This is a genomic window from Flavobacterium segetis (assembly GCF_900129575.1).
In the GTDB taxonomy this organism is placed as follows: Bacteria; Bacteroidota; Bacteroidia; order Flavobacteriales; family Flavobacteriaceae; genus Flavobacterium; species Flavobacterium segetis.
Map to the genome: position 1 here is coordinate 115343 of NZ_FQWE01000007.1, position 57671 is coordinate 173013.

Annotated in this window: 53 protein-coding genes, 1 tRNA gene and 1 pseudogene (1 of these 55 cut by a window edge); 31 read left to right on the forward strand and 24 right to left on the reverse strand. The window is 33.1% G+C overall.

What is annotated here, in order from left to right:
- The 5 genes from BUA99_RS11455 to hpt all read right to left on the reverse strand — a co-directional run.
- Positions 1-588: the beginning of a S46 family peptidase gene (locus BUA99_RS11455; protein WP_072992343.1), read on the reverse strand. 1557 nt of this gene lie to the left of the window's left edge; only the first 588 of its 2145 coding nucleotides appear in the window; the start codon lies at positions 586-588; its stop codon lies beyond the left edge, outside the window.
- A 173-nt stretch (positions 589-761) separates the two neighbouring features.
- On the reverse strand, positions 762-1763 hold the full coding sequence (obgE, locus tag BUA99_RS11460) for a GTPase ObgE (protein ID WP_072992346.1): 1002 nt from the start codon (positions 1761-1763) through the stop codon (positions 762-764).
- Between the two features lie 83 nt (positions 1764-1846).
- Positions 1847-3067, reverse strand: a complete 1221-nt coding sequence (locus tag BUA99_RS11465) for a hemolysin family protein (RefSeq protein ID WP_234972964.1) — start codon at positions 3065-3067, stop codon at positions 1847-1849.
- A gap of 272 nt (positions 3068-3339) precedes the next feature.
- Positions 3340-3912, reverse strand: coding sequence for an adenylate kinase (locus BUA99_RS15395; protein ID WP_084673538.1), 573 nt, complete (start codon positions 3910-3912; stop codon positions 3340-3342).
- A 12-nt stretch (positions 3913-3924) separates the two neighbouring features.
- Positions 3925-4455: a hypoxanthine phosphoribosyltransferase gene (gene hpt, locus BUA99_RS15400; protein ID WP_084673539.1), complete on the reverse strand. Its 531-nt coding sequence runs from the start codon at positions 4453-4455 to the stop codon at positions 3925-3927.
- Positions 4456-4871: 416 nt separating this feature from the next.
- On the opposite strand from hpt, the gene BUA99_RS11475 reads away from it, so the two are divergent.
- The 4 genes and pseudogenes from BUA99_RS11475 to BUA99_RS15405 all read left to right on the forward strand — a co-directional run.
- Positions 4872-5075, forward strand: a complete 204-nt coding sequence (locus tag BUA99_RS11475; protein ID WP_072992350.1) for a hypothetical protein — start codon at positions 4872-4874, stop codon at positions 5073-5075.
- Between the two features lie 34 nt (positions 5076-5109).
- Positions 5110-5253 carry a DUF6364 family protein gene (locus BUA99_RS15585; RefSeq protein WP_394333254.1) on the forward strand — a complete coding sequence of 48 codons (144 nt, stop codon included), beginning with the start codon at positions 5110-5112 and terminating at the stop codon, positions 5251-5253.
- Positions 5254-5481: 228 nt separating this feature from the next.
- Entirely contained in the window at positions 5482-5772 is a 291-nt protein-coding gene (locus BUA99_RS11485) for a hypothetical protein (protein WP_072992353.1), read from the forward strand.
- 11 nt (positions 5773-5783) lie between these two features.
- A pseudogene (locus BUA99_RS15405) lies at positions 5784-5926 on the forward strand (5-(carboxyamino)imidazole ribonucleotide synthase); the annotation flags it as partial.
- A gap of 471 nt (positions 5927-6397) precedes the next feature.
- Here the strand turns inward: BUA99_RS15405 and BUA99_RS11490 are convergent.
- From BUA99_RS11490 to BUA99_RS11500, 3 genes are all read right to left on the reverse strand, one after another.
- Positions 6398-7231 carry a hypothetical protein gene (locus BUA99_RS11490; RefSeq protein WP_072992356.1) on the reverse strand — a complete coding sequence of 278 codons (834 nt, stop codon included), beginning with the start codon at positions 7229-7231 and terminating at the stop codon, positions 6398-6400.
- 83 nt (positions 7232-7314) lie between these two features.
- Positions 7315-10725, reverse strand: coding sequence for a T9SS type A sorting domain-containing protein (locus BUA99_RS11495; RefSeq protein WP_159430950.1), 3411 nt, complete (start codon positions 10723-10725; stop codon positions 7315-7317).
- Positions 10726-10874: 149 nt separating this feature from the next.
- Positions 10875-11933, reverse strand: a complete 1059-nt coding sequence (locus tag BUA99_RS11500; protein ID WP_072992360.1) for a helix-turn-helix domain-containing protein — start codon at positions 11931-11933, stop codon at positions 10875-10877.
- A 570-nt stretch (positions 11934-12503) separates the two neighbouring features.
- On the opposite strand from BUA99_RS11500, the gene BUA99_RS11505 reads away from it, so the two are divergent.
- Both BUA99_RS11505 and purE read left to right on the forward strand, forming a co-directional pair.
- Positions 12504-13661: a 5-(carboxyamino)imidazole ribonucleotide synthase gene (locus BUA99_RS11505; protein ID WP_072992362.1), complete on the forward strand. Its 1158-nt coding sequence runs from the start codon at positions 12504-12506 to the stop codon at positions 13659-13661.
- Between the two features lie 57 nt (positions 13662-13718).
- Complete coding sequence (gene purE, locus BUA99_RS11510) at positions 13719-14204, forward strand: 5-(carboxyamino)imidazole ribonucleotide mutase (protein ID WP_072992363.1); 486 nt, start codon at positions 13719-13721, stop codon at positions 14202-14204.
- A 104-nt stretch (positions 14205-14308) separates the two neighbouring features.
- Here purE and BUA99_RS11515 read toward each other — a convergent pair whose 3' ends face one another.
- Positions 14309-14980 carry a hypothetical protein gene (locus tag BUA99_RS11515; RefSeq protein WP_072992366.1) on the reverse strand — a complete coding sequence of 224 codons (672 nt, stop codon included), beginning with the start codon at positions 14978-14980 and terminating at the stop codon, positions 14309-14311.
- Between the two features lie 226 nt (positions 14981-15206).
- On the opposite strand from BUA99_RS11515, the gene BUA99_RS11520 reads away from it, so the two are divergent.
- From BUA99_RS11520 to BUA99_RS11530, 3 genes are all read left to right on the forward strand, one after another.
- Positions 15207-17234: a M3 family metallopeptidase gene (locus tag BUA99_RS11520; protein ID WP_072992367.1), complete on the forward strand. Its 2028-nt coding sequence runs from the start codon at positions 15207-15209 to the stop codon at positions 17232-17234.
- Between the two features lie 96 nt (positions 17235-17330).
- The gene (locus tag BUA99_RS11525) at positions 17331-18038 is read left to right on the forward strand and encodes a YqjF family protein (protein WP_072992369.1); all 708 of its coding nucleotides are present in this window, start codon (positions 17331-17333) and stop codon (positions 18036-18038) included.
- A 5-nt stretch (positions 18039-18043) separates the two neighbouring features.
- Positions 18044-18505, forward strand: coding sequence for an SRPBCC family protein (locus BUA99_RS11530; protein WP_072992370.1), 462 nt, complete (start codon positions 18044-18046; stop codon positions 18503-18505).
- A 61-nt stretch (positions 18506-18566) separates the two neighbouring features.
- Here BUA99_RS11530 and BUA99_RS11535 read toward each other — a convergent pair whose 3' ends face one another.
- Positions 18567-19379, reverse strand: coding sequence for a UbiA prenyltransferase family protein (locus BUA99_RS11535; RefSeq protein ID WP_072992373.1), 813 nt, complete (start codon positions 19377-19379; stop codon positions 18567-18569).
- A 146-nt stretch (positions 19380-19525) separates the two neighbouring features.
- Between BUA99_RS11535 and gcvP the strand changes: the two genes are divergently transcribed.
- Complete coding sequence (gene gcvP, locus BUA99_RS11540; RefSeq protein WP_072992375.1) at positions 19526-22375, forward strand: aminomethyl-transferring glycine dehydrogenase; 2850 nt, start codon at positions 19526-19528, stop codon at positions 22373-22375.
- Between the two features lie 65 nt (positions 22376-22440).
- Here gcvP and BUA99_RS11545 read toward each other — a convergent pair whose 3' ends face one another.
- Positions 22441-22965, reverse strand: coding sequence for a hypothetical protein (locus BUA99_RS11545; protein ID WP_072992378.1), 525 nt, complete (start codon positions 22963-22965; stop codon positions 22441-22443).
- A gap of 353 nt (positions 22966-23318) precedes the next feature.
- Between BUA99_RS11545 and BUA99_RS11550 the strand changes: the two genes are divergently transcribed.
- The 5 genes from BUA99_RS11550 to BUA99_RS11570 all read left to right on the forward strand — a co-directional run bounded on the left by BUA99_RS11550 (position 23319) and on the right by BUA99_RS11570 (position 27639).
- Positions 23319-24377, forward strand: a complete 1059-nt coding sequence (locus BUA99_RS11550; protein WP_072992381.1) for a 3-oxoacyl-ACP synthase III family protein — start codon at positions 23319-23321, stop codon at positions 24375-24377.
- 283 nt (positions 24378-24660) lie between these two features.
- Positions 24661-25188, forward strand: a complete 528-nt coding sequence (locus BUA99_RS11555) for a methyltransferase domain-containing protein (RefSeq protein WP_072992383.1) — start codon at positions 24661-24663, stop codon at positions 25186-25188.
- A 10-nt stretch (positions 25189-25198) separates the two neighbouring features.
- Positions 25199-26056: a glycosyltransferase family 2 protein gene (locus BUA99_RS11560; protein ID WP_072992385.1), complete on the forward strand. Its 858-nt coding sequence runs from the start codon at positions 25199-25201 to the stop codon at positions 26054-26056.
- Between the two features lie 75 nt (positions 26057-26131).
- Complete coding sequence (locus BUA99_RS11565) at positions 26132-26881, forward strand: MlaE family ABC transporter permease (protein WP_072992394.1); 750 nt, start codon at positions 26132-26134, stop codon at positions 26879-26881.
- Entirely contained in the window at positions 26878-27639 is a 762-nt protein-coding gene (locus BUA99_RS11570) for an ABC transporter ATP-binding protein (RefSeq protein WP_072992396.1), read from the forward strand. The genes BUA99_RS11565 and BUA99_RS11570 overlap by 4 nt, the downstream gene beginning before the upstream one ends.
- 267 nt (positions 27640-27906) lie before the next feature.
- Here BUA99_RS11570 and BUA99_RS11575 read toward each other — a convergent pair whose 3' ends face one another.
- Both BUA99_RS11575 and BUA99_RS11580 read right to left on the reverse strand, forming a co-directional pair.
- A complete protein-coding gene (locus BUA99_RS11575; RefSeq protein WP_072992398.1) occupies positions 27907-28503 on the reverse strand; it encodes a SprT-like domain-containing protein in 597 nt (198 codons plus the stop codon).
- Positions 28504-28515: 12 nt separating this feature from the next.
- On the reverse strand, positions 28516-29193 hold the full coding sequence (locus tag BUA99_RS11580) for an SDR family NAD(P)-dependent oxidoreductase (RefSeq protein WP_072992400.1): 678 nt from the start codon (positions 29191-29193) through the stop codon (positions 28516-28518).
- Positions 29194-29323: 130 nt separating this feature from the next.
- Between BUA99_RS11580 and BUA99_RS11585 the strand changes: the two genes are divergently transcribed.
- Entirely contained in the window at positions 29324-29896 is a 573-nt protein-coding gene (locus tag BUA99_RS11585) for a GNAT family acetyltransferase (RefSeq protein WP_072992403.1), read from the forward strand.
- Positions 29897-29989: 93 nt separating this feature from the next.
- Here the strand turns inward: BUA99_RS11585 and BUA99_RS11590 are convergent, their stop codons facing one another.
- The 5 genes from BUA99_RS11590 to BUA99_RS11610 form a co-directional block, all read right to left on the reverse strand.
- Positions 29990-30643, reverse strand: coding sequence for a hypothetical protein (locus BUA99_RS11590; RefSeq protein ID WP_072992405.1), 654 nt, complete (start codon positions 30641-30643; stop codon positions 29990-29992).
- Positions 30644-30647: 4 nt separating this feature from the next.
- Positions 30648-31682, reverse strand: a complete 1035-nt coding sequence (locus BUA99_RS11595) for a D-alanine--D-alanine ligase (protein WP_072992407.1) — start codon at positions 31680-31682, stop codon at positions 30648-30650.
- 10 nt (positions 31683-31692) lie between these two features.
- Positions 31693-32403 carry an NRDE family protein gene (locus tag BUA99_RS11600; RefSeq protein ID WP_072992409.1) on the reverse strand — a complete coding sequence of 237 codons (711 nt, stop codon included), beginning with the start codon at positions 32401-32403 and terminating at the stop codon, positions 31693-31695.
- The gene (locus tag BUA99_RS11605) at positions 32391-32879 is read right to left on the reverse strand and encodes a hypothetical protein (RefSeq protein WP_072992411.1); all 489 of its coding nucleotides are present in this window, start codon (positions 32877-32879) and stop codon (positions 32391-32393) included. Before BUA99_RS11605 ends, BUA99_RS11600 begins: the two co-directional genes overlap by 13 nt.
- Before the next feature lie 366 nt (positions 32880-33245).
- On the reverse strand, positions 33246-34385 hold the full coding sequence (locus BUA99_RS11610) for an acyl-CoA dehydrogenase family protein (protein WP_072992413.1): 1140 nt from the start codon (positions 34383-34385) through the stop codon (positions 33246-33248).
- Between the two features lie 508 nt (positions 34386-34893).
- Here BUA99_RS11610 and BUA99_RS11615 point away from each other — a divergent pair.
- The 9 genes from BUA99_RS11615 to BUA99_RS11655 all read left to right on the forward strand — a co-directional run bounded on the left by BUA99_RS11615 (position 34894) and on the right by BUA99_RS11655 (position 40991).
- Complete coding sequence (locus BUA99_RS11615; protein WP_072992474.1) at positions 34894-35478, forward strand: chalcone isomerase family protein; 585 nt, start codon at positions 34894-34896, stop codon at positions 35476-35478.
- 79 nt (positions 35479-35557) lie between these two features.
- Positions 35558-36784 carry a Glu/Leu/Phe/Val dehydrogenase dimerization domain-containing protein gene (locus BUA99_RS11620; protein WP_072992415.1) on the forward strand — a complete coding sequence of 409 codons (1227 nt, stop codon included), beginning with the start codon at positions 35558-35560 and terminating at the stop codon, positions 36782-36784.
- A gap of 175 nt (positions 36785-36959) precedes the next feature.
- Entirely contained in the window at positions 36960-37664 is a 705-nt protein-coding gene (locus tag BUA99_RS11625; RefSeq protein WP_072992416.1) for a MotA/TolQ/ExbB proton channel family protein, read from the forward strand.
- A gap of 2 nt (positions 37665-37666) precedes the next feature.
- Positions 37667-38059, forward strand: a complete 393-nt coding sequence (locus BUA99_RS11630) for an ExbD/TolR family protein (protein WP_072992418.1) — start codon at positions 37667-37669, stop codon at positions 38057-38059.
- Between the two features lie 31 nt (positions 38060-38090).
- A complete protein-coding gene (locus BUA99_RS11635; RefSeq protein ID WP_072992420.1) occupies positions 38091-38888 on the forward strand; it encodes an energy transducer TonB family protein in 798 nt (265 codons plus the stop codon).
- 58 nt (positions 38889-38946) lie between these two features.
- The gene (locus BUA99_RS11640; protein ID WP_072992423.1) at positions 38947-40167 is read left to right on the forward strand and encodes a bifunctional folylpolyglutamate synthase/dihydrofolate synthase; all 1221 of its coding nucleotides are present in this window, start codon (positions 38947-38949) and stop codon (positions 40165-40167) included.
- 81 nt (positions 40168-40248) lie between these two features.
- Positions 40249-40326 (forward strand) — tRNA-Val (locus BUA99_RS11645).
- Positions 40327-40372: 46 nt separating this feature from the next.
- The gene (locus BUA99_RS11650; protein ID WP_072992425.1) at positions 40373-40624 is read left to right on the forward strand and encodes a GIY-YIG nuclease family protein; all 252 of its coding nucleotides are present in this window, start codon (positions 40373-40375) and stop codon (positions 40622-40624) included.
- 115 nt (positions 40625-40739) lie between these two features.
- Positions 40740-40991 (forward strand): GIY-YIG nuclease family protein, encoded by a 252-nt coding sequence (locus BUA99_RS11655; RefSeq protein ID WP_072992425.1) that lies wholly within the window; start codon positions 40740-40742, stop codon positions 40989-40991.
- A 698-nt stretch (positions 40992-41689) separates the two neighbouring features.
- Here the strand turns inward: BUA99_RS11655 and BUA99_RS11660 are convergent.
- Together BUA99_RS11660 and gldJ are read right to left on the reverse strand one after the other, a co-directional pair.
- Positions 41690-42976, reverse strand: coding sequence for a UDP-N-acetylmuramoyl-tripeptide--D-alanyl-D-alanine ligase (locus BUA99_RS11660; RefSeq protein WP_072992428.1), 1287 nt, complete (start codon positions 42974-42976; stop codon positions 41690-41692).
- A gap of 65 nt (positions 42977-43041) precedes the next feature.
- On the reverse strand, positions 43042-44727 hold the full coding sequence (gene gldJ / locus BUA99_RS11665) for a gliding motility lipoprotein GldJ (RefSeq protein WP_072992431.1): 1686 nt from the start codon (positions 44725-44727) through the stop codon (positions 43042-43044).
- 1290 nt (positions 44728-46017) lie between these two features.
- On the opposite strand from gldJ, the gene porU reads away from it, so the two are divergent.
- The 5 genes from porU (at position 46018) to BUA99_RS11690 (ending at position 54430) form a co-directional block, all read left to right on the forward strand.
- Positions 46018-49848: a type IX secretion system sortase PorU gene (gene porU / locus BUA99_RS11670; protein ID WP_072992433.1), complete on the forward strand. Its 3831-nt coding sequence runs from the start codon at positions 46018-46020 to the stop codon at positions 49846-49848.
- A 38-nt stretch (positions 49849-49886) separates the two neighbouring features.
- A complete protein-coding gene (gene porV, locus BUA99_RS11675) occupies positions 49887-51056 on the forward strand; it encodes a type IX secretion system outer membrane channel protein PorV (protein WP_072992435.1) in 1170 nt (389 codons plus the stop codon).
- 81 nt (positions 51057-51137) lie between these two features.
- Positions 51138-51620 carry a cytidine deaminase gene (cdd, locus tag BUA99_RS11680; protein ID WP_072992436.1) on the forward strand — a complete coding sequence of 161 codons (483 nt, stop codon included), beginning with the start codon at positions 51138-51140 and terminating at the stop codon, positions 51618-51620.
- A 136-nt stretch (positions 51621-51756) separates the two neighbouring features.
- Complete coding sequence (pdhA, locus tag BUA99_RS11685; protein WP_072992437.1) at positions 51757-52755, forward strand: pyruvate dehydrogenase (acetyl-transferring) E1 component subunit alpha; 999 nt, start codon at positions 51757-51759, stop codon at positions 52753-52755.
- A 7-nt stretch (positions 52756-52762) separates the two neighbouring features.
- Positions 52763-54430, forward strand: coding sequence for a pyruvate dehydrogenase complex dihydrolipoamide acetyltransferase (locus BUA99_RS11690; protein ID WP_072992438.1), 1668 nt, complete (start codon positions 52763-52765; stop codon positions 54428-54430).
- A gap of 193 nt (positions 54431-54623) precedes the next feature.
- On the opposite strand, the gene BUA99_RS11695 is transcribed toward BUA99_RS11690, so the two are convergent.
- Together BUA99_RS11695 and BUA99_RS15140 are read right to left on the reverse strand one after the other, a co-directional pair.
- Entirely contained in the window at positions 54624-55856 is a 1233-nt protein-coding gene (locus BUA99_RS11695) for a glycosyltransferase (RefSeq protein ID WP_072992439.1), read from the reverse strand.
- Positions 55857-55903: 47 nt separating this feature from the next.
- Positions 55904-56080 carry a hypothetical protein gene (locus BUA99_RS15140; RefSeq protein ID WP_159430951.1) on the reverse strand — a complete coding sequence of 59 codons (177 nt, stop codon included), beginning with the start codon at positions 56078-56080 and terminating at the stop codon, positions 55904-55906.
- A 104-nt stretch (positions 56081-56184) separates the two neighbouring features.
- Here BUA99_RS15140 and miaE point away from each other — a divergent pair, with 104 nt between their 5' ends.
- Entirely contained in the window at positions 56185-56766 is a 582-nt protein-coding gene (miaE, locus tag BUA99_RS11700) for a MiaE family protein (protein WP_072992441.1), read from the forward strand.
- Between the two features lie 217 nt (positions 56767-56983).
- Here the strand turns inward: miaE and BUA99_RS15410 are convergent, their stop codons facing one another.
- Positions 56984-57451: a M28 family metallopeptidase gene (locus tag BUA99_RS15410; protein WP_072992444.1), complete on the reverse strand. Its 468-nt coding sequence runs from the start codon at positions 57449-57451 to the stop codon at positions 56984-56986.
- Entirely contained in the window at positions 57403-57555 is a 153-nt protein-coding gene (locus tag BUA99_RS15415; RefSeq protein WP_234972966.1) for a hypothetical protein, read from the reverse strand. Before BUA99_RS15415 ends, BUA99_RS15410 begins: the two co-directional genes overlap by 49 nt.
- Positions 57556-57671 lie beyond the last annotated feature (116 nt).

Here is a 57671-nt window from a genome sequence, read left to right on the forward strand (position 1 = left end):
TCCTACTAAACGTACATCTCTATAGTCTTGATAAACAAAATAGTAATATTCATTACCTTGAAAGAAAGGTCGAACAGAAACGGTATATTTCCCACCTTCGCTATTTTCTTTTTCAATCAACGACATTTCTTGCTGAATCGCTTTATTGCGTTCTGTTTCGGTCATTTTATCATTTACTTTTGATAAAATTCTTTTAGAAACATCGTCCATACGAACGAAAAAACGAACGAATAATGATCTTGGTTTCATCTCAGCGGCTTTATCTTTTGCCCAAAAACCATTTTTAAGATAATTTTGCTCCTCTGACGAAAGTTCAGCAATTGCATCATAACCACAATGATGATTAGTGAGTAGCAATCCTTCCTTAGAAACCATTTCAGCAGTACAACCTCCATTGAACTGGACAACAGCATCTTTTAAACTATGGTTGTTGATACTATAAATCTCTTCAGCTGTAAGTTGCAGACCCATTTTCTCCATATCTCTATGGTTTAATCTTTCAATAAACATCAAGAACCACATTCCCTCATCTGCTTTAGCTGGAAAAGCTATTAGGCACATGGTTAAGAATAAAATTATTTTTTTCATAATGAAATTATTTTTTAGTTGTGCGAATATAAATCATTTTCGGAATTTCAACATCTTTTTGATACCTAAACAGCAGTGAAACTCTTTTTTTTAATATAAAATTATGAATTTAATAAATATGCATAAAAAAGGCGCTCCATTTCTACAGCACCTTTGAGTTAAATTTTTAGATATTACTCATTCAACATTTTCCACAACTTGTCTTTCAATTCTGTTAATCCTTGCTGTGCAATAGAGGATATAAACATGTAGGGAACACCCTTAAATGACACATCTAATTCGGCTTTGAGTTCTGCTTTCAATTCATCATCAAGCATATCACATTTAGAAATTACAACCATACGCTCTTTATCTAGCATTTCAGGATTGTATTTAGTGAGCTCATTTACTAAAATATCGTACTCTCCTTTAATATCTGGTGTATCAACAGGAACTAAAAATAGTAAAGTAGAATTGCGCTCAATGTGACGAAGGAAATAATGACCTAATCCTTTGCCTTCAGCAGCGCCTTCGATAATACCTGGAATGTCAGCAATTACAAAAGATTGAAAATCTCTATAGGCTACAATGCCAAGATTTGGTTTTAACGTGGTAAAAGGATAGTCTGCAATTTTTGGTTTAGCAGAGGTCAACACTGACAACAGCGTTGATTTTCCAGCATTAGGAAAACCTACTAAACCAACGTCAGCAAGGACTTTTAATTCTAAAATCACATCCATTTCTGCACCTGGTAAACCGGGTTGAGAATATCTTGGAGTTTGATTTGTAGAACTCCTAAAATGCCAGTTTCCTAAACCACCTTTACCGCCTCGTGAAAGAATTTGTTTCTCTCCTTCTTCGGTAATTTCGAATAGGATTTCACCGGTTTCTTTATCTTTTACAACAGTTCCCAGAGGAACTTCAATATATTTATCATCTCCATCAGCACCTGTGCTTCGGTCGCCACTTCCGTCTCCACCATTTCCAGCTTTAATGTGCCTTGCAAATTTCAGGTGAAATAAGGTCCACAGACCTTTATTTCCAACTAAATAAACGTGACCACCACGACCACCATCTCCTCCATCAGGCCCACCTTTTTCAATAAATTTTTCTCTATGCAAATGCGTAGATCCTTTTCCTCCTTTTCCGGATGAAACATATATCTTAACATAATCTACAAAATTTCCTTCTGTCATAATTCTTGTTTTGGTGATTAGAATTTAATTTATTTAGTTTCAATAAACTTTTCGAAACTTCCTATATCAAAAACCTTCCACTATTATTGTATTGCTTTAACCAATACTTTATCAATCTTCACGCCGTCCATATCGATTACTTCCAACACAAATTTTTGCCACACTAACTTTTCTCCTTGTTTTGGAATACGAGAGAGTTCAGTCATTATTAAACCACTAACCGTGGTTACTTCATAATCATTTATCAATTCATCTAGTTCAAAATACGTTAAGAAATCGTGCAATGAATAATGACCATCAACCAGCCATGTTCCATCTTCACGTTCTACCAATTGAAAATCATCTTTATAAAAATCAGACGCATCTCCAACTAAGGCTTCTAGAATATCATTTAAAGTTATCACTCCCTGAAAAACTCCGTATTCATCAGACACAAAGGCGTAATGAATTCCCGATTTCTTAAAATTTTCAAGTGCCACATAAGCAGTTGTTTGCTCCATCATAAAAGGAGCTTCGGTCATTATATCAGCTAAATTGAAATTATCATTGTCAAAATTAGCAAAAATATTCTTCAAGTTTACAACACCTACAATATCATCATAATTGCCATTATATACAGGATATATCGAATGTAATTCCTCCAGCATAAACTTTTTTACCTCCTCTTTGTTCGCATAAAGAGGTAAAAATATAACCGACTTTCTATGGGTCATTAAAGAATTTATTTTTCGATCTCCAATATGAAAAACGCGCTCTACAATATCTTGTTCGATTTCCTGAACTTCACCGCCTTCTGTTCCTTCCTTAATGATTGCTTTTATTTCCTCTTCAGTAACACGGCCATCAGCGGTGGGTTTTATCCGTAAAATATCCAATAGAAATTCAGTTGATTGAGTTAGCAACCAAATAAAAGGTGCTGTTACTATGGAAACTATTTTCATAGGCATTGCAACTGCTTTAGCAATAGCTTCAGGATGATTTAATCCTATCCTTTTAGGTAATAATTCTCCTAGAACTAGTGAGAAAAAAGTCAATATAACCACTACTAAACCAACAGCAACAGCTGGAGCGTAAGGTTTTAAAATGTCAAAACCTTGTATAAACGTCTGCACATCCGTGGTTATCTTGTCACCACTATAAATACCTGTAAGAATCCCTATTAAAGTAATTCCTATTTGTACGGTTGACAAAAATTTATTAGGCGAGTTTGCCAAATCCAATGCGATTTTCGCACTTTTATTTCCTTTTTTAGCCGCTGTTTCTAATCTATTTTTTCGTGCTGAAATTAAGGCAATTTCGGACATGGAGAAAACCCCATTTAGCAGTATCAGAAAAAATATTATTGCTATTTCCAAGTTGTTATGTTCATTTGTTTAGGTATTCTAGTTCGATTTTTCATTTTTTAAAACCGAATATTCTAATTAATTATTATTTTAGCCCAGATGATAGTGGAAAGCCCAGAACTTATAAAACATCATTTTCTTGACAGAAAAGAGCGACCAGTGGAAGCTCCTTTTATGGCTTAGAAAATAAGTTTTATAAGTGAGGACTTGCAACGAACAGCTGGAAATAGCTGCTATAAATTATCAATAACTGCACTCACTCTATCCGTAATTTCTGCAATGGAACCTATTCCGTTTACTGCGTGAAATTTTCCTTGCGCTTGGTAATAATTCATGAGTGGCGCGGTTTTTTCATTATATTCTTGATAACGATTTCTAATTTTTTCTTCATCTTGATCGTCTATTCTCCCGCTTGTTTTCCCTCTTTCTAATAAACGCTGAATTAAAATTTCATCATCGGCTTCAAGTGCAATAGTCGCAGCAACTTTTGAATTTATAGAGGTTAAAAAATTATCTAACGCCTCTGATTGCGACAATGTTCTAGGATAACCGTCAAACAAAATTCCATTCGTATCTGGATGTTTGTTCACCTCATCAATTAGCATTTTAGTGGTCAATTCATCTGGCACTAAATCTCCTGCATCCATATAAACTCTAGCTTGTTTGCCAAGTTGAGTATCGTTTTTTAGATTAAAACGAAATACATCTCCTGTTGAAATATGTGTTAATTTGTATTTTTCTTTAAGAAACTCGGCTTGTGTACCTTTGCCAGCTCCTGGTTTTCCAAATAAAACAATGTTAGTCATGTTGTTGTGTAGTTATTCTTTTAATTTATGAATTTCTGATAAATTTCGACCTAAACCATCATAATCTAAACCGTACCCCACAATAAACTTATTAGGAATTCGGATTCCGATATAATCAATTTTTATATCTTTTGTATAAGCCTCTGGTTTAAAGAACAGAGTTGCGATTTTAAAATGTTTTACATTTTGTTTTTTAAATAACTCTTTTAATTCCACTAAAGTGTTTCCAGTATCGACAATATCTTCAATAATTATAACGGAACGCCCAGTTAAATCTTGGTTAAGACCTATTAGCTGCTTTACATCATTAGTGGATGATGTTCCTTCATAGGAAGCCATTTTTATAAAAGACACCTCACATGGTTTTTTATACAATTTCATAAAGTCAGAAACGACCATAAAAGCACCATTTAAAACACCTACAAAAACCGGTATTTCATCCGCAAAATCGTCTTCTATTTGGGCAACCATCTTTGTTAAGGCAAACTCAATTTCTTTAGCAGAAATGAATGGAACAAATTGTTTATCGTGAAGTTGTATCATTATTTAATGTTTAAAATAATCGTCAAAGATAGCAATTTCTGAATTTAGAATTTAGATTTAAAAGCATAAGAATAATGTACATTTTAAAATTATATGTTTTTTAGCCTTTTATGAACAGCAACCTGTATCTAAAAATAAATAATAGTAACGCTAATGGTAACAGTAAATAGTCAATTGCTTAGCTAATTTTATCTCTTGAAAACTTATTTCCAGAATTATTTGATCTAGCTCTAAATACAGATAATAAAATCATCATCAAGCGTGCTGCTAGTAGAATTAGTTCTGAATGTAAAGCTCTATCTCATATCATAACAAATGATCTAGATGTTTTTTGTAATAGTCTTTTAAAAATTAAGAATAAAAGTACTTAATGCTCTATTTCTAAAATTTGCCTTTTTTTAAGTAACAATCAAATCTTGACGAATCCACAAGAAGCGGTAGTTGCCGAAAGTTGTCTTGATTGGCTAATTACTGAAAAGATAAAAGTGGCTACGCAAGCGTATTCTATTCGAGTAGTTTATGAAATTAGCAAAAGACACGAATCGCTTTATGCTGACTTACAACGGATGATTATCATAAACATTCGTCATCTTGTAAAGCTGTCGTTAGCGAAGTTTTGAAGAAAATTATGGGCTAAAAATAAAGTTTACGTACATTAAAACTAAACTCACCTTATCGTTAGAAATAGAAGTTATTGAAAAAGCTAAAATTTATGCTAAAGAAAGATTTACACATTTATCTGAAATAGTTGAGCGTTATTATAAAAATTTGACCTCGAAAAGACATTCGGATTATTAAGATATTAATCCAAAAATTAAAAAAAATTTGATTGTTATCGTAAAATTATCACCCGATTTTGATGTGGAAAAAGCAAAAGAAGAATATCACAAAGAAAAATATCGAATATAAAAACCGTTTTTAGTGACATAAATATTTTACTGGATATTTTGAATAACGTATTCCATTTATAGAAAATGTACTAAAAAATCTATATTTTAGATACTGAAAATAAAATTATATCCCTCTTTGAATACTATTACAACTTTACATTATTTACAAAGAAAAATAATTTTAGAGCAAAAAACACGTCTATTAGTAGCTAATATTGTTGGTAATGTTTCAATTATTGCAGTTGACATAAATATAATAAGAGAAAGTCTACGGTCCAATCGTAAGGACTTTGAAGATGCTATTCAAATAATTTCTGCTCTAGCTATTAGTGATATGGATTGTATTGTAACCAGAAATTTAAGAGATTGTAGAAATGCTGCGGTAGAGATATTTATATCTACTGAATTTTTAAATGTCTTAAACTAAAAAACTACAATATGAATTATTTTTCTTTTGATTTTAAACTCGTTATTTTAGGCGGCAGTCAACTCGGCAAAATGATGCGTTTGATATTCGAAAATTCGACACACAAACTTACGTTTTAGATCCAAGTGAAGAAACTTCATATAAAATCGTCTGTTATTAGCGCAATCATTTTATTTAATTCAACCTTACTGTCTTTAATAAAAATAAACGGAAACAATTTACATCTCGAAACTCTGTGTAGAATAGTGTACAAAAAACCAAAATTTAAATTAACAATTATTAATAAGCACTAATGCTTTTTTCTGCTTTAGATTTAAAACGTTTTGTAAAATATTCAACTGATACATTTAAAAATTGTCTCTCCATTTATGTAAATTCTTGCTTCTTATTCAATTCAAACAAAATGAGCCCGATTCATTATCGGGCTCATTAGTATCAAAATTAATTATAAATTTGTCTAACTTTTTGGGGCATATTAAAAAAGATAACCTTTTTTATATCTTCTATTCCAGATACTCTATTACTAATTTACTTTAAATTTTGAGTAATGATGAAGTTCTTTAATATTCTTGATTTTGAAAATTCCTTATTTAGCCCTTCGTGTTTTAATTAGAAATGGAGTAGTCTAATGGAAGTTAAATCCCAAAGATAAACCGAAAGCAACTGGTTTAATATTTGCGTTTTTGTCAGTACTATACAATCCATTAGATTTTCGATCAGTTGATGACGTTGGATTATAGCCAACGTAAGACTCATTTTTGTCTTGATCAAGAATTGATTTCAATCCACTATCTAAAAACATTGCTGCGTACAAATCATTTTTTTTATTTAATTCAAAAGTAAATCCTAACTCAAAAGTACTCATTAAAATACCTTTTGTTTCGTAGTTCCCTGATGCGGAATAATTCGTTTGACTACCAAAACCATATTCAGGTAAATTATCAATAGACAAATTTACATCAGGATAGTACGCGATTCCTTTAACAAAAGATGAACTAGATTCAATCTTGTAATTAGTTGGTAGAAAATATTTAATTCCTGCTCTAAAATTAAAATCGATCCCTTTGTTGATATTCTTCTTATACTGTAAAAAAATTGGGATTTGAATAGCCTGTAATTTTTGATCTTCTTTGTAATTCCCTGTAGTTATATTGTAGATAAATGCAGAGCCAGTAGCATCGACTTCAAAATTTGTCAATGTTGATGATCCCTGGTTTAAAAAAACTTTTTGTTGGTACTGAGAAAACTCTAATCCGGCACCAACTCCAAAATGATCCGTTAAAGACTTGATATAACCTATTTTTACAGCTCCTCCAATCATAGTTGATGACCTCGCTGCTTTTACATCACTTTTAATATTAGCAACTCCTGCTTGCATACCTGCGTAGAACTGCGCGTTCAATCCGTTACAGAATAGAATTACTGCTATTCCTACTATAAATTTAACATTAAATTTCATATTTAATTATATTTTTAGTGTTAGAACATTTCATCCTCATTTTTACTAATGAGGATAAAATATTCTTGATAATTATATTTTTTTTAATTTTTAACTAAAAGATTTTTCGTGAAAATTTTTCCATTTGACAAAGTCATTTTTACGATATAAATACCTTCCACGCTTGGCGCAAGCATTTCAAGTGTGGTTGCACCAACCGCAGTATCAGTTATTAACTTTCCAAGAATGTTATAAACTGTTACGCGTGCGCTTTTCAAATTAGCAGCTCCAACATTAGTAATGATTTGATATACTGAATTACTTTTGACAGGATTAGGTGCAATCTTTAAAAATTCTACTTCCACTGAAGGGGAAAAAGTTAAAGAGCAAGTGGTATAAAAGGAACCATCTAGTTTTGCCCCTATTGCGAAATAGGTACCGTTTAAAGGTCCGCTCTCTTTAAAATACTGAGCCGTTTGTCCTAAAACTAAAACACCATTTTTATACCAGGTATAGGCTTTGAAGCTTTTAGAACTATTATCGAAGAAAATAACGTCATCAAAATGTTTCCTGATCAAATTGGGTTGGCTATTTATAACAGTTACCGTAGCCGTTCCATAGGAAACATTGCCATTTTTATCAGTAACTTTTAAAGTCACGGTATTTACTCCCACGTCAACACAACTAAATAAGGATCTATCCAATTCTATTAGTGCAATTCCGCAAGCATCTGTAGAGCCATCATTTACTGATGCAGCAGCCACCGATATATTTGAAGAGGGGTCTAGTTGCACTGTAATATTTTTAGTAAACACTATAGGAGCAATTTTGTCTTCAACCGTTACAATTGCCGTTTGAGTAGCAACGTTTCCATTTTTATCTGTAACAGTTAATGTAACTGTATTAGCGCCAACATTAGCACAACTAAAAGTTGTTTTATCTAATGTCAAAGTAGTAATTCCGCAAGCATCTGATGAACCATTGTTTATGTTAGCTACCGTTATAGATGCGTTTCCTGAGGCATTTAGTTGAATTGTACTGTTTTTAGTAAGAACTACTGGCGCTACCTTATCTTCAACAGTTACAGTCGCTGTTTTAAAAGAAACGTTTTCGCTATTATCGGTAACTTTTAGAGTAACGGTGTTATCTCCAACATTAGCGCAAGTAAACGCTGTTTTGTCAAGTTCAATTCGGTTGATTCCACAATTATCCGTTGAACCATTATTAATATCTGCTGCGGCAATCGTCACTTTTCCTGTAGCATCTAAACCCACAGTAATATTCTTTACCAATACTGTAGGAAGAGTTATATCATCGATAACAACATTTTGTGTTTGTGAACTTGTATTACCATTGCCATCATCATAAGTCCAAGTTACAATCGTTGTTCCTTGCAATGTGATAGGCAGAACTGCATTGTGTGACACCATAACATTACTAGAGCAGTTATCAGATGCTGTTGGAGCAACTAAACTTACAACACTGCATTCTGCGGTAACATCTGCTAAAATTGTAACATCCGCAACCGGAGCAGTAACATCATTAATAACGACATTTTGAACTTGTGTACTTGTATTTCCGTTTCCGTCATCGTAAGTCCAAGTTACAACCGTTGTACCTTGCAATGTAATAGGCAGAACCGCATTATGCGATATCGATACAGTGCCAGAGCAGTTATCAGTTGCTGTTGGAGCAACTAAGCTTATAACACTACATTCTGCTGTAACATCTGCTAAAATTGTAACATCCGCAACTGGAGCAGTAACATCATTAATAACGACATTTTGAACTTGTGTACTTGTATTTCCGTTTCCGTCATCATAAGTCCAAGTTACAGTCGTTGATCCCTGCGATGTAATAGGCAGAACTGCATTGTGTGACACCAAAACAATGCCAGAGCAGTTATCAGTTGCTGTTGGAGCAACTAAGCTTGTCACACTGCATTCTGAGGTAACATCTGCTAATATCGTAACATCCGCAACTGGAGCAGTAACATCATTGATAACAACCTTTTGAACTTGTGTACTTGTATTTCCGTTTCCGTCATCATAAGTCCAAGTTACAGCAGTCGTTCCGTGTGCCGTAATTGGAAAAACAGCATTATTCGTAACTATTACAGCCGAAGTACAATTATCTGTAGGTATTGGAGCTACTAAACTTACGACACTACATTCTGATAATATTGTAGGTAATTGACTATCACTATAGCGAATCGTTATTGTTCCACTTAACCAATCTGCTCTCCAGCCTCCATAACCATCAAAGTACATTTCTAAAGAATTTGCCCCTCCATAATTATACGCACTAACGGAACCCGAATAACTTAAATTGAAACTTTTAGCGGTATGTAAAAGTTGTCCGCTACCAATATATTGTCTAGCAACATACAATTTGCTGTCCGCTCCAGTACCTCCCCACCCTTGGTCTACCGCAGTATAGTCAATATCTATTCCTACAACTACTGCCCCAACAGGCAATGGATCCACAAAACTCCAAACATATGGTGACCAACCAGATGTTGATCCAGGAGCGGGTGTAAGTGTTACACTTCCAGAAAGCAAAATTGGAGCTGGAGCTGTAATATCATCAATAATAACATTTTGAGTTTGTGTGCTTCTATTACCGTTTCCATCATCGTAAGTCCATTTTACAACTGTAGTTGTTCCTTGTCCTGTAATTGGGAAAACAGCGTCGTTTGTTACTAATATGGTAGCTGTTGAACAGTTATCTGTGGCTGTTGGTGGAACTAAACTTGTTACACTACATTCTGCTTTTATGTCTCCTAATGAAGCTGAATTTGGCACTGGAGCAGATATATCACCAACAACAACATTAAAAATACTAGATGATCTATGACCAAGATTATCTTCAGCCGTTACTGTAACAGGAGTTATTCCCAATGGAAATATCGAACTTGAAGGTATGTCGTATGTTATAATTGGACTTCCATCACAAGCGTCAACCGCAGTTGCCGTATAGACCGCGCTGGCAGGGATACAACTATCCACTATTACATCTGGACTAGTTATCACTGGAGGAAGAACATCAACAAAAGTTTTACTGAAAGAAACTGGATACAAATTAGCACATGCTTCTTCTAAAGTCTGACTAAGTCCATAATTTAATGTTATGGTAATTTGCACTCCACAAACAGCTGGAGCAAAATCGTAATAAACCCAATCGCTATAATTATTTGCGTAACCTGCGCAAGAACTTAATACGGTAAGCGCAGTACCCGTGCCTGGTAAACTAGCAAAAGGCGTGTTATTAGCAACACCTGAAGGAGCAACATCTGCGGTACTTGAAGTAGATCCATACATTGTGGTAATATTCATACCATCGGCAGCACTTAACATACTAAAATTCAAATCCCCATGCCAATGTTCGATGTAAAGTCGAACATACCCATTGCTTAATTCGCGATAAACCACTTGTACTCCGTGAGCATCTATGTCAGGCATTCCCATAAATAGCATTAATACAAGCAATAATTTTTTGAGTAATTTTTCTTTCATAGTGATTTTTTTAAACATTATTTGGTTCCAAAAGTATAGCTTACGATACTAAAAGACTAGCCTCTTACGACATATTAGTAGCCTAATCGGACATTTCCAAATTCTAAAAAACACTTTAATACTACAGTTGCTTTATCTTTGAGGGTAAATTAGCGAACCTCTGATGGCAGCTTACCAAATTTTTTTTTGAATGTTGCGGTAAATTTACTGTGACTATCATAACCTACTTCCTGAGTAATATTCTTGATTTGCATTTCAGTATTTATAATTAACTGCATTGCCAAATTCATTTTTTTGTCAATATTATATTGTAACATAGAAGTTCCGTAAACTAATTTGAAATCCATTTTAAGTTTAGTAGAGGACAAATTAACCGCTTTTGCAACCGCATCAATCCCTAGAAAAGGTATTGTTAAATTAGCGGTTATTAATCGTTCACAGTGTGCAATTTTTTTGTAATCTATTGCATCTTTCACCTCGTAGTTTTGCTTTCGCTCGTCGGCAAAAGCATTTTTAAAAAACGTTGAAACTAAATTTAAGGATTGGGACTTAAGGATGGTTTTACTAAAAACATTATTATTAAAAGACTCAAGGCTTTGCCAAATTTCTGCAGAAAGTTTCTCTGCCTCTGGTACAATATCCTGATAAGTTATAAATCCTTTATTAGAGACTAAAAATTTTTTAAATGGAACCTCACGATCTAATTCTTCAAAAGGAAGATTATTTTTTATCCACTCTTTGCTAAATGAAAAAATATAAAACTTACATTTTGAACCCTTATAGAAATAAGCACCAACTACTGTAGCAGGTTTTTTAAATCCCCAATATTTATTATAGAAAGGAACTTTATCTTCAAAGGTATTTTGTAATTTTATTTGACTTTCAAAAAAAGTAAATGTTAAAGTGTAATAGTCACTAACAAAATCTTCATCATAAATCGTTTTGATCAAAGCATTTTGTTTGAAATCTATATTTGAGGCAGTAATCCAAAAACCAGTCTCGATCTCACGATAGCGCATCACTCCCTTTGTAAATGGATTGTTTCTATAAATAGCTTGTTCAGCCGCAACATGTTTGCTAGTAGGTGTTTTTATAGCACTTTTGATCATCATTTGAGGCGAATTCGCTAAATATGGACACTCAAAGAATCCATCTTTATAAAGCTTAAAATTAGGCTTTAGGTACTGCAACCATTTAGTTAAATTCATCTTGATTTAATTTTTTAAAAACATTACTATGTTAAGGCATCCTCTTTTGATTTTTATATTTATCGCTATTTACAAAAGAATCAAACGCACTTATTCGATCAAGTCCTAATTATTATGCTCAAGTCCCAAACCAGAATCATGTACTTGTACTACAAAATTTAGTAGAAAAATTTTTTTACCAAAAGAACAATTTAGATAAAAAGAGCAACACAATAATTAAATTAAAAATCCTGAAAAATCAACTCCTTTGACAAAAATAATTCCTCACCAACGTTGTTTAAAAAGGTATCTGACATTATATCAATTCTTGCGAACTTATAAGTTTAATACCAAAAAAGAATGATGTTATTAGAACAAAAGTTTGTGTTGAAAAGTCTAGTGCGACAATAGACAAACGAACCAAATTTTATTCTTTCTAACCCAAATAAAAATAAAATGGTACCCAAAAAGTTTAAAGATGGTGCTAATTTTTTCTAAAAAGACAATTTTATTGAAAATAATAAAATAAAATAGCGTTTTCCTATCTAATCATTATGAAGTATCTTTGACCTAAACAACTACAATAACACAATGAATTATTTTTCTTCTAACTTTAAATTAGGCATTTTAGGCGGCGGTCAACTCGGAAAAATGATGTTGTCTGACACCCGAAAATTCGACATACAAACTTATGTTTTAGATCCAAGTGACGAAGCTCCTTGCAAAATTGCTTGCGATAAATTCATCAAAGGAGATTTGATGGACTTTGAAACCGTTTATAATTTTGGGAAATTAGTTGATGTTCTTACTTTCGAAATTGAATTAGTTAACCTAGAAGCTTTACTTAGATTAGAAGATGAGGGCTTAAAAGTTTATCCTTCTCCTAAAACTCTGAAACTAATTCAAAATAAGGGAATTCAAAAAGATTTTTACGCTAGTAATGAAATTCCAACTGCAAATTATCAGCGTTTTACTGATTTAAAAAGTTTAGTCGTAGCTATAATAGAATCTAAAATTAAATTACCCTTTGTGTGGAAATGCACAGAGTTTGGTTACGATGGAAACGGTGTAAAGGTGATTAGAGAAGTTTCGGATTTAGACAATCTAGCAAATGTAGAATGTATTGCGGAGGACATGATTCCTTTTAAAAATGAACTTGCTGTAATTGTATGTCGTTCGCCTTCCGGCGAAATAAAAACATATCCCGTAGTTGAAATGGAGTTTCATCCCGAGGCTAACCAAGTTGAGTACGTGATTTGTCCTGCTAGAATAGACGCTAAAGTTGCTGAAAAAGCAAGAATAATCGCGTTGAATGTTTCTAAAAAATTCAATCATGTTGGTCTTTTAGCTGTTGAAATGTTTCAAACAGATGATGACGAGATCATCGTAAATGAAGTAGCTCCCCGCCCACACAATTCAGGACATTATTCTATTGAAGCGAGTTACACCTCCCAATTTGAAAATCACTTAAGAGCTATTTTGGATTTACCTTTAGGAAATACAGAAAGCAAAGTCGCTGGAATTATGGTAAATTTAGTTGGCGCAGAAGGATTTTCTGGAAATGTTGTTTATGAGAATATTGAAAAGATATTAGCTTGGAACGGCGTTACTCCGCACATTTACGGAAAAAAACAGACAAGACCTTTTAGAAAAATGGGACATGTAACGATTGTAAATAGCAATATTGTAGAGGCAAGAAGAATTGCTGAGAATGTAAAGAACACAATAAGAGTTATAAGTCAACAATAAACAAATATAGAATTTCAAAGATTAAATCTTTGAAATTAGTTCTCAAAAATAAAAACAATGAGCAAAGTAGCCGTAATAATGGGCAGTATCTCAGATATGCCCGTGATGCAAGAAGCAATTGACATATTAAAATCATTTGATATTGCAGTAGAAGTTGATATCGTATCGGCACATAGAACGCCGGAAAAATTATTTGATTTTAGTCAAAACGCACACACAAGAGGAATTTCAGTGGTAATTGCTGGAGCTGGTGGAGCTGCACATTTACCAGGAATGGTCGCATCAATGTCACCACTACCTGTAATAGGTGTTCCCGTAAAATCAAGTAATTCTATTGATGGTTGGGATTCCGTGTTGTCCATTTTACAAATGCCAAGTGGTGTTCCTGTAGCAACTGTAGCATTAAATGGTGCAAAAAACGCCGGTATTTTAGCCGCTCAAATTATTGGAAGTAATGATGAAATAGTCCTAAATCGAATTATCGCTTATAAATTAGAATTGAAAAAAGCCGTAATTAAAGCTTCAGAAAGCTTAAAGAAATAGAAGTATCGACTTATTTTATTATTTAATTTGTATCGAAAAACAGCTAAAGTAAAAAAGGCTTCCAAACTTTGGAAGCCTTTTATGCTTTAAAAACTAAAATTAGATTAAACCTCTTCGACAATTTCCTCTAAAGTACTTTCAAATTCTGAACTAATTAAATCTTCATTGTTGATCCAATTCTCTGAGGTAATTAATGTGTAATTTACATTGTCATCAGTATTCAATTCCCATATTATTCCGTCAGCTTCTGGAAAAGAAATATTTTGAGTCATTTGATCGTCAAATAATCGCTTAATCAAATTTCGATCAGTCAAACCGTTATTTAACAACTTCAACACATTTTCTTTAGTCAAAACTTTCTCAATATCCTCTTTCTCAGGAGTCATTGAAAAATGTACCACCGATGCTTTTGCATTGGGAAACTTTCCGTTGTATGCTTTAAAAAGCAATTGATTGGTGTGAAACAGTCTTCCTTGCATATGAATTTCAGGATATTCTTCACACACTTTATCAATTAGCATATTATGTGAAATTTGCTGAATTTGTCCCTCATTCAATTCCTCAGATAATTTATAAGTAAGCACAATCTCTGCGGCTTCGCTTGGTTCATAATCAGAGATAGCCATTTCTAATAGCTCTGGCAGATTCTTTTTCTCAGCGGTTGCTCCATCAGGATAATTAAATTTATCAAGTAATTGAATCAAATCCTCATCAGACCAATATCCTTCTACTTCGTTAACCGTGTCAATACGCTTTATTATAATTTGGTAATTCATAATTTTATTTTAAAATGATTTTGATTAATTATTATCGAAACTTAATCATTTCTCTAAATTACAAATTATACAGACCGAAAAGAAATAAATAACATAATTATAACACCTTTCCTTAATTCCAATAGCTAGATAATCAAGTGTGTTTTAGCATTCCTTTTTTTATAAATCATTATATTTGCAGTACTTTAAATTTTAATCTAAACTGATAGAAACACATATAAAAGCAATGAACATATTAACAAAATACTTTACTACAAAGCACAATACCGCTCCTTTTACAAAAATAAAAAAGGAAGATTATTTACCGGCCATTCAGCAAGGAATTACTTTGGCTAAAGCTGAAATAAATATCATTATCAATAATAGTGGAAATGCAACTTTTGAAAATACTATTGTTGCAATGGATTATGCAGGCGATATTCTTGACAGAGCTTCCAGCATTTTCTTCAACCTAAATTCTGCTGAAACTAATGACGAAATGCAAAAAATTGCTCAGGAAATTTCTCCATTGTTGTCTGAATTTGGAAATGACATTACTTTAAACCCTGAATTATTTGCAAGAGTAAAAGCGGTTTACGATTCGAGAGAATCCCTCCACCTCACTCCTGAACAAAACACCTTGTTAGACAAAAAATACAAAAGTTTTTCTCGAAATGGAGCAAATCTGCCAGAAGATAAAAAAGATAAACTGCGCGAAATTGATAAAAAATTATCAAAATTAAGTTTACAGTTTGGTGAAAATATTTTGGCTGAGACCAATGCTTTCGAAATGCATTTAACTGATGAGAAAGATTTAGCAGGATTACCAGAAGGAACCATTGAAGCCGCTCGTTCATTGGCGAAGATCCAAAATAAAGACGGCTGGATATTTACATTAGATCATCCTAGTTACGTTCCCTTTATGACTTATGCAGATAATCGAGAATTGCGTAAAAAACTAGCAATTGCTTTTGGCGCACGAGGATTTCAAAACAACGAATTTGACAATCAAGCGATCGTATTGAAAATCGCTAAACTGCGTTTTGAAAGAGCTCAATTATTAGGATACGCTACTCACGCTCATTTTGTTTTAGAAGAAAGAATGGCGCAAAGTCCTGAAAAAGTACTTTCGTTTTCAAATGACTTATTATCGAAAGCTAAACCCGCAGCACTAAAAGAATTTCAACAATTATCGGCTTTCGCCAAAGAATTAGACGGAATCGAACTTTTAGAAAAATGGGACGGTGGTTATTATTCTGAAAAATTAAAACAAAAACTTTTTAATTTAGACGATGAAAAGTTAAAACCTTATTTTCAGTTGGAAAAGGTTTTAAACGGCGCCTTTACAATTGCAGATAAATTGTACGGATTAACATTTACAGAAGTATTTGACATTGATAAATACCATCCTGAAGTACTAACTTATGAAGTAACCGATGAAAATAAAGATTTAGTAGCTATATTTTACGCTGATTTTTTTCCTCGAAAAGGCAAACGCAATGGTGCCTGGATGACTTCATTCAAATCACAATATATCAAAGACGGTGTGAATGAAAGACCTCATATTTCGAACGTTTGTAATTTCACCAAACCCACCGAAACAAAACCATCTCTACTAACTTTCAACGAAGTAACTACTTTATTTCATGAGTTTGGTCATGGATTACACGGCATGTTAGCTAACACGACATATCCAAGTTTATCAGGAACTTCGGTTTACTGGGACTTTGTAGAACTGCCAAGCCAAGTGATGGAAAACTGGTGTTACGAGCCCGCAGCTCTGGCTTTATTTGCAACACATTATGAAACTGGCGAGGTGATTCCACAAGAATATATATCTAAAATTAAAGAAAGTGCAAGTTTCCAAGAAGGATTAGCAACGATGCGTCAGTTGAGTTTTGGATTGCTGGATATGGGTTGGCACGGCCAAGATCCGTCAAATATTACAGATCTTAAAACTTTCGAAACTGAGCAATTTTCGGCCACACAATTATATCCTGAAGTGGCAGAGAACGCTATGAGCACAGCATTTTCACACATATTTCAAGGTGGTTATTCTTCTGGTTATTATAGTTATAAATGGGCAGAAGTTCTAGATGCTGATGCTTTTGAATATTTCCAAGAAAAAGGAATTTTCAATAAAGAAGTAGCCACTAAATTTAAAGAAAACGTACTTTCTAAAGGCGGAACTGAGCCGCCAATGGAATTATACAAACGTTTTAGAGGTCAAGAACCAAAACCGGATGCTTTATTAAAAAGAGCGGGATTGATTTAACGAATTTAGACAAACAATTTCAAATGTAAATGAAGTATTTCCCCTTCGGTTACAACTGAAATTAGACAAATAAATAAAATATTTAAACTAAAAAAGATGAGTTTTTTAAAAGCCGAATGGAATAACCTGGTAATGATCAATTACGAAGTTAATCCAGAAATTCTACAAAAATATGTCCCAAAAGGAACCGAACTTGATTTTTGGAATGGCAAATGTTACGTCAGTTTCATTGGATTTCTTTTTGAAAAAGTACGTGTTTTAGGACTTAAAATCCCTTTTCATTCTGATTTTGAAGAAGTGAATTTGCGTTTTTATGTTAGGCGTTTTGAAAACGGAATCTGGAAAAGAGGTGCCGTTTTTATTAGCGAAATTGTTCCTAAATATGCTATTTCATTTGTAGCCAATACTTTTTATAATGAGCATTATAGCACCCTGCCTATGAAACACACTTTAAATGTAAATGATAACTCGAGAGAATTTATTTATCAGTGGAAAGTCAATAATAATTGGAATACAATTCAGGTAGAAACTGAAAAGAATCCTATTGAAATTGAAGTTAATTCAGAGGCTGAGTTTATAACGGAGCATTATTTTGGTTACACCAAAATTAATGAAAATGAAACTTTTGAATACCAAGTCACTCATCCCAGATGGAAACAGTACTCCGTTATAAAAAACACTTCTATAATTGATATAGAAGGAGTTTATGGTAAAGAATTTGCTTTTATTCAGGATTTACAACCAACATCAGTTTTTGTGGCTGTTGGCTCTGCGATAACTATTGAAGATAAGAGAAAAATATAATTTTGATGACCCTAATCGAAATTAATACAAAAATAAAAGCTCCGCTACAAACTGTTTTTGACATCTCTCGTGACATTGACGTTCATCAAAAATCAGCAAGTCCAACAAATGAAATTGCTATTGCTGGCGTAACTTCTGGGTTAATTCAGTATAATGAAACTGTGACTTGGAGAGGCAAACATTTTGGTATATACCTCACTCACAAGAGCAGAATAACAGCAATGAGCTTGTACGATTATTTTGTAGATGAAATGGAAGAGGGAAAATTTAAATCGTTTAAGCATGAACATTTTTTTTCTCATGAAAACGGTGTAACGGTAATGAAGGATAAAATACTTTATGAAACTCCCTTTGGATTTTTTGGAAAGCTATTTGATGTTTTACTTTTAAAAAGGCACATGACTAACTTCGTTTTAGCGAGGAATAAAGTTTTAAAGGGGTTAGCTGAAAAAAAAAATGATGCTTGAAGATTTTCATAAACATCTTAATTACTATAAACACTTATTCTATCCATCCTTATCATCCTATCTAAAGAAAAACTACCATCAACCACCAAAGAATTGGAATACTCTCAACCCAAAAAGAAGTGTAATATTTGGAACGTTTTTCATTAGCAAAAATCAAAAAAAGACCAACTAAAACAATTAAAATAACATTTACAATGATTTGATTCTTTTCAAAATTACTTTTTAAGAATTCTAAAAAGAAAAACAAAATAATCAGTGCTAATCCTAAATTTTTTGTTCGCTTTACTCCTATTTGTTGTGGAACTGTTTGAAGATGAGGATCGTCATTTGCTAAATCAAGAATTTCAAAAATGAGAATCAGCACAAAAATGAGAATAAACCTTTGCATACATTTTAAATAAAAATCAGTTGTAAAAGTAACTTCAGCATTTAAAATGGGTAATATTAAAGTAACTCCAACCCAACATAAAGCCACAATATAAATTTTTACACCAGCCCAATTTCTAGCATTTCGCCTATTAGGAAAAAAAGGAAGTGTATACAATAAGGTGAAGCTTAAAAACACAAAAGCTATAATTTGAGTGATAAGTTCTAATACAAAAAAATAATAACCAACCACTAGAAGGCAGCAAAAACTCAATAAAGCGATTGCTTTCAACTCATAACGCATTTGAACTTTTTGTTTTCTAGCTAAGGCATCGTATTTTACAAAATTATATCCTACAACTGTTCCAAAAAATACGAAATATGCAATCGAATTTTCATAAGGAATGTGGAACATATGTTGCGTCATTCGAACTAAAGCATAGCACGATAAAGCCACGTGAATACTGCTATTTATATAAAAATCGAATATTAATTTAAAAAATTTCATTAGACAAAATTAATCAAAGTGTTAATAAGAATGGCTTTTGGTTGAAAAATTGATAGAAAATCAAGTTAAAAATGGCTAATAATAGCAATTTAATATTTAATTTTACCGCTTCGAAAGTAAGAAACACACAACCTATTTAATATATAATGAAAACAGACGCTTTTGCATTAAGACACATTGGTCCAAGGGAAAATGATTTACAACACATGTTGAAAACAATTGGCGCAGATACTCTGAATCAATTGATTGATGAAACGATTCCAAGTGATATTCGACTACATGCTGATTTAAACTTAGAACCAGCAATGACTGAATATGAGTTTGCAAATCATATTCAAAAATTAGGAAATAAAAATAAAGTTTTTAAATCGTACATTGGTTTAGGTTACAATGCGGCTATTATCCCTGCTGTAATTCAACGAAATGTTTTTGAAAACCCAGGTTGGTACACTGCTTACACTCCTTACCAAGCTGAAATTGCACAAGGTAGATTAGAAGCGATTTTAAATTTTCAAACCATGGTTATAGAATTAACCGGAATGGAAATCGCAAACGCATCTTTATTAGACGAGGGCACTGCTGCTGCAGAGGCAATGTCTCTTTTATTTGACGTAAGAACGCGCGATCAAAAGAAAAGTAATATCAACAAATTTTTTGTTTCAGAAGAAATATTACCGCAAACTTTATCAGTCCTGCAAACGCGTTCTACTCCAATTGGGGTTGAGTTAGTAATTGGGAACCACGAAACATTTGATTTTTCATCAGAATTTTTCGGTGCAATTCTTCAATATCCTGGAAAATATGGACAAATTCACGATTACAAAGCGTTCATAACTAAAGCAAATGAAAATGAAATCAAAGTTGCAGTAGCAGCCGATATATTAAGTTTGGTAAAACTAACGCCTCCAGGAGAAATGGGTGCTGCAATTGTTTTGGGAACTACCCAGCGATTTGGTATTCCGTTAGGTTATGGTGGTCCTCATGCTGCGTTTTTTGCTACTAAAGCTGAGTATAAGAGAAGTATGCCAGGAAGAATTATAGGTGTAACGATTGACACTGACGGCAACCGTGCACTTCGAATGGCACTACAAACTCGCGAGCAGCATATAAAACGTGACAAGGCCACTTCAAATATTTGTACTGCGCAAGTTTTATTGTCGGTGATGGCAGGAATGTATTCTGTTTTTCATGGTCCAAAAGGGCTGCAATATATTGCTAATAAAGTACATGCTTCAGCGGCAACTTTATCAAATTCCTTAAAAACAATCGGGTTTGAGCAGACAAATAGTGCTTTCTTTGATACAATTGTGATTAAGGCTGATGCTAAAAAAGTAAAAGCAATTGCAGAAGAAAATGAAATTAATTTCTACTATGTTGATGACAATACCGTTTCAATTTCTTTAAATGAAACAACAAGTATTGCTGATTTAAATACTATCATTTCAGTTTTTGCTTCCGCAAAATCAATACAAGCGACCACAATTATCGCACTATCGGAAACAAATCACTTTCCTGAAAGCGTGCTTAGAACATCAACTTTTTTACAGCATGATGTTTTTAATAAATACCATTCAGAAACTGCTTTGATGCGATACATCAAAATGTTAGAACGTAAAGATTTAGCATTGAATCATTCTATGATTTCACTAGGTTCTTGTACGATGAAATTGAATGCAGCTTCAGAAATGCTACCTTTAAGCATGGGACAATGGAATAATATTCATCCTTTTGCACCTTTAAATCAAGCAGTAGGGTACCAAGAAATGCTTACTAAGCTTGAGCAACAGCTAAATGTTATTACAGGTTTCGCAGGAACAACTTTGCAACCTAACTCAGGAGCTCAAGGAGAATATGCAGGCTTGATGGTTATACGTGCTTACCACCATTCAAGAGGCGATCATCATAGAAATGTTGCATTAATACCGTCATCCGCTCACGGTACAAACCCAGCATCTGCAACTATGGCTGGAATGAAAGTGGTTGTGACTAAAACATTAGAAAACGGTAATATAGATGTAGATGATTTACGCGAAAAAGCGCTTTTACACAAAGATAATCTTTCTTGCTTGATGGTAACTTATCCATCAACTCATGGCGTTTTTGAAAGTGCCATTAGAGAGATCACACAATTAATTCACGATAACGGTGGTCAAGTATATATGGATGGTGCTAATATGAATGCACAAGTTGGCTTAACTAACCCTGCAACAATTGGTGCTGATGTGTGTCATCTAAACTTACATAAAACATTTGCCATTCCTCATGGCGGTGGTGGACCAGGAGTAGGACCTATATGCGTCGCTCCTCAATTGGTTCCATTTTTACCTACAAATCCGTTGATACCTACAGGCGGAGAAAATGCTATCACAGCAATTTCAGCAGCGCCCTGGGGATCTGCGTTAGTTTGTTTAATTTCGTATGGTTATATTTGTATGCTTGGTGCGGAAGGTCTAAAACAATCTACTGAATATGCTATTTTAAATGCAAATTATATCAAGGAGAAATTAAACGGTCATTACGACACTTTGTATTCAGGAGAAATGGGTCGTGCGGCTCACGAAATGATTATTGAATGTCGTCCATTTAAAGAAAAAGGTATCGAAGTAACTGATATTGCAAAACGATTAATGGATTATGGTTTTCACGCTCCAACAGTTTCTTTCCCTGTTGCTGGAACCATGATGATCGAACCAACAGAAAGCGAGAATCTTGAAGAACTAGATCGTTTTTGTGATGCCATGATTGCGATAAGAAAAGAAATAGAATCGGTAACGATTGAAAATCCAGATAATGTGCTGAAAAATGCACCTCATACTTTAATGATGGTAACTAGTGATAATTGGGTTTTCCCTTACAGTCGTGAGGCAGCAGCATTTCCATTAGAATATATTGCTGAAAATAAATTCTGGCCCACAGTGCGAAGAGTAGATGAAGCGTATGGTGATAGAAACTTAAATTGTTCATGTGCACCTATTGAAGCTTATATTGAAAGCTAAGTGATCAGAAATCTAAAAAAAATGCCTCGATGATTCGAGGCATTTTCATTTAAACAATCGTAGATCTAGTATTTATAACCTAAACCTGTTTTTATAGCTTGTGTTCCACCAAATTGATTAGAACTTGATCCAACAGTGGTTTTATCAGAAGTCATTAAAATAAAAGGACAACCTAGAGCAGCAGCAGCCATTTTTAACTTTTTCTCCGCTTTTTTGTCTCCAGTATTACCAGTTTGTAAATTGATCATTCCTGTTTTCCCTCTTACTTCACCACCTTTTTTCAAACCAGCGATATACGATTTCTCTTCAAGAACTACTACTTTCTCCCAGTCAGCCTCGCTTGTAACTACAATTTTCTCAGTTATCTCTTCAACTCTACCACTTTTACCGTAAACAACTTTCTCAATAGCATATTTACCAATTGAGTTTTCGGCATCCTCACCATCATACTTAAAAACGACTGTGTACTCATCAACACGTAATACTTTTCCATTTACAACTTCTCCACTGTGTTTTGTAATGGCATCAGTTTGAGCAACTACAAATGAGGTAGTTAAAATCATAGAAAGCAATAAAATAATTTTTTTCATTCTTTAAAATTTAGGTTTATATATCCGTCAAAAATATAAAAAAACTTATTATTTAAGAACTTTTTAACGGGAAATTTATTAATTCATACACGATGATTTTGTTTGATTCAAGAATCTAGTATGCCACTACATTAATCAAAAAAATCAGTTCAAGATAAAATCTAAAATATTGATCTTTAAGCTCTGTTATCTTTCAAAATAATTATTGTGCTAAAAGCAGTGATTTACTAACATATTATCATTTATTTTGCCAATAAATTGTTTTTTAATAATTATATGCACGCATAGTAAATATTGTGATAGTAATATTAATTTTATGTTTAATTTAGCATCAAATTTGGAAAATCAATATAATGAAAATTAAAATAACTGGTGTAGGAAGTTATATTCCTGAGAAAAAAATTAGCAATTCAGACTTTGGTGATCACGTATTTTTAAATGAAGATGGAACCACTTTTGGCTACCCTAATGAGGTAGTAATTAATAAATTTAAAGGAATTACTGGAATCGAGCATAGACGATATGCTGAGGATCATTTTAGTTCTTCTGATTTAGCTTTTTTCGCAGCTCGAAAAGCGATTGATAATGCAGCAATTGATCCTGAAACAATTGATTATATTATTTTTGCACATAATTTTGGCGATGTAAAAAAAGGTGCTATTCAGTCCGATATGTTGCCAAGTTTAGCCACAAGAGTAAAGCATAAATTACAAATAAAAAATCCAAAATGCGTAGCTTATGATATCCTTTTTGGCTGTCCAGGTTGGATTGAAGGCGTTCTCCAAGCGAATGCTTTCATAAAATCAGGTATGGCAAAACGTTGTTTAGTAATAGGATCTGAAACATTATCACGAGTAGTAGATGTGCATGATCGAGATTCTATGATCTACTCCGATGGAGCTGGAGCCTCAATTTTAGAAGCTTCTAATGATGAGTCCGGATTGTTATCTTACGAAAGTGGAACTTATGCAATGGATGAGGCAAACTATTTGTTTTTTGGAAAATCTTATAATCCTGATTTAGATCCTGACACTCGTTATATTAAAATGTTCGGTCGTAAAATTTACGAATTTGCATTAACATACGTACCAGCAGCAATGAAAAGCTGTTTAGATAAAAGCGGTCTGCAAATAGATGATGTCAAAAAAATCCTAATTCATCAAGCAAATGAGAAGATGGATGAAGCAATTATTCAGCGTTTTTATAAATTACACGGAAAATCAGTTCCGCAAGACATCATGCCTATGAGTATTCACGAACTTGGGAATAGCAGCGTTGCAACTGTACCAACGCTTTTCGACTTGCTAATTCGAGGAGAAATAAAAGATCAGGAAATTAACAAAGGCGACATTCTACTTTTTGCTTCTGTAGGCGCAGGAATGAATGTCAATGCTTTTATTTATAGATATTAATTGTCGCGGCGTATAGTCCAACTATATATTACAATTACTCACCACAAAATTTGTTTTTCAAAGGTGCAATCAAGCTTCTTTTAATTGCTTTTTGCACCTTGAAAAACTACACCCTAAGCCTCATAGATTTTGTTCAGAAGTATCGACATCATCTGGGCTTAAAAATAAGAATCAAAAACACTTTTATTAGTATATTTGCATCCACAATAGTGATGAAAAATCATTTTTGCGCAAAATTAATCTAGATAAAGAACGACAAATTAATGCGTTCCTCTAAAAGACTATGTACGAAAAAACATTCCCTAATAAAAGATTCAAACACACCCTAGAATTTTTAAATAAACACATTACTATTACATCTACTATCTTAGATTTAGGAGTCGAAAATCCCTTTTCTAAGATCATGAAAAAAGAGGGTTTTAGAGTTAACAATACCACAGGCGAAGATTTAGACAATGATCAAACCATTTTTCAATCAGAGAAAACAGATGTAGTAACCGCTTTTGAAATATTCGAACACTTACTCAATCCCTATACGATTTTAAGTGAGATCAAAGCAGACAAGCTTTTCATTTCTGTTCCGTTGCGTTTGTGGTTTTCTCCTGCTTATCGAAGTAAAACTGATATGTGGGACAGACATTACCACGAATTTGAAGACTGGCAACTCGACTGGCTATTAGAAAAAACAGGTTGGAAAATAATAGATCGACAAAAATGGACTAATCCAGTTAAGAAATTTGGTATTCGTCCGCTATTAAGAAAATTTACGCCTCGATATTACATTGTTTACGCAGAGAAAATTAAGATCTAAAATTTATTAGATGAATTATTACCTAGTTATTCCTGCTCACAATGAAGAGCAATTTATTGCACTGACTTTAGAATCTTTAGTTTCGCAAACACATCTGCCTACGAAGGTAGTAATTGTCAATGATAATTCTACTGATAAAACAGCGGATATTGTTTTGGCTTTTGCCAAAAAATATCCTTTTATATCGTTAATAGACAAGAAATCTAGCGCCATTCATTTGCCAGGAAGCAAAGTTATCCACGCTTTTCAAACGGGATTTGAAACCTTAGATGAAAATTATGATGTAATTGTAAAAATAGATGCTGATTTGATATTTCCGCTTAATTATTTTGAAACTATTAATAGACATTTCAAATCAGATCCTACCATTGGAATGGTTGGCGGATTTTGTTACATCGAAAAAAAAGATGAATGGGTTTTAGAAAACCTCACCGACAAAGATCATATTCGCGGAGCTTTAAAAGCCTACAGAAAGGAAACATTCAAACAAATAGGTGGACTAAAACCACAAATGGGTTGGGACACTGTTGACGAATTACTTTGTAAATTTTACAATTGGAAAGTTGTCACCGATTCCACTTTGCATGTGAAACACCTCAAACCAACCGGTGCTAATTATAATAAAATAGCAAGATATAAACAGGGGGAAGCTTTTTATACTTTAGGTTATGGCTTTCTTATCACTACTATTGCATCGGCTAAATTAGCGATGATGAAAAAAAAACCATTTCTTTTCCTAGATTATCTAAAAGGATTTTTAAAAGCAAAATCAAATACAACGTCATTAATGGTGACAGCTGAACAAGCTAAATTCATTCGAAAATACCGATTGAAAAAGATGAAAGAAAAACTGTTTGGACTTTTTTAGACATCTTTCAAATAAAATTATAGTATTTTTACGGAATACATTAAAACTGAACACTGAACACTGAATAGTAATAAAATGATGCTCATTCGCTATATAACGCAAATAGGAAGATATTTCCTTATGCTGAAAGAAATTTTTAATAAACAAACCAAATGGTCTGTAATGCGTAATCTAATTTTCAAGGAAATTAATGACTTAATTATTGATTCACTTGGTATTGTTGCTTTTATATCTTTCTTTGTGGGAGGTGTTGTTGCGATTCAAACTGCACTAAATTTAACTAATCCTTTAATTCCTAAATACCTAATAGGATTTGCAACAAGACAATCAGTGATCTTAGAGTTTGCTCCTACATTCATATCAGTGATCATGGCTGGAAAAATGGGTTCGTTTATTACTTCAAGTATAGGAACAATGCGTGTTACAGAACAAATTGACGCACTAGAAGTTATGGGGGTAAATGCATTGAACTATTTAGTATTCCCTAAAATTATTGCTCTTTTATTATATCCATTTCTAATTGGCATCGCTATGTTTTTAGGAATTCTAGGCGGATGGATGGCTGGAGTTTACGGCGGGTTTATATCAAGTGCTGAATTTATAAATGGAACGCAAAAGGATTTTATTCCGTTTCATATTGCTTATGCATTTATAAAGACTTTGATTTTTGCTATGCTACTCGCCACTATTCCATCCTTTCATGGTTATTATATGAAAGGTGGCGCACTTGAGGTAGGAAAAGCGAGTACAGTAGCTTTTGTTTGGACATCCGTTTCCATCATTCTTTTTAACTATATATTAACCCAATTGCTACTAGGATCATGATAGAAATAAAAAATGTAGAGAAATCATTTGGAGGTAATAAAATTCTAAAAGGAATTTCAACGATTTTTGAAACTGGTAAAACGAATTTAATAATTGGACAAAGTGGATCTGGTAAAACTGTTTTATTAAAAAGTTTGTTGGGAATTCATACACCTGAATCTGGGCAAATATGTTTTGACGGCAGAGTTTATTCAGAATTACAAGCTGATGAAAAGCGAGAACTTAGAACTGAAATAGGCATGGTTTTTCAAGGAAGCGCACTATTTGATTCAATGACTGTAGCCGAAAATGTTGCTTTCCCGTTGCGAATGTTTACTAAAAATAATAAAGCACAAATCAAGGAGCGTGTTGATTTTGTACTTGAAAGAGTAGATTTACAAGATGCACATAGTAAACTTCCTTCCCAAATTTCAGGAGGAATGCAAAAGCGTGTTGCCATTGCACGAGCAATTGTAAACAAACCAAAATATCTTTTTTGCGATGAGCCCAACTCTGGATTAGATCCAAATACTTCTATTTTAATTGATAACCTCATTATGAAAATTACGGAAGAATATGATATTACAACCGTAATTAATACGCATGATATGAATTCTGTGATGGAAATTGGTGATAATATTTTATTCTTGAAAGACGGACTTAAAGCTTGGCAAGGAACCAAAGAAGAAATTTTTAGAACTGATAATGAAGCCGTCGTTGACTTTGTTTACTCTTCTAACTTGTTTAGAAAAGTAAGAGAAGCGTATTTGAAAGAATAGAAAATTTTATTTGACAACTTCCTTATCAAAGTGTTATTCTATATCATTCAAAACTCGTCATTTTTTTAAATCAATACTTTAAAACAACAACTATAATTTCTACTCTGCCCCTGACAGCAATGGCAGCACCGACTGAAGAAAAGCTATTTTTTGCTGGAGTGGCAAAGCGACCACCGGAAGCTCTTGCTACGAACTAGCAAAAAAGCTTTTTGAGAGAGGGCTAAAGTGAATGGCAGGAATAGGCCCTACAAAATAAAAGACAAAGCTTTAGGTCAGTAATTCTACCTCTGCATTAGGATTGAATAAGTATAATTTTCCTGAACTTATCTCGAGACATTCAAAACGTTTTGTACGAACGGCTATTTTTTTGAAAATTTTCCCATTTGAAATTCTAAAAACACTTCCATAAGGTATCTCGAACACATAATTCTTATCATTTTGCTGGTCAAATTGTTTTAATGCCAATGATAATGTTGCGTCAGTATCACTACTAGCAGATGGATTTTTAAAATGTCTGGCTAGCAGAGGCAGTAATTGATTCGGGAAAATTTCTGGTCGAATATACGGAATCATTAATCTTTGAAAAGAATATTTCCACTCGTGACCATGCGGTTTTATATGGCGTCCAAATTTTTCAAAAGCAACGAGATGCGAAATTTCATGAATCAGTGTGATCAAAAACTTGTATTTATTTAAACTGGCATTTACCGTAATTTCATGCTTTCCGCTCAAGCCCTTTCGATAATCGCCATGACGTGTTTGCCGCTCGTTCACAATTTTAAGATGCACTTGATTGCTTACGATGAGATCGAAAACGGGTTTTACTGCATGTTCAGGAATATATATAGCTAAGGTTTCGATCAAAATAATTATTGATTACGGATTAGTTGAAGAAACCTGCAATACCTTTCCATTAAAATATTTATTGCCAGTCAAAGTGAAATTAAAAATATAATCGGCCATTTCATTTGCTGAAATTGGCGCTTGATAACCAGGAAAAGCTTCTTCGAGCATCTCTGTTTGGACGGAACCTAGTGCCAAAACATTAAAAGATATTCCCTTTTCCTTATATTCCTCAGCTAATAATTCCATGAGTGTAATCACAGCTCCCTTACTAGAGCTATACGCGGCAAGACCAGCAAACTTTAAACTTCCTTGTATTCCGCCCATAGAGCTGATTGTAATCACATGACTTCCTTTTTGCAAATAAGGCAACGCAATTCGGGTTAAGTTGGCTACTCCAAAAACGTTCACTTTATAGATATTTTCGAAATCATTTTGAGTCGTTTCTGAAAACGGCTTTAGGATTAAAGCTCCTGCATTATGAACGACCGCATCTATTTGTTTCCAAGATTTTGAAACAAAATCAGTTACTTTACTCAACTCCAATTCATTTGACAAATCAACTGAAAGACAGGTGACATTCTCGTTCCCTAATAAGGTTTGAGGAATTTTTCTTGAAATAGCTAAAACCTGATGTCCAGCATTTGCAAATTTTATGGCTAACTCATGCCCTATTCCTCTACTTGTTCCGGTAATAATAATATTTTTCATAAAGCAAAAATAAACAAAAACGGTAAACTAACATTGCTTTAACAAAAGGATTGTCTTTAAAAATAAAAACAAACAGTGTTCTAATTTTACTTAATTTTGATTAAACCTAGTAATATAAAATTCTCATTAAATGATAGAAAATATTGTTTTTAAAACAGCTTCAATCAATGATATTGATGGCGTTTTAGCATTACAAGATTTATACTTAGTTTCTAATTTATCTGATCAAGAAAAAACGGCTGGTTTTGTTACCACACCATTTACAATTGCTCAATTAACAGAAGTTATTGAAAATAAAAATTTATTTTTAGCGATTGACAATCAAAAAATTATAGCTTATATTTTCACAGGTAGCTGGAATTTTTTCAGTCAATGGCCTATTTTCAATCACATGATTTCATTATTACCTGGACTTCATTTTTTAGATTTTAAATTCACAACCAGTAATAGTTTTCAATACGGACCAATTTGCATTGATAAAAACTACAGAAGTCAGGGTTTAATAACTCCGTTTTTTGAATTTATGAGAGGTCACATGGGACCTAAATATCCATTGAGTCTCACTTTTATAAATAAGATTAATATTCCATCAACTAGAGCACATACTTCAAAATTAAATTGGTCTATTATCGGTGATTTTAAATTTAATTCTAATGAATATTTAATTTTAGCCTATGACATGAAACAACCACTTCAAAGCTGAAAGTAGTAGCGAAGTTTTGAAAAGAGATTCTTGCGATTGTTAGCGAATATTAAAAAGGATTTAAGTTTAGTTTTTACAGAATCAAAAAAAAATTCACTGCTTATCTTTATTCAAAAAATATTTTTTATAAACTTTAGCTGTTTGAACAATTGCTAAAACCATGAAAAACAGTGGAATAATAATAGGAACAACATATTTAGAAAAACTACTCGTCTTTTCAGCTAATGTACTCAATATTAAAACTAAACTCAGCATTCCTCCAAAAGTGCCTATTAATGTTCCTACAATATAATAAAATTTTAGATTATTGTTTATATAAATATAGTTCCCATTGATCAAATATAGATTCCAACCGGTCCAAAATGGTATTTGAAGAAAGTTTATACTACTTAAAACAATACCAATTAAAAAAGTTGGATAGTTACTATATTTTTCGAAAAAACCACCTTGATCTACTTCAGCATTGGAACTTACATAAAAAGTGTAAGCAATTATTATTAAAAAGATAATTGCAAAAAAGTCAATCGCTTTTATCAATTTATTATTATTAACCAATTTTTTTGCAAACAATAAAGTAAAATAAACAACAAACATTTCGATAAAAATAACGCCTAATAAAAAGTAAAATAAGCTTTCTACTCCAGCTTTTGAAAAGATTTTAAAGCCAATTACATTTAAATATCCCAGCGGAATAGAACCAATAAAGCTGACTAAAAAACCAAAAAGAATATTCTTTAAAGATCTCATACTTTTAGAAATTACAAATCTTATTACTTTGTTCTAAATGCATTCTATATTCCTTCATTCCATCTTTATGATTTAAATAAGGGAATCCATTTTTATGGTTGGCCGTACTTATTTCATACATATATGTGATGTGTCTTGCTAATTCCTTCCAAGCAAAAAATAGAGAATGTCTTGGGTCATATATATGTGTGGGTTCGCTTCCGGCGCCGTTGAGTTCTACAATTGCAAAGTTTAATCCGTTCTCCAATTCTTCGATTGTGTTGTACATGATATCTAATCGACCAAAATAGAATCCGGGAATTTGTAAACACATTTCATTTATTGTTTTAGATAATTTTGGATTAATCCAGTGGCTACCGTCAATAAATTTCGCACCGCGAGCATGATTTCCATAGGGTACTAAATTTAATTTCTCCTCTTTCGGAATAATTTCAAGCATTTTTTTGCCATATTCTTTTTTTAGGGCTTTTAATTGTAATTCATATCGTGGGTTTTCTTTGATTAATTCTTCTACAGTTGAAAAGCCATTTCCAGTGATGATCAAAAATTCTTTAGAAACTAGTCCGGTAATTATGCCTCTTTTTTCATGAGGATAACGCACATAAAAAATACCAACTTCATTTTCATAAGGAATTAAATCTTGTACAACATAATCAAAATTCGCCTTTGCAACATATTCCTTTAAATCAATTGCTGAAATTATTTTTTTAACACCCAATCCTCTTAGCCCTATATCTGGTTTTACAATCAAAGGATAGTTAATTTTTGTTTTACTAATGGTCTCCAGAACTTCTTCTAAACTTGTGCCTTCTTTTATTAATTCGGTTTTTGGATAGTATTGTTGTGGAATCAAATCATAAATTTCTTTTTTAGATTCCATCATAAAACCGCCATTTTTTATGGTTGGATTACAAGCATTAAAGAAAAATATTGACTTTGCCTTAATTGCGTAAAAAGACCAAAGAAAATAAATAGGAACATAAACGATTTGAAAAGGCCAATATTCCCAATGTGTGACTTTATGAAAAAATAGCTTCAAAATAGATAGATTAAGTAGTAGAAAATGAGGTCAAGAAATCTTGATTTGAAATTAAATCATGATGGAGAAGTGCGATAGTATTTTTCTCTAAAACTGCTTGAGTAATACTCAGAGTTTTCAATATATCATCTCTGTTGATTACTAATCCGTTTTCAGTATTTTCTCCTTCTGTATTTCTATGAAAATTAAACATTTTAGTTTCAGAAATTTTGGTGTTACGCTCTAAAAAATCATAAAACCAAATCGAACGATGATCACGAATAGATGAGGCATACAAAGTTGATGATGACCAGATGTAATTTTGCTTTATATCTAAAGGAGTCGTTTCTTTCTCCGTTCCATTCCAACGCATTTGAAAAAGTAAATTACTTTGAAATAAAACTAAAGTAAATGGCTCAATATTTTCCAAATCAATTTTGGTCCAACAATCTTTTGGAGAAAAACTACTTATCAAATCTAAGACAATCAAACCGCGACTTTTTCTATACGATGACTGAACTTGATGTTTTTCGTGAGCACCATTTAAAAGAACTAAAATTGTCCCGCTTTCATTTATTACAAACCAGGTTCCACCCGCTTTAGGATCCCTAGGAAATATAAGTTTATGATGATTGATTTCATAAAATTGTGGTGGAATTGCGCTTGGTCTTAGTGTGTGCTCATCTCGGTTTGATGTAATGATAATTTTATCATTTGTAGCTACAAAACTTACTGTGCACATTGGTTTCTATATTCTATTGTTGATCGAGCAACACCAAAATTAGGATCTATTTTAACTGTTTCACATTGCAAAATAGCAACTTTAATTAGCGCTTGGTGATGGATACAATGTTCTAGATTATATAGTAACTCTCTAAAATAATTACTTTCAATCTGTATTTCCTCTCCGTCTACCAATTGCAGTAACTTTAGATTTATATTTTTTTTATCTATGGTTTGTTTAATACCGTTAATCTTTTCTATTGCAAATATGTTGTCCGTTTCAATGCGAGCATTTCGTTGTCTATCATCATAATTCACGATTCCTGACTCAAGCTGATTTTCCAAACAGTGAAACATTTCAATGATGTGTCTTGTGTGTTCGCCTATGGTTGCATCACTCAATGCTGCACATGATTCTGAATATTCATTTTGAGTTAATTGATTTAACAAATCAATGAGCTCATCTAAACTTTTATTTATCGAAGATATTAGCATATATTTATTTTAATTCTAAAAAAATAACATATTTGTTTGTGTTTTTACTAAAGGCTTGAGCAAAGAAAAGAAATTAGCACGAAAATAAAATAAAAAATTCTTGAATTTAACTTTTTCTAAAAAAAATCTTGTTAGAGTCAAAGTAGTAGACAAAAATTGCATGAAAATATGTTAATATTAAAAAAATACAATTTAAAAGATTTAATTTAATCACATTTTTATATTGAGGACTGTTCCTATTTCAAATAAGGTGAAGTAACTTTTTTTACCATTAAATTCCTAAATATTTTATCGTTGCAATTTATAAATATAAAAAAAGCCCTTTCTAACCGAAATTAGAAAGGGCTTTAAAACCTTTTTATAAAATTAAGACACTAAAGTTCTTGAAATGACGATTCTTTGTATTTCAGAAGTTCCCTCATAAATTTGAGTGATTTTCGCATCGCGCATCATGCGTTCTACATGATATTCGGCTACATAACCATTCCCTCCATGAATTTGTACTGCTTCGATTGTAGTGTCCATAGCAGTTTGAGAAGCAAATAATTTTGCCATCGCTCCTGATTGAGAGATATCTTTTCCCTCATCTCTTTCCGAAGCAGCTTTTAATACTAGCATTTTAGCTGCCATAATTTGAGTTGCCATATCAGCTAATTTAAAGGCTATTGCTTGATGTTTGAAAATTTCTTTACCAAAAGCTTTACGTTCTTGTGCATATTTTAAAGCGAGTTCGTAAGCACCAGTTGCAATTCCTAATGCTTGTGAAGCAATTCCTATTCTACCACCATTTAAAACAGACATAGCGAAGTTAAATCCAAAACCATCTTCACCTATTCTATTTTCTTTTGGTACTTTGACATCAGTGAACATCAAAGAATGAGTATCAGAACCGCGAATTCCCATCTTCTTTTCTTTCAATCCAATATCAAAACCTGCCCAACCTTTTTCAACTATAAATGCATTTATCCCTTTATGCCCTTTTTCTAAATCAGTTTGTGCAATTACAATGTAAGTAGAAGCTGAAGATCCATTAGTAATCCAGTTTTTTGTGCCATTTAATAAATAATGATCTCCTTTATCTATTGCAGTAGTCTTTTGAGAAGTTGCATCAGAGCCAGCTTCTGGTTCTGAAAGACAAAAAGCACCTATAACTTCTCCTTTTGCAAGAGGAATTAAATATTTCATCTTTTGCTCCTCATTACAATATTTCTCGATACCAGCGCAAACTAAAGAATTATTTACCGACATAATTACCGCTGCCGAAGCGTCAATCTTTGAAATTTCGGTAATAGCCAAAACATAAGAAATACTGTCCAAACCAGATCCACCATATTTAGGATCTACCATCATTCCCATAAAACCTAAATCAGCCATCATTTTTACCTGCTCAGTAGGAAACTTTGAATGTTCATCTCTCTCTATTACTCCAGCTAATAATTCTGCATTTGCAAAATCACGCGCTGCTTGTTGAATCATTAAATGCTCCTCAGTTAGATTAAAATCCATATATTTTTATAAATTATTCGTTCTTAAATTTGTTAACAAAAGTAATTATTAATAATTAAATTTCAAACGTTTTCGTAAAATTAGCCACTGTTTAAAGAAAAGTATAGTTAGAAAAGACTATGAAAGAAATATTAAAAATCATTACAATAAACTTATGCTTGATCTGCGCTCTAAAAAAGGCTAAAAAAATTAAATTATTCTCGATCGTGCTGCGATTTATTTAGCATTGAAAGATTAAACAACTCAAAAATATAATAGACATTATTTATGAAATCATTAATCATAAATATTATGAAATAGTAATAGTAGTCTCCCTAATTTTTCATGACGATAGTAAATAGTTTAAGGATAAACATGCAACAAGTTGCTTTGTTTCCTTTAATAATTTAAAAAAGTATCAAAGGAAACATAATTATTAGATATCGTGAAAATTTAAAGTATTTATACTAATATTCATTTAAATTTGCACGTTCCAAGTGCAAGATTAATAAATATCAAAATGATGAATATGAAAAAAAAATTAGCCCTATTAGCATTAATAACAGCGCTTTCTTTTAATGATGCTGTTGCACAAAAAAACTTTAATATCAATGGAGTTGAAATTCCTAGAACGATAGAATTTAAAGGAAAAAAAATGTCCCTGAATGGTGTTGGACAACGCTCTAAATTCTTTACGGATCTTTATGTACAAGCTTTGTACTTAACAAGATATTCTCAAGATGCTGTTCAAATTTTAGATAGTGAAACTGAAATGTCAATCTCTTTACATATCACATCAGGACTGATAAGCTCAAAAAAATTAACCAAAGCCCTTGAAAAGGGGATGGAAAAATCAGTTGGCGAAAGCGGAATGCTCAAATTTAGCAAAGAATTGAAGGAACTTGAATATTTATTAAGCACCGAAGCAACTAAAGTTGGCGACGTATTTGAATTAACTTTCAATCCTCAGGACGAATCACTTTGGATCACAAAAAATAAAGATTACAAAGGACAGATTAAAGGTCTAGAATTTAAAAAAGCTTTTTATGGAATTTGGTTATCAGAAAATCCTGTTGACAAGAAATTAAAAAATGAGCTGCTTGGTAAAGACTAAATAAATTTTTTTTATGAATTTATGAAGAATTCGCATTAATTCTTTTTTATATTTGTCAAAATTAAATATACCGCAACAAATGAAAGATTTATTAAATAAATTCGAAAATAAAGAACCCGAAATAGTTTTTCATTGGAAAGATGCTGAAACAGAAGCTGAAGGCTGGACAGTAATAAATTCACTACGCGGTGGCGCTGCAGGCGGCGGAACTCGTATGAGAAAAGGATTAGATAAAAACGAAGTTTTATCACTAGCAAAAACGATGGAAGTAAAATTTTCAGTTTCTGGTCCTGCAATTGGAGGAGCAAAATCTGGAATTAATTTTGATCCAAACGATCCTCGAAAAAAAGGGGTTTTGCAACGCTGGTACAAAGCAGTTTCGCCTTTGTTAAAAAGTTATTATGGAACTGGTGGTGATTTGAATGTAGATGAAATTCACGAAGTTATTCCTATGACTGAAGAATGTGGTGTTTGGCATCCGCAGGAAGGTGTTTTTAATGGCCATTTTAAACCAACAGAAGCAGATAAAATAAATAGAATTGGTCAACTTCGTCAAGGAGTTGTGAAGGTTATTGAAAATCCAAAGTATTCGCCTGATGTATTAAAAAAATATACCGTCGCTGATATGATTACAGGTTTTGGAGTAGCTGAAGCAGTTCGAAATTATTACAATATTTACGGTGGTGATGTTAAAGGTAAAAAAACTATAGTTCAAGGTTTTGGAAACGTAGGCTCCGCAGCTGCTTTTTATTTAGCTGGAATGGGTGCCAAAATAATTGGTATTATTGACAGAGATGGCGGAATAATTAAAGAAGATGGATACACATTTGAAGAAATAAAATCATTATTTTTAGCAAAAGATGGAAACAAATTGGTTTCCGAAAACATGATTCCTTTTGTTGAAATCAACGAAAAAATTTGGAAAATTGGTGCTGAAATCTTCACTCCATGCGCTGCATCAAGGTTAGTGACTCAATCGCAAATTGACAGTTTGATCGCTAATGGTCTTGAAGTAATTTCATGCGGTGCAAACGTTCCTTTTGCAGATAAAGAAATCTTCTTTGGTCCTATTATGGAAAATGTGGATCATAAAGTGAGCTTGATTCCTGATTTTATTTCTAATTGCGGTATGGCTAGAGTTTTTGCTTATTTTATGGAAAAGAAAGTACAAATGACTGATGAAGCAATATTCGAAGACACTTCAGAAACAATAAAAAGAGCAATTGAGAAAGCATATAGCATAAGTAATTCCAAAACTAATATTAGCGCTACCGCATTTGAAATTGCTTTGAAACAATTGGTATAAATCCCAATCGAATATTAAAATAAAAATCAGTTTACGCAATTCATAATTGATGAATGTGTAAACTGATTTTTTTAGTGAAATTTTCCTTTTACTAAATAGTTTAAGTTGTATTTTTTCTCTTCCTAAATAGTAATTTTTATGATACATTAGCGTTTTCATAATAAATCAAAAATCTATGAGTCTATTGTTGCAAGCAGACACGCTGTCTGTTCCACAAGAAAGTTTAGCCGACGCAATACCAGTTGAGAAAACTTTATCTATTATTGAATTATTAACTAGCGGAGGAATAGCAGGCCAAATCATTATGACTGCTCTTTTCATCATGTTTTTTGTTGCCTTATATCTTTATTTTGAGCGACTCATGGCAATAAATGCTGCATCAAAAGTTGATGTCAACTTCATGACTCAAATCAAGGACAATATTAAAAACGGAAGAATTGATAATGCAAAAATAGCTTGTGCTCATTATAAATCACCAGTTGCACGATTAATTGAAAAAGGAATATCAAGAATAGGAAAACCACTTGACGATATTAACACAGCTATCGAAAATGCTGGAAAACTAGAGATTTATAAACTAGAAAAAAATGTCAGTATGCTAGCTACTATTTCTGGAGCAGGACCTATGACCGGTTTCTTAGGGACTGTTGTTGGGATGATTCAGGCGTTTCATAAGATGGCTAGTTCAGGAGGTCAAATTGAGGTAGGCGCGCTTTCTGAAGGTATTTATACTGCAATGACAACTACTGTTGTTGGTTTAGTTGTAGGGATTATAGCATACGTAGGTTACAATCACTTAGTAGTAAAAACCGATAAGATTGTCCATCAAATGGAAGCTAATGCTGTTGATTTCTTAGATTTATTAAATGATCCTGCATAATTATGAACTTAAGAGGAAGAAACAAAGTAAGCGCTGAATTCAATATGTCATCTATGACTGATATTGTCTTTTTATTACTGATATTTTTTATGCTTACATCAACAATGGTGACTACAAATGCTCTAGATTTAGTTTTACCAAAAGCAAAAGGAAAAACAGATAGTAATAAAAACATTGCTGTAAGCATCAATAAAAAATTAGAATTTTTTATTGACAAAGAACCAGTCTCAGAAACAGAACTTGAATCAAAATTGTTGTCCTTATTCACCGCAGACAAAGACAAAGCTATTATTTTAAGAGCTGAAGAAGGAGTACCTATAGAAAAAGCAGTTAATGTTTTAGACATTGCAAATAGAAATCAAATTAAGGTTGTTTTAGCTGTTCGTCCAAAATAATTTGAAATAGAATAAAAAAGATTTAATCTACATGAAATATATAGAGACAGAGGAAGAAAAAAAATCATTTTTAATCACATCTATTATATTTGTGATTCTATTTGTTTTGTTCTTTTATTTGGGATTGACTTCTTTAGATCCGCCACCAGAAAACGGAATTGCTATTAATTTTGGAACTACTGAATTTGGCTCAGGAGACAAACAACCAACCGAAGCAATTCAATCAGCACCTTCACCTACAGCAGCTAAAGAAGCTGCCGCTAGCAACGACGATGTACTTTCCCAAGATGTTGAAGAAGCGGTTGTGATAAAAGCGAAAAAAAAGATTCAACCCACAAAAGAAACAGCCAAAGAGGAAGTCAAACCTAAGCCTAAAGAGATTCTCAAACCTTCGAAAAGTACATCTGACGCTTTATCGAGTTTAATTAATGGTCCAAAATCTGATGGGAAAGCTAAAGGAGGTGAAGGAAATGATAATCTCGCTGGTGATAAAGGCAGCCCAAATGGCAATCCGTATGCGAACAGTTATTACGGTTCGGGTAGTGGTAGCGGAAATGGTAGCGGTTGGGGATTAAATGGCAGAAGCATCAGTTCAAGAGGAAAAGAAGTTCAAAAATGTAATGAATTTGGAACAGTGGTAGTCCAAATAACAGTTAATAGAAATGGAAATGTAATTGCTGCCAAATACAGCAAAGGCACTACAAATACGAATCTATGTTTAATAGAACCCGCTTTGGCTACAGCCCGAAAATACAAATGGCAACCAGATGCAAATGCTCCGGAAACTCAAATTGGTTTTATAACTGTTAATTTTAAGATTAGTGAATGATATAAAGTATAAATAATAAAAACTCAATTATCTTTGAGTTTTTATTATTTATGACTAGATGAACTATCAAGAAACTACGCAGTGGATGTTTACGCAGCTTCCAATGTACCAAACCCAAGGTGCATCAGCTTATAAAGAAGATTTAACTAATATCTTATTACTTTCAGATCACTTAGGAAAACCTGAAAAAAAATTACTTTGTATCCATGTAGCGGGAACAAATGGAAAAGGCTCTACATCGCACATGTTAGCTTCTATTTTACAAGAAGCTGGATACAAAGTTGGATTATACACTTCGCCACATTTAAAAGATTTTAGAGAGCGCATAAAGATAAATGGAAAAGAAATTTCAGAGGATTTCGTTTGTGATTTTGTAAAGAAACACAAAACGTATTTTATGAAAAATGATTTTAGTTTTTTTGAAATGTCCGTTGGTTTAGCTTTCGACTATTTTGTAAAACAAAAAGTCGATATTGCAATTATAGAAGTAGGAATGGGCGGCCGTCTAGATGCAACTAACATCATTACACCTCTGATTTCTGTAATTACAAATATTGGGAGAGACCACACTCAATTTTTAGGAAATACGATTAGTCAAATCGCTTTTGAGAAAGCTGGAATAATTAAACCTGATATTCCTATCGTTATAGGAGAATATTCAGATGAAAGCAAAGTTGTTTTTCTGTCTAGCGCCAAAGAAAATTCGTCACTTATTTATTTTGCCAGTGATTTAATCTCTCAAAATTTCCCATCTGACTTAATTGGTAATTACCAAGTTCAAAATAAAAAAACAGTAATACAAACCATTGCTATTTTAAATCTACAAAATAAATTCCATGTTGGCCTAGATCATCTTAAAGATGGCTTACTGAATGTAGTTAAAAACACAAATCTGAAAGGTAGATGGCAGCAATTGAATGAATTTCCGAAAGTAATTTGCGACACTGCGCATAACAAACACGGTTTAGAAATAGTGCTCAACCAGATCCAAGAAAATGCTTTTACAACTTTACATATCGTATTAGGTGTAGTAAATGATAAAGATTTAGATGAAATTTTGCCTTTATTCCCTAAAAACGCCATCTATTATTTTTGTAAACCAAATATTTTTCGGGGCTTAGACGCAACTATTTTACAACAAAAAGCAACTGGTTATCGACTTACAGGCGAAGTATATAATTCTGTTTCAGAGGCTTATAATTCTGCCTTTGATAGGGCAGCTAAAACCGATTTTATTTACATAGGCGGAAGCACATTTGTAGTTGCAGAAATTATATAAAAATTTATTTTTTTTTCTTGCAAATCTAGAAAAGAGATGTATATTTGCACACGCAATAACGCAAGAAATTGCTACCCGAAAGGGCGATTAGCTCAGCTGGTTCAGAGCACCTCGTTTACACCGAGGGGGTCGGGGGTTCGAACCCCTCATCGCCCACCAAGAAACTTCTCAAGAAATTGAGGAGTTTTTTTTTATTCTAAAAAACATGGAGTATTGTGTTTACATTTTATTTAGCAAAATAAAGAATCGATACTATGTCGGTTACACTTTTAATTTAGAAGAACGAATAGTCCGACACAATCAAAAAAGTAAAGGCTTTACTGGAAGCACTAATGATTGGGAAATTGTATATACCGAGAAATACGACTCTAAAGAAAAAGCACACAATAGAGAGTTACAAATTAAATCTTGGAAAAGCAGGATTAAAATCATAGAATTAATTTCAAAAAAAGAGTAGTAGAGATGGCTCAGTAGCATTCCGATTCTATCGGAAGGGTCGGGGGTTCGAACCCCTCATCGCCCACCAAGAAACTCCTTAAGAAATTAAGGAGTTTTTTTTTATTCTAAAAAACATGGAGTATTGTGTTTACATTTTATTTAGCAAAATAAAGAATCGATACTATGTTGGTTACACTTTTAATTTAGAAGAACGAATAGTCCGACACAATCAAAAAAGTAAAGGCTTTACTGGAAGCACTAATGATTGGGAAATTGTATATACTGAGAAATACGACTCTAAAGAAAAAGCACACAATAGAGAGTTACAAATTAAATCTTGGAAAAGCAGGATTAAAATCATAGAATTAATTTCAAAAAAAGAGTAGTAGAGATGGCTCAGTAGCATTCCGATTCTATCGGAAGGGTCGGGGCTTAGAACCCCTCATCGCCCACTAAAGACAAATAATACCAATGGAAGACATTGGCGTTATTTTTTTTATATTTATACTATTTCAGAGTTTCAAAAAATATCAAAACAGCGATTAAGCGTTCGACTATATTCCCTGACATCCCATAAAAAAACTCCTTAAGAAATTAAGGAGTTTTTTTATATCATTTTCAATTTGAATATTTCGTTTTTTAAGGACCATTTTGAAATTTAGTGAGTAAATAAATGTTAAATTATAATTTACTTCATTTTTTAAAAAAGTAATATAATAACAATAAATTCCCGTCAGCCATTTTATTCTTTTAATTCGCTTCTATAATTTAATATGCCTTATGGGTATAATCATTAAGTAGATTAATTAATATGAAGAATATGTCCGAAGTAGAAATTAATTATCTAAATAAAAAATTTCTTTAAAATTAATTTATATGAATAATTTCATTTTATAAAAAGGAACTACTTTACTTTCTTTTTGCTTTCAATCTCTTTACAGTGTTTTTGACTAAAAATGATTTTACTGACTTATGTGCTTTAACTTTATATTTTGAGATGATTCCACCCTATCAATATGTCTTTTCAATAATTTATGTAATACTTAGATATACTATTATACACCATTAACATTACAGATGAAATCTAAGTAATATACTGAAGAGTGCGCTCTAGTGCCATACCTCTAGATCCCTTTATTAGAATAGAATTATTCAAAAAAGTATTATGAAATAAACTACCAGAAAAGCTTTCGAAATTTTCAAAGAAACTAAAATTTTCTCGTTCAACTTTGTTCTCATAAAAAATAGAACCAATGAAGTAGCATTTTACGGTGTTTACTTGTTCTAGCGACGCAATTATAAGTTTGTGCTCTTGCTTGCTTACCTCTCCCAATTCAAACATATCACCAAGAATTAATATTTTACGCGGATTATGTAACTGTAAAAAATTATCGATAGCTACTTTCATGCTACTAGGATTAGCATTGTAAGCATCCAGAATGATTTGATTTGTACCTTTGCTAATTATCTGAGATCTGTTATTTTCTGGCACATATTTTTCGATTGCTTCTTTTATTTCAGAAGTTGACACATTAAAATACTCTCCAATAGTTATAGCTGCACTAACATTGTTAGCATTATAAAAGCCGATCAAATTAGATTGAACTGGGTTTCCATTGTATCGTAAATGTACAAATGGATTAGCGCTTATATCAGTTATATTAACATTTGCCTCTGGTTTGTCAAGACCAAAAGTGAATGAGTGCAAAAACTTTGTTTTCTCAACTTGAATTGCATCACATAGGTTGATAAAAACAAGTTTTTTATTCTTTGAAATATATTCATACATTTCGGATTTTCCCTCAATAACTCCCTCTACACCACCGAAACCCTCTAAGTGTGCTTTACCAAAATTAGTAATATATCCGTAATCTGGTTGTGCTAAATCGCATAAAAACTCAATCTCTTTTTTATGGTTTGCTCCCATTTCAACTATTCCTATTTCAGTTTCTGAAGTAAAAGAAAGTAGGGTTAAGGGAACACCAATATGATTGTTTAGATTACCAATGGTAGCTTTAGTTTTAAATTTTTTAGAAAGAACAACATTAATAAGTTCCTTTGTGGTTGTTTTTCCGTTGCTTCCCGTAATTGCAATTATAGGTATTTTTAAATAATCTCTATGAAACTTTGCTAATTCCTGTAGCGCAACTAAACTATCATCAACCAGAATTGTTCTTTCGTCTACGTAATAAGATTCATTGTCAATTAAAACATAAGAAGCTCCCTTTTCTAACGCTTCTTTTGTAAATATATTAGCGTCAAAGTGATCCCCTTTTATTGCAACAAACAAGGAATTTAGTTCTATTTTTCTTGTATCAATAGAAACTGAATTGCATTTTAAAAACAAACTATGAATGTAATGAATATCCATTTGAAATGATTTAAAAAAACAAAAGCCCTAATCAAAGGGCTTTTGTTTGTATTATATTATGAAATTTAATTTCTTGGTGATCTTTTCTTATCTGCTTTAGGGCCTACTCTAGACATTGCACATCTAAAACCAATATAGTCAGTTGCCATATCTTGTGGAAAATATCTTCTTTGAGCAGGATCAAGCCAATATGCTCTATCTCTCCAAGAACCACCTTTGTAGACTCTTGATTGATTATCTATCAAAGTAGTTCTTTTATTGGACTTATCATATTTTCTAACCATATTCCCTAAACTGTCAGTTGTAACATTGTGCTTTGGACTATTATACATTAACATGTCAGATTTAGATTTATTATCAGATGATTCTTCATCTCCTAATTTGTAATAACGAGTTGATTGTTTATCACCGTCGCGATAATTTATATTATCGCTTTTATCAAAATTCTGTCTAAGATAAGTCTCTTGCTCATCGATTGGTACTTGCGCAATTTGACCCGGGAAGTTTCTCGCAATAATTCGTCCGTTGCTTAAGGTGTCAAATTTCATATTGTCTTTCGTAACAATTTCTATTTTTCCGTCAGCTCCAATTTTATTCTTAGTGTATAAATTCCCTCTAAAGTAATTGAAATCATTGGCTTCATTATCTATTATTGGTCTGTAAACGTCTTGTACCCATTCTGCAACATTTCCAGCCATATCATATAAACCAAAATCATTTGCAGGATATTTTTTAACCTCATTAGTGATATCAGCACCATCGTCTGACCAACCTGCAATACCGCCGTAATCTCCATTACCTTGCTTAAAGTTGGCTAATTGATCACCTTTAGTTTGTCTTTTACCAGATCTTGTGTAACTTCCCGACCATGGGTATTTTTTTTGGCCTTTGTAGATGTTGTATTCTCTCTCACCTACATCTGCAGCAGCTGCATATTCCCATTCGGCTTCAGTTGGAAGACGATATTCTGGTAATAATATTCCTGAAGATCTTTGGGCGTAAACATTTTTTGGCTCGTTAACTACTCCATTTTTTCCTGCTTTTGGAGTTTTTCTAGATCCATTTCTACCTTTAAGTACGATACTTTCGTCTCCTCCATAAGTGGATGTAGGCGAATTGAGGTATGTTTCTGTATCGAAATTACTTTCGGCAGTCACGTCTTGCGTTTTTGCATTCTTTTTTAAATAGCCATTTTTTTCTAAAAGAGCTTCATTAACACGCTGCGTTCTCCAGTTGCTAAATTCAACGGCTTGAATCCAGTTTACACCAACTACAGGATACTCAGCGTAAGATGGGTGTCTAAGATAGTTGTTAGTCATAGTTTCGTTATAACCTAATCTATTTCGCCAAACAAGAGTATCAGGGGATGCCCCCTCATAAATATTTTTATAATTTTCTTCAGTTGGTGGATAAACACTTTTTAACCAATCTAAATAATCTAAATACATGGAATTAGTTACTTCTGTCTCATCCATATAAAATGATTGAACATGCTGTTGTGTTGGCGTATTATTCCAATCATGCATAACATCATCTTGAACCTTACCCATTGTAAACGTTCCTCCTTCAACAAAAATTAAGCCTGGACCAGCCTGTTGCTTTTTATTCGCTGAGCCTTTCTTACTATCCATATTCCAACCCGTAGCTCTGGAGGTGTTACTTGAACTGGATTTTTTACTACAACTAGATGATCCTACAACCAATGTGATTGTTAGTAACAACTGTATGCCAATAATTCTCTTTGCTTTCATAATACTTAGTAGGTAATAATTTAGTGACGCAATGTAATAAATTGATGTTAATCGAGTCTGCTTTATTTTCTAATTTTTCTTTTAACAATAAATTATATAATGGAACGCAAATCTATAATATTTATTATTTAAAATTACATCAATTAAATTATTTTTATTTATTTACAATAATTTGGTTTTATTCACGTCTTAGATCCAAGTAATAAATGCAATTAAAATAAATAAATAGATTGTTTTTCAAAAAAAAAGGACTCTTTCGTCCCCGCCCCTGAATGGAATATATTGACTTTACTTGTTCCCGACGAAAGTTGCAAATATGATTCACTTAACCTAAGAATAACGAGATGTAATTCAAGTAATGTTGTTTTAAAACTATCTAAAACCTAAAGTAGTTTGTGTTTTTAGGAAAAAGATAAAACTGTTATCCACCGAGAAATTAATTGCAACTGCGATAAACGTAGTGCAATTTATTCAAGTGAATTGGCACAGAGAAAATGTGCTACAAGAAAAAAAATAAGAGAATAATTTTTTTTGAGATTTATCAGACTGTAAATGATTCACTCACAGAAGATCGTAGTCCAGAACAAAATCTTGCCTACTCTGAAAAGAATGAAATATTATCTTTTTCCAAAAAGCGAGTCTATTAACATATTTGGTCAGATAAGAAAAATAAGGGCAAGCTTTACAAACATCTTATAACCAAAGACAAATGTAATAGAAAACGTTAAAAACTCATCGATTCAAGAGAAATAGTAATCGATCGAAATCCGATTGAAAACAGACTCAAAATAGTAGATAAAAAACAACAATTTGGAGATTTTAAGCTAGATCTAATTATTGGAAAAAACCTTTAATTAGCAATTATAACTCTCAAAGATAGAATTACAGCATAGTTTATAATCACAAAAGTACGAACAAAAGAATGTAAACTCGTTGCTGAAACAGTAGTTGAATTACTAAGGGAATTAGAGCTATTTATTTAGAAAATTATATCCGATAATGGAAAGGAATTTGCATCACACAAACAAATAAGCAATGAATTAAAAACAGATTTTTAATTTGCAAATCCGTTTAGTCTTAGACAAAGGAGTACAAATGATCATCTAAATAGATTTTTAAAACAATATGTTCCTAAATCAACTTCTTCAGAAAATTTATCCAATGAAAATTATGTGAAATTCAAAAAAAACTTTATAATCGACCCAGAAAAAGATCTAATTTTGAATCACCAAATTATACATTTAATTAAAAAGTTGCGTTTGCAACTTGAATTCAGCCGTTAAAAGAACAATGAAAAAAATATTTTTAATACTAATAGTCATCTTTCCACCTGTTTTATCAGCTCAAATTAAAGGTGATTTGGTACTTGATTGGTTAGAAAAAAAAGAGATGAACTATGGTGATTCTAAAATTATTATTCCGCAATTTAAAGGAGATAGCTTTCACTATGATGCTTCCGATAAAGCAATAATATGCACCTACAAAATAGGTGAAAACTTAATTAGTGATTTAGGACAACTGTTGATTACTAATGTTGTTTACGAACCGATGGCAATCAGTGAATTAGGAGACTTATCATCTGAAAATATTCCTACTGAAATTAATAACATCCTTGTTTTTACCAGCTCGAGAAATATAAAAAGTGCTTTCATGAAATTTTCGCCAATAGTTAAAGGCAATTTGGGATTGAAACGAATTAAATCGTTTTCTTACGAGACTCAAAGTTCTACTCAAAGAAACATGCAGCCATCGACTACTACGAGTACAATTAGTAATTCTGTTCTATCCCAGGGTAATTGGTTTCAATTTTATATTGAAAAATCTGGAGTTTACAAGATTTCTAAAAGATTTTTAGAACAACTGGGAGTTGATCTCAATAATGTTGATCCTAAGAATTTAAAAATTTACGGAAATGGAGGTAGGATGCTTCCCCTCGCAAATAACGTGTTTTATCCTACCGATTTATCTGAAAATGCGATTCAAATAATTGGAGAAAGTGATGGCGTGTTTGATAACGAAGATTACATTCTATTTTATGGTGAAGGAGTTGATACTTGGAATCAGGAAAGTAACACAAATTTAAATTTGTACGATAACAAATCTTTCTATTATTTAACCGTACAAGGAAGTTTAGGCAAAAGAATTCAGCCTATTTCCCAACCTATTTCTGGTAGTTCTGTTACTATAAAAACATTTGATAGTTATCAATTCCACGAGGTAGATTTGGTAAATATTGCTCGCTTAGGACGACAATGGTTTGGAGAATCATTTGAACTACAAAATGAGCAAGAGTTTGTGTTCTCAATACCAAATATAGATACAACTGTTCCTGTAAAAATTAGTTTAGTCGCTGCTTCAGCGGCTTTTACGGCAACCTCATTTACTACAACTGTAAATGGCAATTTAGTTGGAACAATTAATTTTTCTGCTCTTAGAAGTGGTTTTGAGATTGAATTTATAACGGGATCTTTACCTTTAAATTCAAGTTTTACAGGAGCCGAGACGATAAAAGTAAAATTAAATTACAATAGTAATGGTGTCCCTGGTTCAAAAGGCTACTTAGATCATATTAGACTTATCGCTAAAAGGAAGTTGGTAGGTTATGGAAAACAATTCCATTTTCAATACGACCAATCGTCTGCTAGTACAGGTGTAGTTAGTTACAATCTAGACAACGCTTCTGATATAAGTCAAGTTTGGGATATTACAGATATAAATAACATTTCTACTGTTATAAATCCAAGTCAAAACAATTTTAGTTTTAAATCAAATTTGGGAGAGTTAAGAAAATACGTTGCACTAGATGCATCTGATTATTTTACTCCTTTCAAAGGACCTAAATCAAAAATTGCAAACCAAAATTTGAAGGGAACGCTATTTAAAAATAATCTTGGACAGTTTCAAGATATTGACTATGTAATAATCGCGCCAAATTCTCTAACTACCCAAGCAGAAAAGTTAGCCGTTTTTCACCGAAATCGCTCCAATCTAAATGTAAAAGTAATTCCGCTAGAACTTATATATCATGAATTTTCATCCGGCAAACAGGACATTGCTGCTATTAGAAATTGTATAAAATACATTTATGAAAATGCTTCGACTAAAGATAAGAGCGTTAAATATGTTAATCTTTTTGGGGATGCATCTTACGATTATAAAAATAGAATAGTCAATAACACTAATGTAGTGCCTATTTATCATTCTATAACAAGTAACACAACTGGGGAAGCTTCTTTTGCTTCTGATGATTTTTATGGACTTATGGATCCTTCAGAAGGTAATATCACAAATTTTTTTGGCGGAATTGATATTGCGGTTGGGAGAATGCTTGTGAATGACGCAAAACAAGCAGACGAAATGATAAACAAGGTAATAGAATACCACGATATAAAATCTTTTGGTAGTTGGCGAAATAATTACGTAATGATTTCTGATGATTCAGATATAGTTGCTGATGCTAGTTTGCAAAAGAGGCAGGATATTCTCGCAAATAAAATTGGCACAGAAAAGCCGTTTATAAATATCTATAAAATATTTTTAGATGCTTACTCTCAGGAAGCCTCCGCAGGAGGTAATCGGTATCCTAAGGCGCGAACCGACTTTTTTAATGCTTTTGAAAAAGGCGCCTTGATTTTTAATTATTTAGGACATGGCGGTGAAGACGGCTTATCTGCAGAGCGCATTTGGGAAAAATCCGATAGTCAGAATTTAGATAATCAGTACAAGTATCCATTATTTATAACAATTACTTGTGAGTTTTCAAGATTCGATAATCCTTTCAAGCCCACAGCTGGTGAGTATACTTACTGGAATCCAAAAGGTGGAGCAATTGCAATGGTAACGACAATACGCTCAATAGGTCAATTTAGTGCTGAAAATTTTAATGATAATTTCGCAAAAAATCTATTGTCCTACGGCTCAAATAAATATGTTTCAATTGCTGAGGCGTTGCGGATTTCAAAAAATAGCAATCCTAATTCCGCGACAAATGTTGTGTTTTACATAGGCGATCCAGCTTTAATGCTAGCTATACCCCTACCAAAAATTGTATTGACTAAAATTAACGACATACCAATTAATCAATCCATAGATGCTTTTAAATCATTGTCAAAAATGAAGATCAATGGTCAAATTACGGATGAGAATAGTAATGTTTTGACAAATTATAAAGGCGAAGTTGCTACGGCAATTTTTGATAAAGATATTTCAAGAAACACTTTAAACAACGACGGCAATAGCCCAACGATAAACTTTAATGTGTTAGGAGAAACTATTTTTCGAGGAAATGCCTCTGTAACCAATGGTCAGTTTGAATTTAATTTCGTAGTACCGCGTGATATTCGCGTACCTGTGGCAAATGGTAGAATTAGTTTTTACTCTAAAAAGAATGACATCTTACAAAATGAAACAGGGTTTAATTCAGATATTAAAATAGGAGGAATAAATGAAAATGCTATTGAAGATATTATCAATCCCCGAGTAAAGTTATATATGAATGACGAAACCTTTGTTTCAGGCGGAATTACTAATGAATCACCTTTTCTTGTTGCATTTCTAGAAGACGAAAATGGAATTAATACAGCTAGTGGCATTGGACATGATATAATCGCTGTTTTAGATGGAGATATTAGTAGTCCATTTATTCTTAACGATTATTATCAAACCAAGTTAGATGATTTTACTAAGGGAACAGTCTTATTCCCTTTACGTAATTTAACACCAGGGTTACATACCATTTCTTTGAAAGCATGGGATGTATATAACAATCCCGTAACTTCAGAAATTCAATTCATTGTTGCTGGTGATGACACAATTAAGCTAACAAACGTCTTGAATTATCCCAATCCATTTGTTAATTACACTGAATTCTGGTTTACTCACAATAAACCATTTGAGCCACTTGAGGTTCAGATCCAAGTAATGACGATTACCGGTAAGATTGTTTGGAGTAAGAACCAACTTATTACAACAGAGGGCTTCTTGTCAAAAGAGATTAATTGGAATGGGAGAGATGATTTCGGAGACGCTATTGGTAAGGGTGTTTATGTTTACAAATTAACAGTTAAATCAACCCTCTCAAATTTGAAAAGTGAAAAATTTGAAAAACTTGTAATACTTTAAAAAAAAACTATATTTGTTCAATTAATTGTAATTAAATAATGAAAAAAATACTATTATTTTTAACTTGCTTTTTATATATTTCCTTAGCAATTGCGCAAGATCGCGTGATATCACCTGGCGTCCCTTTCCTATTAGTAGCGGCTGATGCTAGAGCAGCTGGAATGGCTGATATGGGTGTCGCTACATCTGCAGATGCATTCTCCCAACAGTGGAATCCTGCGAAATACGCTTTTGCAACCGATGCGCAAGGTTTCTCTGTAAGTTACACCCCGTATTTAACTGATTTGGTTAATGATATTTCACTTGCACAATTAACATACTATAACAAATTGAATGAAAGAAGTGCGCTTGCTGGGAGTATTCGATACTTTGGCTTAGGCGACATTGAATTACGTCAAACGGGTGACCCGAATGAAGCTTTTCCTATAGTATCCCCTAACGAATTTGCAATTGATGGATCCTACTCCTTAAAACTTAGTGAAAAATTTTCTATGGCCGTTGCAGGTCGCTTTATAAATTCCAATTTGAAGGTAGCCTCTGATAATAATGATGCACGAGCAGCAAGTACTTTTGCAGTAGATATAGCTGGCTTTTTTCAATCAGAAGAACTTCCTTTCAATGATTTTTACGGTAGATGGCGAGCTGGATTCAATATCCAAAATCTTGGCCCTAAAATAAGTTATGACAATGATGAATTCAATAATAACTTTTTACCCGCAAATTTAAAAATTGGAACTGGCTTTGATTTTATATTAGATGATTATAATAAAGTCGCTCTAAATGTAGAGCTTAATAAATTATTAGTTCCTACGCCTCAAAATCCTGATTTGAATAGGGACGGTACTGTTACACCTGATGAATTAAATCAAAACAGTGAATCTTACCGCCGTATTAGCTGGACTTCAGGGGTTTTTAAGTCTTTTGGAGATGCACCTGATGGATTTAGCGAAGAAATAAAAGAATTTACATATTCTCTTGGTGCGGAATATTTATACCAAGATTCATTTGCGATGCGATTAGGATATTTTCATGAAAGTCCTTTGAAAGGAGCTCGACAATTTTTCTCGCTAGGAGCAGGTTTCAAATATAATGTAGTTAAAGTCGATGTCAGCTATTTATTTTCAGCATCAAAAGTTAAAAATCCTTTGGAAAACACTTTACGATTTTCTCTTACCTTTAATTTCGGAGACAAGTATGACGAATATTAAAGTTTAAATTAATTCTAATAAGTAATCCAAATTTTAATTCCGTCTCTAAGGAATGAAATTTGGGTTTTTTGCCTAAAAAATATGAAAGATATAATTATTACCACACAATTTAGTGCTTTTGACAGCGCTCTTGATTTGCCCATTAATGTTCAAGATTTAATGAACCAAGCAATTCAAGTTCGTAAAAATGCATACGCTCCATATTCTCAGTTTAGAGTGGGAGTTGCGATCTTATTAGAAAACGGAAAAGTTGTTTTAGGTTCAAATCAAGAGAACGCAGCATATCCATCAGGATTATGCGCTGAGCGAGTAGCTATCTTTTACGCAGGTGCAGCATATCCTAACGCAAAAATTGTAAGTATGGCAATTACTGCAGCTTCCGATACAAATCAAACCAAGACTCCAATTCCACCTTGTGGAGCATGCCGACAATCGATAGCTGAGTACGAAATTCGTCAAGAAAACCCTATCGAAATATACTTCATGGGAGAAATAGGAGCGGTATATAAGTCTGATTCAGTAAAAAATTTATTACCACTTATGTTTGATAAAAAATTCTTGTAAAAACTTTAAAAATCACCTCTTAAATTTTAGTTCTACGCTCTAATGTCTTATTTTTGCATCTCGCAAATTTGTGGAAGGAAACTATTTTGCAATATTGCGATATAAATTGACAACATTTTAGCAAAGAAAAAATCAGATGAAAGAAGTTACAAAAGAAGTATACTTAAAATGGTACGAAGACATGCTCCTTTGGAGAAAGTTTGAAGATAAGCTTGCTGCATTATATATCCAACAAAAAGTTAGAGGATTTTTGCATTTATATAATGGTCAAGAAGCTGTCTTAGCTGGTGCATTACATGCAATGGATTTAACTAAAGATAAAATGATTACCGCATACAGAAATCACGTTCAGCCAATAGGTATGGGAGTTGATCCTAGGCGCGTAATGGCTGAACTTTTAGGAAAAGTAACAGGTACCTCAAAAGGTATGGGTGGATCTATGCATATTTTTTCAAAAGAACACCGTTTTTATGGTGGGCACGGAATTGTAGGTGGGCAAATTCCTGTAGGAGCAGGGTTAGCTTTTGCTGATAAATATTTTGAAACAGGTGGTGTAACTTTGACATACTTTGGTGATGGCGCAGCACGTCAAGGCTCTTTGCATGAAGCATTTAATATGGCTATGCTTTGGAAACTTCCAGTAGTGTTTATTGTAGAAAATAACGGTTACGCAATGGGAACTTCTGTTGAAAGAACAGCTAATCATACCGATATTTGGAAGCTAGGCTTAGGATACGAAATGCCTTGTGGACCAGTTGACGGTATGAATCCTGTTAAGGTTGCTGAAGCAATGACGGAAGCAATTGATAGAGCACGTCGTGGTGATGGACCTACATTTTTAGAAATGAAAACATATCGTTATAGAGGTCATTCAATGTCTGATGCACAATTGTATCGCTCTAAAGATGAAGTAGAGGAGTATAAAAAAATAGATCCCATTACGCAAGTATTAGACATAATTAAAGATCAAAAGTATGCGAATGATGAGGAAATAGAAGCTATTACTCAAAGGGTAAAAGATTTAGTTGAAGAATGTGTAACGTTTGCCGAGGAATCTGAATATCCACCAATACAACAACTTTACGACGTAGTATACGAACAAGAAAATTATCCATTTATTCCTCATAAATTATAAATCAATTATGGCAACAATAATTACAATGCCTCGTTTGAGCGATACTATGACGGAAGGAACGGTAGCGACTTGGTTAAAAAAAGTAGGTGATAAAGTAAGCGAAGGAGATATTCTTGCTGAAATTGAAACAGATAAAGCAACAATGGAATTCGAATCATTCAATGAAGGAACTTTGCTTCACATAGGTATTGCCGAAGGAGAGACTGCACCAGTAGATTCTTTGTTAGCAATTATTGGTAAAGAAGGGGAGGATATTTCTGAACTGCTTTCAGTAAAAAAAGCTCCAGAAGAGACGGATAAGAAAGAGCCTTCAAATAGTGATAGCGACACTAAAACTGCTCCTGAAGTTGAAAAAAATGCACCACCAACTACAGGATCCTTACCAGAAGGCGTGATAGTAGTGACTATGCCAAGACTAAGTGATACGATGACTGAAGGAACTGTAGCAACTTGGTTGAAAAAAGTAGGTGATAAAGTTGCTGAAGGAGATATTCTTGCTGAAATTGAAACTGATAAAGCAACCATGGAATTTGAATCTTTCAACGAAGGAACGTTATTATACGTAGGAATCGAAGAGGGAAATACTGCACCTGTTGACAGTCTTTTGGCAATCATCGGGCCGGCTGGAACAGATGTAAGTTCAATTGCTGCTAACCATGGAAAAGCTGGAGCACCACAAACTACTCCAACTGCACCAGAAGACAAAGAAGAAAAACAAGTTGCTTCAACTGACAAAGCTTCAGAACCTGTGACTCAAGAAGCATCAACTGATGGACAAAGAATATTAGCTTCGCCGTTAGCAAAGAAAATAGCTAGTGACAAAGGAATACAATTGAATCAAGTCAAAGGTTCTGGTGAAAATGGACGTATTGTAAAAAGTGATATCGAAAACTTTACTCCAGCTGCAGTAGCTCCACAAGCTGATGCTGTTGCACCAGCCAAAACAGAAACTATTGCTGCGCCAGCTGCAAAAGTATTTGTCCCTGCTGGAGAAGTGGTAACGGAGGAAATTAAAAACTCGCAAATGCGCAAAATCATTGCCAAGCGCTTAGCAGAATCTTTATTTACTGCACCACATTACAATTTAGTTATTGAAGTGACTATGGATGATGCAATGAAATCAAGAGCAATCATTAATAGCGTTCCTGATACAAAAGTATCTTTTAACGATATGGTAATCAAAGCGTGCGCTTTAGCATTAAAAAAACACCCAAAAATAAACTCGCAGTGGAAAGAAGATGTAATCATCATCAATCATCATGTGAATATTGGCGTTGCGGTAGCTGTTGAAGATGGTTTAGTAGTTCCTGTATTGAAATTTACAGATGCTATGAGTTTATCTCAAATTGGCGGAAGCGTGAGAGATCTTGCTGGAAGAGCTAAAAATAAAAAACTATTGCCAACTGAAATGGAAGGAAGTACATTTACCGTTTCTAACCTTGGAATGTTTGGGATTACTGAATTTAACTCCATTATTAATCAACCTAACTCAGCTATTCTATCAGTAGGAGCGATTGTAGAAAAACCAGTTGTTAAAAACGGACAAATAGTTGTAGGTAACACGATGATGTTATCACTTGCTTGCGACCACCGTACTATAGATGGAGCAACTGGAGCACAGTTCTTGCAAACATTAAAACAATACATTGAAAATCCAGTTACAATGCTTGCCTAATAACTGATTTATATAATAGCTAAAAACCCGTCATGTTGAAAACTTGACGGGTTTTTTGTTTGGGCATGCCCTCGCTTTCACTATCGTTACAGCTCGGTCGGGCTGTACGCTATATCTTTTATTCCATTGCATTTCATAAAAGGATGCCGCTTCCATCCCTCATGCAAGAAAAGAGGAGCGTTTCAATTTAAAATTATCTGTTTTTCTCCTCAATCCACTTTGACATATACTTAGTACTTCTCAGCGTATGATGTTGTAATAATTCGCCCATGAAATTGTTTAGACGATGTTGTTCCAGATTAAGAAGTAATTCACCAATTCTTTCTTTAAAATCACCTTCAAATAATGGTTTTAGATATCTATGCTCCATAATTTTAATTCCATTTTTCTGAGCTTGAAGCCACAGTTTTTCATCTTGATATAATACTATTGCTTTTTCAGCAAATACTACTGGATTATCTTCAATAAAACCGTTCCAAGATAAATTTGCATGCATGGATTCAGCGCCAATAGAAGTGGTAACACTTGGTGTTCCACATTGCATAGCTTCTAATAACTTTCCTTTTATTCCAGCTCCAAAACGTAAAGGTGCAAGAACAACTCTCGAATTTTTAACAACTTGCATAGCATCATCAGCTCGTCCTTTTATTAAAAAGCCCTCCTTTACATTATTTAATTGTAAAACTTTTTGAGAGGGATATGCACCATAAATATTTAAAATTGCTTCAGGGAATTGTTTTTTTAATAATGGCCAAATTGTTTCTTTCAAATATTGAACAGCATTAAAGTTTGGCACGTGAAGAAAATTACCAATGAAAAGAAAATCTTTTCGATCTTCAAAAGAAGGAGATTTTTCTAAATCAGATATTTGATCTGTATGTAATAAAAGTGGTAAATAATACAATAATCGGCTATCAATTTTAAAAATATTCTGCAATAATTCCATTTCAAATTCGGAAATCATCAATGAGAGATCACAACGTAAAATACTGGCAACCTCTCTTTTTGCCACTTCTTCCACTAACAAATCTGATATCTGAAATTCACGCTTTTCCTTGAATGCGTTTTGCCTTGCAAGTCGCAAACAATGCAAATCCTCAGTATCTAGGATTCGCATGGCAGCTGGGCAATTCTCAGCGACACGCCAACCAAATTGTTCTTCCATCATGAAACGATCAAATAGCACTATAGTAGGATTAAGCTCTTTTATAAAAACATCAAAACTGGAACAATTTAAATTAATAGATCTTTTCAGGACACTATACTGAGCTAAATCAATCATGAAGTCGCTGTCTTGCGCTGGACTCGAAAACACTATCGAAAAGCCTTGTTGCTGAAAAAGCGAAATCAACTGCATCATTCGTCCACCTGCAGCTGAAGAGTTAGGCTCTGGCCAAACAAATCCTATAATTAAAAGCGTTCGCATTAAATTGTTATTTTGGAAAGTTGCTGCAAAATAATGCAATTTTGGCACTATTCTCTAAAATAGTTTGTGTTTAAGTACTTAAATATCGATTTATAAGGATTTGCGTGAGGGATAGTAGTGAAAAGCCCGGAATCCCGATGCAGCGCAGCGCAAACGGGATGAGGACTTGTAGCGTATAGCCCGACAGCAATAAAAATGGCTATGTGCTTTTGTGTTTGTGCCATTTTTTATTGCTGACACGCCCAAAAAAATAGGCATGATACTAGATCTTTAATTTAATAAATCGGCAATAAAAGACTAATTTTGCTCCTTAATAAAATGCAGCATTATGTTAGGATTAAAATTAGCCACAGACCCTCGATGGGTGAATATAGTTGAATCGAATATCGAAGAGATTTTAACGGATCACGCCTGGTGTGAACAAAAAGCAGCTTCTAATGCGATAAGCATTGTCACTTATAATTCGGAATTAGAAGAGTTAGTAACGGAAATGCTGGTAATTGCAAAAGAAGAATTAGAGCACTTGCAGTTAGTGCACGAGCTGATAAAAAGTAAAGGGCTTACTTTAGGAAGAGAAAGAAAAGACCATTACGTAAACGAGCTTTTCAAGTTTATGAAAAAAGATGGTAGCCGAAAAGATGCTTTGTGTGACCGCCTACTTTTTTCGGCTATGATTGAAGCCAGAAGTTGCGAACGTTTTAAGGTACTTTCGGAAAATATTAAAGATGCAGAATTAGCTAAATTTTACCGTGATTTGATGATCAGTGAAGCAGGCCATTACACCACTTTTATAGGTTTTGCTCGCAAGTATGCTGATAATGTAGATGTGGATAAAAGATGGAAGGAATGGATCGAATTTGAGACCTCTATTATTGCTAAGTACGGTAAAAACGAAACGGTACACGGATAATTTATGATAAAAGTATTTATTGTAGAATTAGTATATTAAAAGCTTTACAATGATTAGAAATTGTTGTCATTTTTATAGTCTAGTTTTTCTTATCTTGATTAATGAAATACACTGGTTGTTTGTAATTTGTAATTTCGATTAAAGCATAATAAATATATTTAGAAACTAATGCTCCTCCACCAGTAGTGATTAATTCGATATCGTCTTTTGGTGTGTGCTATTTCGGATGGACACCAGTATGGAAACCAATGCATGAAATCTCTTTTTTATAAAAGGAAACATGATCAGATCCTCCTACTTCATCAGCATGAACAATAAGATTTAGTTCGCTATTTATTCCTAGTTTATTCATTAATTCGACTCCATCAGGAAACGTTCCAGTTCCACCCATGTATAGGTTTTTCGCTGAATTAAGTCGGCCAATCATATCCATATTGAGCATTACTTTAACTGCATCAATAGATACAGGCCAATGATTTACAAAGTATTTAGATCCTAACAACCCCTGCTCTTCCCCGCTAAATGCGATAAAAATAATACTTCTTTTAGGTTTTATTACAGAATTAGAGATTTCCTCAAGAATAGACAGTACTCCGGCAACTCCTGAGGTATTATCATCGGCACCATTATGAATTACTATTGTATCCTTTTTTTGGCTACCTGATACTTTTCCTCCCAGCCCCAACGGTCATAGTGTGCTCCTATAACAATGAATTCATCCTTTAACTCACTATCTGAACCTGCAAGATAACCAACAACATTTTGAGTAGAAACCGTGTCCGATTTCATCTTGTTAATATCTGGTTTTACAAATAGTTAAAAGACTGGTAGTAGTTGTTATTAAAAGTTTTTAAACCATATTCCTTGAAATACTTTTTGATGCATGTGGAAGCTTTAATGTTTTG

Bases quoted from the DNA above. Each gene is read 5' to 3' on its own strand.
- BUA99_RS11545 (WP_072992378.1), bottom strand. From the start codon at position 22,965: ATGAAAAAAATTATTTTATTGCTTTCTATGATTTTAACTACCTCATTT.
- BUA99_RS15415 (WP_234972966.1), bottom strand. From the start codon at position 57,555: ATGAAATCGGACACGGTTTCTACTCAAAATGTTGTTGGTTATCTTGCA.
- BUA99_RS11505 (WP_072992362.1), top strand. From the start codon at position 12,504: ATGAATTATTTTTCTTCTAACTTTAAATTAGGCATTTTAGGCGGCGGT.
- BUA99_RS15395 (WP_084673538.1), bottom strand. From the start codon at position 3,912: ATGACTAACATTGTTTTATTTGGAAAACCAGGAGCTGGCAAAGGTACA.
- porU (WP_072992433.1), top strand. From the start codon at position 46,018: ATGAAAAAAATATTTTTAATACTAATAGTCATCTTTCCACCTGTTTTA.
- BUA99_RS11565 (WP_072992394.1), top strand. From the start codon at position 26,132: ATGATGCTCATTCGCTATATAACGCAAATAGGAAGATATTTCCTTATG.
- BUA99_RS11495 (WP_159430950.1), bottom strand. From the start codon at position 10,725: ATGAAAGAAAAATTACTCAAAAAATTATTGCTTGTATTAATGCTATTT.
- obgE (WP_072992346.1), bottom strand. From the start codon at position 1,763: ATGACAGAAGGAAATTTTGTAGATTATGTTAAGATATATGTTTCATCC.
- gldJ (WP_072992431.1), bottom strand. From the start codon at position 44,727: ATGAAAGCAAAGAGAATTATTGGCATACAGTTGTTACTAACAATCACA.
- BUA99_RS11620 (WP_072992415.1), top strand. From the start codon at position 35,558: ATGAAAGATTTATTAAATAAATTCGAAAATAAAGAACCCGAAATAGTT.
- BUA99_RS11660 (WP_072992428.1), bottom strand. From the start codon at position 42,976: ATGGATATTCATTACATTCATAGTTTGTTTTTAAAATGCAATTCAGTT.
- BUA99_RS11585 (WP_072992403.1), top strand. From the start codon at position 29,324: ATGATAGAAAATATTGTTTTTAAAACAGCTTCAATCAATGATATTGAT.
- miaE (WP_072992441.1), top strand. From the start codon at position 56,185: ATGTTAGGATTAAAATTAGCCACAGACCCTCGATGGGTGAATATAGTT.
- BUA99_RS15140 (WP_159430951.1), bottom strand. From the start codon at position 56,080: ATGGCACAAACACAAAAGCACATAGCCATTTTTATTGCTGTCGGGCTA.
- pdhA (WP_072992437.1), top strand. From the start codon at position 51,757: ATGAAAGAAGTTACAAAAGAAGTATACTTAAAATGGTACGAAGACATG.
- BUA99_RS11640 (WP_072992423.1), top strand. From the start codon at position 38,947: ATGAACTATCAAGAAACTACGCAGTGGATGTTTACGCAGCTTCCAATG.
- BUA99_RS11530 (WP_072992370.1), top strand. From the start codon at position 18,044: ATGACCCTAATCGAAATTAATACAAAAATAAAAGCTCCGCTACAAACT.
- BUA99_RS11590 (WP_072992405.1), bottom strand. From the start codon at position 30,643: ATGAGATCTTTAAAGAATATTCTTTTTGGTTTTTTAGTCAGCTTTATT.
- BUA99_RS11520 (WP_072992367.1), top strand. From the start codon at position 15,207: ATGAACATATTAACAAAATACTTTACTACAAAGCACAATACCGCTCCT.
- porV (WP_072992435.1), top strand. From the start codon at position 49,887: ATGAAAAAAATACTATTATTTTTAACTTGCTTTTTATATATTTCCTTA.
- BUA99_RS11650 (WP_072992425.1), top strand. From the start codon at position 40,373: ATGGAGTATTGTGTTTACATTTTATTTAGCAAAATAAAGAATCGATAC.
- purE (WP_072992363.1), top strand. From the start codon at position 13,719: ATGAGCAAAGTAGCCGTAATAATGGGCAGTATCTCAGATATGCCCGTG.
- BUA99_RS11560 (WP_072992385.1), top strand. From the start codon at position 25,199: ATGAATTATTACCTAGTTATTCCTGCTCACAATGAAGAGCAATTTATT.
- BUA99_RS11580 (WP_072992400.1), bottom strand. From the start codon at position 29,193: ATGAAAAATATTATTATTACCGGAACAAGTAGAGGAATAGGGCATGAG.
- gcvP (WP_072992375.1), top strand. From the start codon at position 19,526: ATGAAAACAGACGCTTTTGCATTAAGACACATTGGTCCAAGGGAAAAT.
- BUA99_RS11550 (WP_072992381.1), top strand. From the start codon at position 23,319: ATGAAAATTAAAATAACTGGTGTAGGAAGTTATATTCCTGAGAAAAAA.
- BUA99_RS11635 (WP_072992420.1), top strand. From the start codon at position 38,091: ATGAAATATATAGAGACAGAGGAAGAAAAAAAATCATTTTTAATCACA.
- BUA99_RS11655 (WP_072992425.1), top strand. From the start codon at position 40,740: ATGGAGTATTGTGTTTACATTTTATTTAGCAAAATAAAGAATCGATAC.
- hpt (WP_084673539.1), bottom strand. From the start codon at position 4,455: ATGATACAACTTCACGATAAACAATTTGTTCCATTCATTTCTGCTAAA.
- BUA99_RS11625 (WP_072992416.1), top strand. From the start codon at position 36,960: ATGAGTCTATTGTTGCAAGCAGACACGCTGTCTGTTCCACAAGAAAGT.
- BUA99_RS11695 (WP_072992439.1), bottom strand. From the start codon at position 55,856: ATGCGAACGCTTTTAATTATAGGATTTGTTTGGCCAGAGCCTAACTCT.
- BUA99_RS11515 (WP_072992366.1), bottom strand. From the start codon at position 14,980: ATGAATTACCAAATTATAATAAAGCGTATTGACACGGTTAACGAAGTA.
- BUA99_RS11490 (WP_072992356.1), bottom strand. From the start codon at position 7,231: ATGAAATTTAATGTTAAATTTATAGTAGGAATAGCAGTAATTCTATTC.
- BUA99_RS11570 (WP_072992396.1), top strand. From the start codon at position 26,878: ATGATAGAAATAAAAAATGTAGAGAAATCATTTGGAGGTAATAAAATT.
- BUA99_RS11605 (WP_072992411.1), bottom strand. From the start codon at position 32,879: ATGCTAATATCTTCGATAAATAAAAGTTTAGATGAGCTCATTGATTTG.
- BUA99_RS11465 (WP_234972964.1), bottom strand. From the start codon at position 3,067: ATGTCCGAAATTGCCTTAATTTCAGCACGAAAAAATAGATTAGAAACA.
- BUA99_RS11615 (WP_072992474.1), top strand. From the start codon at position 34,894: ATGAAAAAAAAATTAGCCCTATTAGCATTAATAACAGCGCTTTCTTTT.
- BUA99_RS11555 (WP_072992383.1), top strand. From the start codon at position 24,661: ATGTACGAAAAAACATTCCCTAATAAAAGATTCAAACACACCCTAGAA.
- cdd (WP_072992436.1), top strand. From the start codon at position 51,138: ATGAAAGATATAATTATTACCACACAATTTAGTGCTTTTGACAGCGCT.
- BUA99_RS11525 (WP_072992369.1), top strand. From the start codon at position 17,331: ATGAGTTTTTTAAAAGCCGAATGGAATAACCTGGTAATGATCAATTAC.
- BUA99_RS11690 (WP_072992438.1), top strand. From the start codon at position 52,763: ATGGCAACAATAATTACAATGCCTCGTTTGAGCGATACTATGACGGAA.
- BUA99_RS11630 (WP_072992418.1), top strand. From the start codon at position 37,667: ATGAACTTAAGAGGAAGAAACAAAGTAAGCGCTGAATTCAATATGTCA.
- BUA99_RS11535 (WP_072992373.1), bottom strand. From the start codon at position 19,379: ATGAAATTTTTTAAATTAATATTCGATTTTTATATAAATAGCAGTATT.
- BUA99_RS11500 (WP_072992360.1), bottom strand. From the start codon at position 11,933: ATGAATTTAACTAAATGGTTGCAGTACCTAAAGCCTAATTTTAAGCTT.
- BUA99_RS11610 (WP_072992413.1), bottom strand. From the start codon at position 34,385: ATGGATTTTAATCTAACTGAGGAGCATTTAATGATTCAACAAGCAGCG.
- BUA99_RS11600 (WP_072992409.1), bottom strand. From the start codon at position 32,403: ATGTGCACAGTAAGTTTTGTAGCTACAAATGATAAAATTATCATTACA.